Origin of the sequence: Mesorhizobium sp. M1409 (assembly GCF_040317535.1) — a bacterium.
Lineage (GTDB): Bacteria > Pseudomonadota > Alphaproteobacteria > Rhizobiales > Rhizobiaceae > Mesorhizobium.
The window spans coordinates 1-55579 of sequence record NZ_JAMYKV010000036.1 but is presented as its reverse complement, the minus strand read 5'-3'; the positions used below and the strand labels follow the sequence as shown (position 1 = coordinate 55579).

The window sequence follows — 55579 nt, the reverse complement described above, 5'->3', positions numbered from 1 at the left end:
CCACAGGCCGTTCATGCGTATCGGATAGTGAAGCCAGTAGCTGAACGATACCGCGCCTCCCGCGCCCTGGCCCACGGCATAGACGGCATAGCCCACGATCCCGCCGAGGACCGCGCCGATCAAGGCGCTTATGATGTAGCCTGTTTTCGGTCTCATGTTTTCCTCAGCCGCACCCCGGCACCGCCGCCATTTTCGGGGATGAACTCGACGCCGGCCGATTCCAGGGCGGCGCGGATGTCAGCAGACCCGCGCATATGGCGCCAGTCTGTCGAGAAGCGGCTCAACGACCTCCTTGACCGCGCGATGAGCCTCATAACGGCGCTGGATCTCATGGAGGCCGATTGGCGGGCTTTTGCTTGCAACCGGAGGAACGAGTCGGCCAGCGTCGGCGTTATTTGCCATCGAAACGATGGAGGTAACCGTGAGGAAGCTGATATTCGCATCCGTGCTCGCGTTTGCCACAACTGCCGCCGTCACTTCACCGACACAGGCGCAATTTCTTTTCTCGCCCTTCGGAGGCTACTACGGCGGTTTTGGTGGCTTCGGGCTCCCCTTGTATCGCCCTTACTACTACGACGATCCTTACTATGCCGTGCCATATCGCCCGTACTACCGATACCATCACCGGCACTATTATCGGTATTACCACCGGCACTACCACCACAGACATCACCACCATAGGCACCACTACCGCTACTGAAATACGCGACCGTTGCGCATTTGGCCCGCTGCCTCACGGTGGCGGGCTTTTTTCGCTGACAGGAACCTTACGCGGCGGCCAGCCGTTGAGCATGACAATCAAGGGAGGTTGAAAATGGCCGCCGACCAAAACGAAGCCGCGACACCGAGAACGACGCAGCGCGAAGCTCAGGAAGCCTTGGAGAAGCAGGTCGCTCAGCTGAAGCGGGAAATCAACAAGATCAATCGGACGCTGGCAGCGCGCGCCGAAGAGGCCATCGAGGAAGCCACAGGCTGGTATGACAGCGCTGCCGATCGCGCTGGCCGTACAGCCCAGGCGCTCCGGACTGGGGCTCAATCTGTTTCCGGTGCCCTCCAAGACAATCCGGGTACGGTGTCGACCGCCTTCATTCTCGGCGCCGCATTAGGTCTGCTGATGGGCCTCATCCTCAACACTACTGGGCCTAGTCAGGATCGCTGGTTCTATAAGTGATCAACAGGCTGCGCTGGATATGCCAAACAAAGTCCAAGATCCGGCAAACCAAACGGCGATAAGAATTCCAATCGCAGGGCGCGACGAGCCCGTTGCCTCACGGTGGCGGGCCTACGACCATTTGAACGGGAAGAGAGGGATTTCAATCGTTTCTTCACGCGAAACCGTGTCGCGGGCGCCGATGCGGTAATTGAAAGCTAGGTAGGCCATATGAGGCTCGCGATCCCCAACGATCACCGGTATTCTCCCATCAAACGCGGCATGGAATTGAAACGACTCAATCTGTCGGGAGGAACCCGGATGAATGACAAACTCGGAATTTCCGTAAACTGTCACTTTGTCCCCCTCGTTGATCCGCGTCACCGATGGCAGTCGGTCATCGCTCCAGCCGACTTGAATTCCCTTCAAATCGCCGATCGTGATGGACGGGAAAAAGGCCGTAACTGAGGAAACATTATCAAGCCACAGCCGGATCTTGTAGTGCCTGTTCGACCCCGATGTCATGAATTTGTGCACATCTATCCTAAGTTTGAGCTCAGGAACGACTACTCGGCGAAAGGCGTCCTCGATATCGAAGTGTTCCATGGCATAGCTGGCACTGCCCGATCGTCGAAAATATCGCCCGCTCATCTGGCACATATGTGGCCGGCGCTCAGACCTAGGTATCTCGATTGCTAGGTATCCTCGCGATTTGTCTGCATGCGCGGGGAATCCATCCACCCGAATACGATCGTTCTTGGGTTGAAGTAGATCGCCGACGGCGGAGTTCACGGCACTGAGGGCGGCTTTCCAGTTAGGAAGTGGCTCAAGGGCGCTCGCGCAATCGACTCCGTCGCTGTTCTTGCGACAGTCGAGACCAATCACCAAAACGCCACCAGCTGAGTTGCTGAACGCCGACAGTGCTTTGGCCAAGCTGATTCGGCCTTCCTTGGTGAGTTGGCCTAGCGATGTAAAGGCCGCGCCTGGCTTGCCAATGGCTGGCGCTTTGAAATCTAGCCTCAGCCCTTCTTGCGTTTCGAGGAGGATAGCCTCTTGGAGGAATGCCTCCTTGCCTGAAATGATATCGTCGAATTCCATCCCGTTCTCCATGGGGCCGCGATTTGCCTGGCCAGCCATTCAGTCTTCGCGACAAGGAATCGGGTTAAGCAATAAGTCCGCCGTACATATGCCGTACATAACCGAAAATTCTTCGGTTTGATCGCTTCGCTAACTATTTGAAAAGATTGGCTCCCCGGGCCGGATTCGAACCAGCGACCAACCGGTTAACAGCCGGTTGCTCTACCACTGAGCTACCGGGGAACGGGCTCTTATGCGAGTTGCGCAGCGTATAGCTGCCCTTTTCGGCTTTGCAAAGAAGCAATTCGATTTTTTTCGAGGCTTTTTCGCACAGGCGTTTCTCGCAATCGTCGAGGGATGCCCTCATATTAGCCGTCTTGGCAGGGGTATGGAACCGAAAGCGCGGCCGCGGCTTTGGTTCAAGGGTGCTCCAGGACGATCAGACCGGGTCAATTTTTCGAGACGATGACAGCACAAGACAACCAGATGCCGGCACGCAAAATCTCAGTTTTCGGGCGTGAGTTCAAAATGCCGCGCTCGCGCGCGCTCAGAATCACCATCGGTCTCCTGCTGACCATTGGCGGCATCCTCGGGTTCCTGCCGATCCTCGGCTTCTGGATGGTTCCGCTCGGATTGCTGGTGCTTTCTTATGAATTCGCCATGGTGCGCCGCCACCGGCGCCGCTTTGTCGTCTGGTGGGAACGGCGACGCCGGCCGGATTGACGGCCGATAGCGCAGGCACGCCTCAGCGGGCGGCGTGCTCTTCCAGTGCCTCGCGGATCTGCTTGAGAATAGCCGCGGCTGAGGCAAGCCTTGCCCTGTCGTGCGGCGACAGGTTGCCCGTGCCTTCGATGGACAGGCGGTCGATGGTTAGCGCAAAAGCTCTCCGCACCACGGCAGGGATAGGCTGGGCGGCGCGTTCTTGTCGTTTTCCACCATTGCCTGGCGCATTCGCCTCTTGCCGTGATCAACACACGGACCGTCGAAGGGTTTCTTCCCGCCGTGGGTCATGCTTAAGAATCCGCTAGTGTGGCGGCGAGGCTTGGGCCTGACGATTTGACAGGGGCTGCCCGGATTGGCGCGGAGGAAACCGTTCGGAATGCACGGTGGCCGCTTGACGGCATTTTCGCCGCAACCTATTGGAACCGGGTGGAACGCCGGGAGCAACGAGGCCTCGTGGCGGAGTGGTTACGCAGAGGACTGCAAATCCTTGCACCCCGGTTCGATTCCGGGCGAGGCCTCCAATGCCCGGGCCCCCGCGCAGCAGCGCAGGGGCCTGAAGTTCCTGACATAATGAACCGCGGTTCTGGCGCGGCAAGCGGATTGGTTGGGACATGAGCGCTGATTTCTCCGAGCTTCGCGTCAAGATGGTCGATGGCCAGGTTCGCACCACCGATGTGACCAGCGCGCCGCTGCTCGACGCCATGCTTGCCGTGCCAAGAGAGGTCTTTGTCGGCGCCGCTCAGCGCGATCTCGCCTATATCGACGAGGACATCCGCATTGCGGCCGGCGCCGACGGCGCGCGCTACCTGATGGAAGCCTCGCCGCTGGCCAAGCTCATCCAGCTGGCCGAGATCAATCCGACCGACTCGGCGCTCGATGTCGGCTGCGGCACGGGCTACGCTTCGGCCATCCTGTCGCGGCTGGCCAGGTCCGTGGTGGCGCTCGAAAGCGATTCGGCGCTGGTGGAAACCGCCAGATCGACGCTTTCATCGCTTGGCTGCGGCAATGTGACCGTTGTGGAGGGGGAGTTGCCGCAGGGGTATCCAGCCCAGGCGCCCTATGACGTCATCTTCGTCGGCGGCAGCGTCGCGGAAGTCCCAGTGCCGCTGCTCGACCAGCTTGCCGAAGGCGGCCGGCTTGTCGCCGTCGAAGGGCAGGGCAATTCCGGCGTGGCGCGACTTTTTTTTAAAGCCGGGGGGGTTGTAACCGGAAGACGCGCGTTTAATGCGGCAATTAAGCCACTACCGGGGTTTGAACGTATTCATGCCTTCGAGTTCTGAATGATTTGGCCTTGCAGCAGAGGCTTTGTCATGGTCGCTTGCATTTGAACAATCGTTGCTGATCCGCAAACTGGGGGCACTTTGGGGCTGAGCAGCAGGGAACATCGAACACGCGGCGGCGGCTGATCAGGATGAGAAGCCGGTGCGGCGCAGTTCCCATGGAAAAACGAATGAGGGTTTAACCGTGCCGTCTGTACGCAAGTCACTTTTCACCGCCGTCCTCGTTTCGGCGACCATGCTGTCTCCACTGGCCGCTTCGGCCGAAACCATCTCCGGCGCGCTTGCAAAGGCCTATCAGTACAATTCTTCGCTGAATTCGGCCCGCGCCGGCGTCCGTGTTACCGATGAGAGCGTCGCCATCGCCAAGTCGGGCTGGCGTCCGACCATCAACGGCTCGGCGGAAATCGACTACTCCAGCAGCCATCTCAACGGTACGGATCGGAGTGTACGGCTAACCACAGGCAATTTTGGCGTCCAGATCAATCAGACGCTGTTCGACGGCTTTCAGACCAGGAACAATGTCGCTGCCGCCGAATCACGGGTTCGCGCTTCGGTCGAAAGCCTGCGCAACACCGAAGAGAACACCCTGTTCAGCGCGGCGCAGGCGTATATGAACGTGATTCGCGACCGGCAGGTCGCAGTGCTGACCGAACAGAACCTGCAATTCCTGACCGAAACGGCGCGCGCGGCGCGGTCGCGCTTCGAGGTTGGCGAAGGAACGCGTACCGACGTCGCCCAGGCCGACGCTTCGCGGGCCGCCGCCGTGGCTTCGCTGAGCGCCGCCCGGGCGCAGGCACTGGCGAGTGCCGCTAGCTATCGCCAGATCGTCGGCGACGAGCCGGGCAAGCTCAAAGGCGCTTCGCCGGTGGCAAAGCTGTTGCCGTCGAGCCTAGCCGCCGCCGTCGGGGTAGCCTCGAACGAACACCCGGCCATCCTTGCCACCCAGCATCTGGTTGACGCAGCCGCGTTTTCGGTTAAGTCGGCCGAAGGCGCGCTGCTGCCGCAGCTTTCGGCTTCCGCCGGCGTTTCGAGCGCCTATCGCAACACTGTGCCGGGTGCCTTCGCGACGCAGGACGGAACGACCAATTCGGCGAGTGTCGGGGCAACGCTGACCATCCCGATCTATTCTGGTGGCCGCACCTCGGCCATCGTGCGCCAGGACAAGGAATCGCTCAGCCAGGCTCGCATCGAGGTCGACGTCAGCCGCGACCAGGTGCGACAGGCCGTCACCGCCGCCTGGACCGAGTACACCGCCGCGCAGCAGCAGCTGACGGCCAATAGGCAAGTCATCGAGGCCGCGAAGCTGGCGTTGAATGGCGTCATCGAAGAACGCAATGTCGGCCAGCGCACCACGCTCGATGTCCTCAACGCACAGGCGACGGTCATCACCGCAGAGATCAACCAGGCGAGTTATGAGCATGACGTGGTGGTGGCGAGCTACGCCATCCTGCAGGCGACCGGCCGCCTGTCCGTCGACCGCCTTGGCCTGCAGGTGACGAAATACAAGCCTGAAGAGCACTACAATGCAGTCAAGGACAAATGGATCGGCCTGCGCACGCCGGACGGGCGCTGAGGGGCGTTCGGTCCGGACTTTGCCGTCTCGCCGTTTGAGCTGGATTTCTTGCTTCGCTGCTCTTGGCTTTCAAGATCGCGCTAATCTGTTGAAATCCCACAAGTCCCCAGATTGGGGATTCTCGTGCGGCGATCCGTCGGGTACGCTGTCGCCATGATTCGATCCGGCTTTGCCGGAGCGGAAATCCACAGGGTCACAAAAGGCGGCGGATGTGACGATGGCAACGGCAAGCAGCGCACAGCGCGAACCTTCCATGGAAGAGATACTGGCTTCCATCAGGCGAATAATCGAGGACAGCGACGGCGGCCGCAAGCAGCCGGGCGACGCCGATGAGTTGCGCCAGGATCTGGAGCCGGCGTCGAGCGCCGATGCTGCCCCCGACGTCGAGGCATTCCGTGCCGACCTCCATGCCGCTCCCGAGATCAGGAAGCCGGTGACGCTGGCGGAAGTCCAGGCGCAGCTGCCGGCGGCCGAGCCGGTGAGTGCGCGTATGGAAACGCCGGTGCGCGCCGATCCAGCCCCGACCAAACCATCGATGACACTTGCCGAGGTCAGCGCCCGGGTTGCCGCCGAGCCGGCCGCGGTCGACGCGCCGGCACCGCGTCCCGTCACTGCCCCCGACGCTCCCGTTGCCGATTGGCGGCGCGAGATCGCCGCGGTTGGTGAGCAGGCCAAAATGGTGTCGGACAAGGCCGAGGCACGCAAGCCGGTTACCCAGCCGCCGGTTGACGATTCAAGGCACGAACCGAGCGCGAAAGCAGCCTCCGAGCCGCCTCGTCCGGACGCGGTACGGCCGGTGCCAGTTAGCGACGCGCCGCGTCCGGCGATCGTTTCCGAGCATACGGGCCGGCAGGTTGCCGCCGCCTTTGGCGAGCTTTCCGATGCGTTCGCCAGCCGCGGCAAGAAGACATTCGACGAGATGGCCGAAGAGATGCTGCGCCCGATGCTGCAGGATTGGCTCGACAACAATCTGCCGACGCTGGTCGAAAGGCTGGTGCGCGAGGAGATCGAGCGCGTGGCGCGCGGCGCGCAATAGTATCCGTATCGATTGCCAAAAAGAGACGGCGCCTCCGTGGCGCGGTCTCTTTTTGGGCGAAGGTCAGTTTGTATTCGTGGCGAGGCAGACAGGTTTTCGCCGGAATCCCTGACGACAATGGGCCGTGTACGACATCTTCTACGTTCGCCGCTCGGACTACGGCAATGACTGTCCGGCATGCGGAAAGCCTTATTGGGCGCCAAGGGCGAAGTTCTGCGCCAAATGGGGGCATGGCTTCCGTTGAAATGAACAAGGCCACGCCTATCTGCGTGTGATGGCCCGCGACAGCCCTTGCGGTTGACTTGGCCAAAACCTTCCGATTTACACCGGACCAGCAAACTCCCGACAGCGCGGACCATTTTCCCATGCTTGAAAAGACCTACGACGCCAAAACCGTCGAGCCGAAGATCGCCAAAGTCTGGGAAGAGGCCGATGCGTTTCGCGCCGGTGCCGGGGCCGAGGAGGGGGCCGAGGCCTTCACCATCGTCATCCCGCCGCCGAACGTGACCGGCTCGCTGCATATGGGGCACGCGCTCAACAACACTCTGCAGGACATATTGGTGCGCTTCGAGCGGATGCGCGGCAAGAACGTGCTGTGGCAGCCGGGCATGGACCATGCCGGCATCGCCACGCAGATGGTGGTCGAGCGGCAGTTGATGGAAAAGCAGATCCATCGCCGCGACCTGACGCGCGAACAGTTCATCGAGAAAGTGTGGGAGTGGAAGGGCGAATCCGGCGGCGCGATCTTCAACCAGCTGAAGCGGCTCGGCGCTTCCGCCGACTGGTCACGCGAACGCTTCACCATGGACGAAGGCCTGTCCAAGGCGGTGCTCGAAGTGTTCGTCACGCTTTACAAGGAAGGGCTGATCTACAAGGACAAGCGCCTTGTGAACTGGGACCCCAAGCTGCTGACCGCGATCTCCGATCTCGAGGTCGAGCAGCAGGAGGTCAACGGCAATCTCTGGCACTTCCGCTATCCGATCGAGGGCCAGGTCTTCGACCCGGAAAACCTGAAAACCTTCATCACCGTGGCAACGACGCGCCCCGAGACGATGCTGGGCGACACGGCCGTTGCCGTGCATCCCGACGACGAGCGTTTCCGGCACCTGGTCGGCGGGAACATCGTTCTGCCGATCGTCGGCCGCAAAATTCCCGTGGTGGCGGATGAGTATTCCGATCCTGAGAAGGGCTCCGGCGCGGTCAAGATCACGCCGGCGCACGACTTCAACGACTTCGAGGTCGGCAAGCGCCACAAGCTGCCGGCGATCAACATCCTGACCACGGCGGCGGCGGTAAGCCTCAAGGACAATGAGGATTTTCTTGCCGGTCTCGAGGTGACGCCGGAGCGCCAGACGGTCTGGGACGAGCTCGACGGCCTCGACCGCTTCGTCGCGCGCAAGAAGATCGTCGAGCTGATGGAAGAAGGCGGCTTCCTCGAAAAGGTCGAGCCGCATCGCCACGCCGTGCCGCATGGCGACCGCGGCGGCGTGCCGATCGAGCCGTTCCTGACCGAGCAGTGGTATGCCAACGCGGCGGAGCTGGCCAAACCGGCGATCGCCTCGGTGCGCGAGGGCCGCACCAACTTCGTGCCGAAGAACTGGGAGAAGACCTATTTCGACTGGATGGAGAACATCCAGCCCTGGTGCATCTCGCGCCAGCTCTGGTGGGGTCACCAGATCCCGGCCTGGTACGGGCCGGACGGGCGTGTCTTCGTCGAGAAGACCGAGGAAGAGGCGCTGGGCGCGGCGATCGAGTATTATCTGGCGCTGGAAGGGCCGTGGAAGGCCTGGGTCGAGGACAAGCTCGAGAATTTCCAGCCGGGCGAGATCCTGACCCGCGACGAGGACGTGCTCGACACCTGGTTCTCGTCGGCGCTGTGGCCGTTCTCGACGCTCGGCTGGCCGGACGAGACGCCCGAGCTGAAGACCTATTACCAGACCGACGTGCTGGTGACCGGCTTCGACATCATCTTCTTCTGGGTCGCCCGCATGATGATGATGGGCCTGCACTTCATGGACGAGGAGCCGTTCCACACGGTCTATGTCCATGCGCTGGTGCGCGACAAGAACGGGCAGAAGATGTCGAAGTCGAAAGGCAACGTCATCGACCCGCTCGATCTCATCGACGAATACGGCGCCGATGCGCTGCGTTTCACCCTGACGGTGATGGCAGCGCAAGGCCGCGACGTGAAGCTCGACCCGGCGCGCATCGCCGGCTATCGAAATTTCGGCACCAAGCTTTGGAACGCGACGCGTTTTGCCGAGATGAACGAGGTCGCGCGCAACGACGATTTCTGGCTGAACGACGCCAAGCTGGCGGTCAACCGCTGGATCCTGACCGAACTGACGCGGGCGGCGCGAGACATTACGGACGGCATCACCTCATACCGCTTCAACGAAGCGGCCGGTGCTGCCTACCGCTTCGTCTGGAACCTGTTCTGCGACTGGTATCTGGAACTGCTGAAGCCGGTGTTCATGGGCACCGACGAGGCGGCCAAGGCCGAAAGCCGCGCCTGCGTCGCCTTCGTGCTGGATGAAATCTACAAGCTGCTGCATCCGATGATGCCGTTCATGACCGAGGAACTGTGGGCGCAGACCGCGGGCGAAGGCAAGGAACGGCCTTCGCTGCTGTGCCATGCCGCATGGCCATCGCCGGACTTCGAGGACGCGGATGCCGCCGCCGACATCAACTGGCTGGTCGATCTCGTCTCCGGCATCCGCTCCGTGCGCTCGGAGATGAACGTGCCGCCGGCAGCCATTGCACCGCTGGTCGTGGTCGGCGCCAACGATGCGACGCGCGAGCGGCTGGTTCGCGAGGACTCGGCGATCAAGCGGCTGGCGCGGGTTGGCGACATCTCGCTCGCCGATGTCGCGCCAAAGGGTTCGGCGCAGATCGTGCTCAACGAGGCGACGATCTGCCTGCCGCTCGGCAGCCTGATCGATCTCGCCGCCGAGGCGGCACGACTGCGGAAGGAACTGGCCAAGGTTACCGAGGAAATCGCGCGCCTGCACAAGAAGCTCTCGAACGAAAGATTCGTCGCGAGCGCACCAGCCGAGATCGTCGACGCCGAGCGTGAAAAGCTCGCCGAATACCGCGACGCCCAGGAGAAGCTTTCAGTCGCGTTGACCAGGGTTCGCGACGCCGGTTGAGGGTAGAGTCGCGAGGTTTAGTGCCCTCTAAAATGACAGTTTTTTGCCTCGAAAACAGGCATTCCGTTGCGTTAATGTTGACGTAAACGGAAGTTTTGGCCCCATTGTTGCCATAATGTAACAGCGGGGCCAGATACCCTGCAAAATGCCCTCTTCTTGGGCCGTTTTGGAGACGTTTCGCCGATTTTGTTTGTTCGTTTGCACTCAAATGCCGGGTTTTCGGTCTTGCGGGAGCGTCGGAACTTTGCCGAAAACGCACTCTGATCAACTGTACGTGTACGCTTCTTGAATTCGTTGTTGCACCGTTAACCTGAATTGGTTCTAGCTTGATGCACTCGAATTCGGGGAGGACATTCATGACTATTCTGCGACTGAAAGCACTGCTGGGGGCGGGGTGCTTTTCGCTGGCTTTGATCGGGACAGCGATGAATTCGGCGCACGCTGGCGGCCTGGAGCGCGGCGGTTACGACATCGATCTTTTGTTTGACCCCGCGCCGTTCGCTACGGAAGCGGAAGCGACCTACGTGATGCCGGATCGCAAGCTCAAGAATGCACGCGGTCCTGGGGAGACCGACCTCGGTTTCGGGACCACGGCCGATGGGGCCGAGAACTATTGGGTCCCGCGCATCGGCGCGAAGGCCCAAATCGTCCAGGGCGTGGACTGTATGGTTGATTACTCGCAGCCTTGGGGCGTTCATGTTGCGCACGGCATCTGGAACGGTGCGTTTTCCAACATGGAAACCGACATCAAAAGCGATAACTACGCTGCGACTTGTTCTTACAAAATGGATGCGGGCAAGGGTCAGCTCCGCTTTATCGGCGGTGTTTTCTACCAGAAGGTCTACGGCTTCAAGGAAAGCTTGGTGTCACCGCTGGTGCCCGACTTCGGCGGCACCGGTCGCGTCGATCTGACGAGCAACGGCTGGGGCTGGCGCGCCGGCCTTGCCTACGAAATCCCCGACATCGCGTTGCGCGCGAGCCTCGTCTACAATTCGAAAGTTAAGCTCGACAACATCTCGGGCACGCTCGATCTGACCAATGTCGGCAGCGTTGTTCTTCCGATCTACGGCTCAACGCAGTACATGCCGGATGTGGTGGAATTGAAAATGCAGTCGGGCATCGCGCCCGGCTGGCTCGCCTTCGGTTCGATCAAGTGGGTTAACTGGAGCGTGCTGCAGAGTGTGCCGATCTGTCCTGTGGGTGTCCCAACCGCGCTATGCTTTACGAACTCGCCGGGCGAAGTAACGTCGCTCGACCTGATGTATCGTGATGGCTGGACGGTCACGGGCGGCATCGGCCATAAGTTCAACGACGAGTGGAGTGCGGCCGGCCAGCTCTCCTGGGATCGCGGCACGTCGCACGGCTACGGCTCGCAGACGGACACCTGGACGCTGGGCGGCGGCGTCGCTTACACCCCTAAGCCGAATATCGAGGTTCGCTTGGCCGGCGCGGTCGGCGTGCTGACAAGCGGTCATTCCGGTATATTGATTGGCGAGAATGGCAAAGTTGTTGGAGGGGACGCCAGCTACGACTTCGGCAACGATCTGGTCACGGCGATTTCAGGCGGTCTCAAGATCAAGTTCTAAGCCTCTGTAAAGGCGAATAAAAAGGCCGGGCATTGCTCGGCCTTTTCCGTTGAGCGGGTTTGGCCGACGCCTGGGCACCCAAGCCACATTGCATATTAGCCGCACCGCTTTCGCCTCATACGATTGTGACGTTTCGGCAACACTTTCTGAACAACCCCTGCGCTCGAAGTCAGCCAGAGGAAATTGCCCATTTCCCGCCATAAACCCGGCGCACCTCGATCTTGTCTCGGGACACGCGCCAAAAGGCTCGGCGATGGGGCAGGCCGCACCGCCCCGCTGCAAGGAAGATGTGGGGCAAGGAAGAGTATGGACGCCAAAGTCATTTCCAAGGCTAAGCTCCCCAGCCGCTATGTGACCGTCGGTCCGGCGCGGGCGCCGCACCGTTCCTATCTCTATGCGATGGGCTTGTCGGCGGCCGAGATCGCGCAGCCGCTGGTCGGCGTCGCATCCTGCTGGAACGAGGCGGCGCCCTGCAACATATCGCTGATGCGCCAGGCGCAGGTGGTCAAGAAGGGCGTCGCGGCCGCCAGCGGCACGCCGCGCGAATTCTGCACCATCACCGTCACCGACGGCATCGCCATGGGCCACCAGGGCATGAAGTCGTCGCTGGTGTCGCGCGAGGTCATCGCCGATTCAGTCGAACTCACCATGCGCGGCCATTGCTATGACGCGCTGGTCGGGTTGGCCGGCTGCGACAAGTCGCTGCCCGGCATGATGATGGCCATGGTGCGTCTCAACGTGCCGTCGATCTTCATCTATGGCGGTTCGATCCTGCCCGGCAGCTATCGCGGTCGCCAGATCACCGTGCAGGATGTGTTCGAGGCCGTCGGCCAGCACTCCGTCGGCACGATCGATGATGCCGAACTTCTCGAAATCGAGCAGGCGGCCTGTCCGTCGGCCGGCTCCTGCGGCGCCCAGTTCACCGCCAACACAATGGCCACCGTCGCCGAGGCCATCGGTCTGGCGCTGCCCTATTCCTGTGGCGCGCCGGCGCCCTACGAGATGCGCGACCGTTTCAATTTCGCCTCGGGCGAAAAGATCATGGAGCTGATCGCAAAAAACATCCGGCCGCGCGACATCGTCACGCTGAAGGCGCTGGAGAACGCGGCGACCGTGGTCTCGGCCACCGGCGGCTCGACCAACGCGGCGCTCCATCTGCCGGCGATCGCGCATGAGGCCGGCATCAAGTTCGACCTGTTCGACGTGGCGAAGATCTTCGAGAAGACGCCTTACATCGCCGACCTCAAGCCGGGCGGCAAATATGTCGCCAAGGACATGTTCGAGGCAGGCGGCATCCCGCTGCTGATGAAGACACTGCTCGATCACGGTTATCTGCATGGCGACTGCCTTACGGTGACTGGCCGCACTTTGGCCGAAAATATGGAGCACGTTGTCTGGAATGAGCATCAGGATGTGGTCCGCCCGGCCAACAAACCTATTACCCAAACCGGCGGTGTCGTGGGCTTGAAGGGAAACCTTGCCCCCGAAGGCGCGATCGTGAAGGTCGCCGGCATGGCGGAGTTGAAGTTCTCCGGCCCGGCGCGCTGCTTCGATTCGGAAGAGGAATGTTTCGAGGCGGTGACGCATCGCAACTACAGGGAAGGCGAGGTTCTCGTCATTCGTTACGAAGGGCCGCGCGGCGGCCCCGGCATGCGCGAGATGCTGTCGACGACGGCAGCGCTCTACGGCCAGGGCATGGGCGGCAAGGTGGCGCTGATCACCGACGGGCGCTTCTCGGGCGCGACGCGCGGTTTCTGCATCGGCCATGTCGGGCCGGAGGCAGCGGTGGGTGGTCCGATCGGGCTGCTCCGGGATGGCGATTTGATCTCGATCGACGCGGTGAACGGCACGATCGAGGTGGCGTTGTCCGATAGCGAACTGGCGGCGAGGGCAAAGACCTGGAAGGCGCGCACGACCGACTATCAGTCGGGCGCGATATGGAAATATGCACAGACGGTGGGGCCGGCGCGCGATGGCGCGGTGACCCATCCGGGCGGTGCGAAAGAAACACACTGCTATGCGGACATCTGAGTTGTTGAGGTCGTCTGTCTTTTCGGCACTGGTCGCGGCCGCCACTTTTGGCGCGACCTTTGGCGCCGTGGGCCAGGCCATGGCCTTCGACGACAAGGTGTTCGACGACAAGACCGGCGTGAAGCCGCAGTCCAGCCCTTGGGCCGTGTTCCAGTTCGGCTTCTCCGCCTACAAGAACGGCCACAAGGAACAGGCCGCCGAGGCCTACAAATACGCCGCCGAAAACGGCCAGATCGGCGCCACCTGGAAGCTTGCCCGCATGTATGCCGAAGGTGACGGCGTGGCGCGCGACGACTATGAGGCGTTCAAGTTCTTCTCGGAGATCGTCGACCAGGATGTCGAGCCCGGCTCGCCCGAGGAAAGCTATGTCTCCGACGCGCTGGTGGCGCTTGGCGATTATCTGCGCAAGGGCATTCCCGGCAGCCCGGTGACCGAGAACGAGGTGGCGGCCCAGGAATATTACATGCGCGCCGCCGCCAATTACCGCAACCCGAACGCGCAGTTCGAGATGGGGCAGATGTTCCTGAAGGGCGAGGGCGGGGTGAAGGCCAGCGTCAAGCAGGCCGGGCGCTGGTTCCAGCTTGCCGCCGAGAAGGGCCATGCCGGTGCCCAGGCGACGCTGGGCCACCTGTTGTTCCAGAGCGGCAAGATCGTCCGCGGCCTGGCGATGATGACGGCGGCGCTCGAACGCGCTTCGCCGGCCGACCAGCCCTGGATACGCGGCATGCAGGAAGAGGCATTTGCCACCGCGGGCGAAGCCGACCGCCGCACCGCGATCTCGCTGGCCGATGACATCATCACCAAGGGCGGCAACGCGGACCAGTAGTCTCGCGCCAGCCTCACCAACAAAATCTTGATCAGTTCTCTGTCGGTTCCGTCGGCACCATGCTGGGCGCCGGCGTCGAGATCGGCGTGGGGTGCAGGTGCGGCGCCATCGTGTTTGCGGGGCAGCTGTCGCCGACCTTTGTCCACGAGGTGTTGTTGAGTACCATGTCGCAGCGGGCAAGATGGCTCTGGTCGCCAACCGTCAGGCAGGCGACCTGGCCGAGCTGATAGGATTTTCCATTGGCCAGGCATTCCTGATCGGCAAGTGCCGAGGCAGGAGCAGCCATGGCAAATGCCAGGCCGATCGGACAAAGATGAAATCGTATGGTCATGGAACCCCAGCCGCCATGCTGCCCCGCAATGAACTGCTCGAAATGTGGCGATATGAGGGTTTAGCCGTTGTCAGCTGGCCGCAGCGCAAGGTCGATCGCCACCGGTACGTGATCCGACGGCTTTTCCCAGGCGCGGACATGCTTTTCGATCGAGGCCGATGAGAACCGGTTGGCGGCTTCCGGCGACAGCAGCAGATGGTCGATGCGGATGCCGTTGTTCTTCTGCCAGGCGCCTGCCTGATAGTCCCAGAACGTATAGGTGTCGGGCGCGTCGGTGACCGCGCGCACCGCCTCGGTGAAGCCAAGGTTGAGCAGCCGGCGGAAGGCCTGCCGCGTCTGCGGCTGGAACAGCGCATCGCCCAGCCAGTTCTCCGGAAACCGCGCGTCGATCGGCTCGGGGATGACGTTGTAGTCGCCGGCCAGCACCAGCGCCTCTTCGAGCTTCAGGCGCTCTTCAGCCCAGCGCTCCAGCCGCGCCATCCAGGACAGTTTGTAAGGGAACTTCTTCTCGTCATCGATCGGGTTGCCGTTCGGCAGATAGAGCGAGGCGACGCGCAAGGCGCCCTTGTCGGTCGAGAAAACGCCTTCGATGAAACGCGCCTGTTCGTCGGCATCGTCGCCAGGCAGGCCTCTGACAACTTCGTCGAAGCGCAATTTCGACAGGATGGCGACACCATTGAAACCCTTCTGGCCATGGGTTTCGACATTGTAGCCGAGCGCCTCGATCTCGGCGCGCGGGAACTGCTCATCGACCGTCTTGATCTCCTGCAGGCAGGCGATATCGGGCGCGCTTTCGGTCAGCCAATGGGTCAGGTTGCCGATGCGGGCGCGCACGCCGTTGATGTTCCAGGTGACGATTTTCATGACGGTCCCGATGCTGCTCAGTTGGGCTCTTGCGGCGGATGGCGTTCGACGAGCCCGATCGTATTGCCAGCCGGGTCCTTTAGGAAGGCCATCCATTCGGTTTCCCCCGCCGGGCCGAACTGGCCCTCGCTGTCACGATGGACAAGCGTCGGCGTCGCGGTGAAGGGGACGCCGGCCGCCGCCGCCGAGGCGTGGAAATCGTCGAGGCCCGATATGTCGAGATAAACGGTTCCGGCCGGGATGCCGTCGGTGAACAACAGCCTGATATCGCCAGCCATGATGAATGCGATGCCCGGCGGATCGAAGCGCGCATGCAGGCTCATGCCCAGCACGTCGCGCCAAAAGGCCAGAGTTGCATCGAGGTCGCGGCCGGCCGACAGCGCGATCTGACGGACCGCGCCGATGGCGGGCATTCTATATGGAAAAGCTCGTGCCGCAGCCGCAGGAGGCGACGGCATTCGGGTTCCTGATCTGGAACGACTGGCCCATCAAATCGTCGACGAAATCAATCACCGAGCCGCCCATATAGACCAGCGACAGGTCGTCGATCAGCACGGTGGCGCCATCCTTCTCGATGGCGACGTCATCGTCGTTGCGCGTATCGACCAGATCGAACTTGTAAGAAAAGCCCGAGCAACCGCCGCCTTCGACCGAAACGCGCAACGCCGTCTTGCCGGCCTCGCCCGAGACAATCTTCGCGATCCGCCTGGCGGCGGCCTCGGTCATGTCGACTTTCATGGCAGTCTTGGCATCCGCGCCCATGGGCGTCACCTTGCTTTCGGTTTCACATGATAGGTATGAAGCGAGAGGGGCCAAGTCAACCAGGCCAAATCATCTGGACCAAGTCAACCGCGGCGGCATCAGCCATGACCAATGAGTTGGGCGACATCGGATTCGGCTATCGGCCACGCGCCGCCTATGCCTGCGATCCGGCAAAGTCGCGCGGGCGGCTGTTCGACGAGGTGGAAAGCCCAACCCGTACGCCGTTCCAGCGTGATCGCGACCGCATCATCCATTCGACGGCCTTCCGCCGGCTCAAGCACAAGACGCAGGTCTTCATCGCGCACGAAGGCGACCATTACCGCACCCGGCTGACCCATTCGATCGAAGTGGCGCAGATCGCGCGCGCCCTGGCACGGGCGCTGCGCGGCGACGAGGATCTCGCCGAGGCGGTCGCACTGGTGCATGATTTCGGCCACACGCCGTTCGGCCATACTGGCGAGGACGCGCTGAACGAGAAGATGGCCGCCTGGGGCGGCTTCGACCACAACGCGCAATCGCTGCGCATCGTGACCAGGCTGGAGGCGCGCTACGCCGAATTCGACGGGCTCAACCTGACCTGGGAAACGCTGGAAGGTCTGGTCAAGCACAATGGACCGCTGACGGACGCCAACGGTCAAGATCTGAAAGGGCCGGTGCCGCAGGCGATCCGTGATTATTCGCAGCTGCACGATCTCGAACTGGACCGGTTTGCCGGCATCGAGGCGCAATGCGCGGCGATCGCCGACGACATCGCCTACAACAACCATGACATCGACGACGGGTTGAGAGCAGGGCTGCTGACGCTGGACATGCTGGAGATGGTTTCGCTGCCCGGAACCATTCTGAAAGGCGTGCGCGGACGCTATCCCTCCCTCGACGACGTGCGCACCGGCCATGAACTGATGCGGCGGCAGATCACCGCCATGGTCGAGGATGTCATCGTCTCCACCACTGCCAATCTGGAACGCATCAGGCCGCAGAACTCCGATGCGGTGAGAGCAGCAGGCGAGACGATGGTGACTTTCTCGGCCGAAATGGCCGCCTTCGAGAAAGAACTGAAGGCCTTTCTTTACAAGCATCTCTATCGGCACGCGGAAGTCATGCGGGTGCGCGCGGACGCCGAGCAAATCGTCAAGGATCTGTTCGACGCCTATTTCGCTGATCCGCGCGCCATGCCGGACGGCTGGCGCGAGGGGCTGGATCGGGCCGACGATCGCATCAAGGCGCGCAGCGTCACCGACTTCCTGGCGGGTATGACCGATACCTATGCGCTCAAGGAACACCGGCGTTTGTTTGACCATACGCCTGAATTGAGCTAGGGCGGGCTCGATTTTGCCGGCCAACGAGCCGGATTCCCTGTAAAGCCACCAGAGCCAGTCCCATGAACATCTTCGCCGATTTCACCGCGCGAATCATAAAAGCTGTCGAAGCGCTTGATTTGAAAGACAGTAACGGCGTTTCGCCGGATCTATCGCGCATTGCCGTCGAGCCGCCGCGCGACGCCAGCCATGGCGACCTGGCGACCAATGCGGCGATGGTGCTGGCCAAGCCGACTGGCCAGAATCCGCGCGCGCTGGCCGAAAGACTGGCGCAGGCGCTGCGTGAGGACAAGGATGTCGCCGCCACCGAAGTGGCCGGTCCTGGTTTCGTCAATCTCCGGCTGAAGGACGGCTTCTGGCAGACGCATCTGACCGCACTGCTTGGCGAGGGCCGCAACTATGGGCGCTCGACGGTTGGTGGTGGCCGGAAAACCAATGTCGAATACGTCTCGGCCAATCCGACGGGGCCGATGCATGTCGGCCATTGCAGGGGTGCCGTGGTCGGCGACGCGCTGGCCAACCTGATGGCCTTCGCCGGCTACGACGTGACCAAGGAATATGTCATCAACGATGCCGGCTCGCAGATCGACGTGCTCGGCCGCTCGGTCATGCTGCGCTACCGGGAGGCGCTTGGCGATGACATCGGCGAGATTCCGGCCGGGCTTTACCCCGGCGATTATCTCGTCCCTGTCGGTCAGGCGCTGGCCAAGGAGTTCGGCCGCTCGCTCTTGCAGATGCCGGACGACGAGGCGCTCGCCATCGTCAAGGACCGTACCATCGATGCGATGATGGCCATGATCCGCGAGGATCTGGCGATGCTCAACGTGCATCACGACGTGTTCTTCTCCGAGCGCACACTGCATGCCGACAATGCCAGGAAGATCCGCTCGGCGATCAGCGATCTGACGCTGAAAGGCCATATCTACAAGGGTAAGCTGCCGCCGCCCAAGGGCGAGAAGCCCGAAGATTGGGAGGACCGCGAGCAGACGCTGTTCCGTTCGACCGCGGTCGGCGACGACATGGACCGGGCGCTGGTCAAGTCCGATGGCTCATTCACCTATTTCGCCGCCGACGTCGCCTATCTCAAGGACAAGGTCGATCGGGGCTTCGTCGACCTGATCTATGTGCTCGGCGCCGACCATGGCGGTTATGTCAAGCGGCTGGAAGCGCTGGCGCGGGCCATCGCAGGGGACGAGGTGAAGCTCACCGTGCTGCTTTGCCAATTGGTGAAACTGTTTCGCGACGGCGAGCCGGTGCGCATGTCGAAGCGGTCCGGCGATTTCGTGACGTTGCGCGAAGTGGTGGAGGAGGTCGGCCGCGACGCGATCCGCTTCATGATGCTCTACCGCAAGAACGATGCGCCGTTGGATTTCGATTTCGCCAAGGTGACCGAGCAGTCCAAGGACAACCCGGTGTTCTATGTGCAGTATGCCTCGGCGCGCTGCCATTCGGTGTTCCGGCAGGCGAGCGAGCAATTGGGTGAAGCCAATTTCGACCGCAACAGCCTGGCGTCCGCCGTGGCTTTGCTGACCGACGAGGGCGAGATTGGCCTGATCCGCAAGCTTGCAGAATATCCCCGCCTGATCGAGTCCGCGGCACTTGCGCTCGAGCCGCACCGGCTGGCATTTTACCTCTATGATCTGGCTTCCAGCTTCCATGGACACTGGAACCGTGGCACGGATAATCCGGACTTACGTTTTGTTAAGGTTAACGACCGACAATTGACGCATGCCAGACTAGGGCTGGTGCAGGCTGTTTCGGACGTCTTGACGTCCGGCCTGACGTTGATCGGAGCCGCCGCGCCCACCGAAATGCGTTAGGTTTGACTAAATAACCTGTCACCTTTTGCCCACATTGCGCTGGTAAGGGCCAACCCTACGCGACGTCCATGGCGTCCGAATGAGTGCGAGTTCGGGAACAATAATGGCAGACACAACCCAGCTGAGAGTATCCGACAACAACGACATCACTGACGATGATCCGTTCGCGGAACTGACCAGGATCATGGGGTTCGACCCGCGCCAGCCGGTCAAACCGCAGTCGCCCGCCCAGCCGAAAGCCCCAGCCGCCGATCACGTGGCGGAGGAGGGCGATTTCGATATCGATCTCGAGAAGGAAATGATGGGCGAGTTCGGCGCTGACGACAGCGACGCCGCTCCGGTTGCCGAGGCTCGTGAGCCGACTTTCGAGCATGAGCCTGCATTCGAAACGGCTGATGCAGGCGCGATGGACGAAGGCGAGCTTTTGGTGTCGCTCGACGACGATTTCCATCTGGACATGACTGATGTCGACGACCACGCCGTCGGCGATACGGCCGCCGCCGAAACCGCGCCGTCTTTCGACGCTGATTTCGACAATGCCGTCGCCAGTTCGCTTGAGGATGTCTCGCCCTTCGAGGACGACCAGCCGATGGCGGACGAGCTTGCCGCGTCGCTCGACCAGGACGTCCGGATCGATGAGGAGGCCGAAGAGGCCCCGCACGCTGTTGCCGTTGCCGACGCGCCTGCTGTCGAGACGGCCGCCTCGGATCATGAATTCGACGATGCGGTCGCGATCTCGCTCGAAGACGAGCTGATGCTCGACGACCATTCGGTGGCGGAACAGGCCTACACGGCCGCCGATCCCGCCGAGTATCCCATGCCGGAGCAGGCCGCGCGTGATGGCCAAGCTTCCGACGAGAATTTCGCCGGCCACTTCGACGACTCCATGGCCGATGTCGACATGGATTTTGACGTTCGCGCTGATGAGCCGGTCGTATCCGAGGAGCCGGAAGCGCATGATATGCTCGCCGATAGCGCGGATGCGAAGGGCGAGACTCCCAGTCCTGAAGCTGCGTCGGATGAAGCGGCGTCGGATGATGCTTTCGACCTGAACTTCGACGACAAGTTTGCCGAAACAGTCGAAGAGCCGGTCGCCGAAATCGCCGCCGCTGCGGTCCAGCCGGCGGCACCAGAAGCCAATGTCGCACCCGCGGTGCAAGCCCCGATCGCGGACGAACGAAGCCTGGAAGACGAGTTGAATGCGCTGCTGGGTGCCATGACCGCGCGCACGACGCCCCTGGCCAAAGTGGAGCCAGTCATGGCTCAGCCGGCTGACGCCGCTCAGTCGCACGTCGTCGAGGCCGCGGAGACCACCGAGGAACCGGCCGATCTTGTCGGCGACCTCGACTGGGATCTTGAAGAACCCGCGCCTGATCAGCCCCAGCACCTTGGCACCGCCCAGGCAGCCGATGCGGATGTCGACGATCTTCTGCCTGATAAACTTGAGGATCCGGGCTCGGACGTCGCCGGACATGGCGATGTCGATTTCGACAATGATGCGTTCGACGCGGCTTTGGCCAAAAGCCTGGATCCGCGTGGTGATGCGTCCGCTTCCCGGGACAATTCGGCGGATTCTCTCGATTGGCTGGCGGAGCGTTCCACGCCGCCCGAGCCAGCCCGTTCGTGGAGCCGCGTGACGCCGGTTCCGCAGCAGCCGTCATTTAGCGCTCAGCCTGCGTTTAGCGCTCAGCCGGTCGCTTCGATGGCGTCCGTGGCCGCAGCGTCGGCAGTCGCCGCGGTGACGTCCTACCGTTCGGCCGAGCCGGCCGAGACCGTCGCCCCTGTATCCGCGCCGCCATCGCGCCAGTCCGCTCAATACGAAGACATGCCCGATGTCGAGACGGTCGATGTGCCCGAGCGTGTCGTGGCGCTGGCGGACGATCTCGATATTCCAGAACTGCACTTCGAGGAAGATCAGCCGGCGACGTCTGGCTATGACGATCTCGACGCCGAGTTCTCCAGCCTTCTCTCCGAGATGAACGCGGTGGAGGTCGCTGCCGCTCCCACAAGCAACGCGGCCGGCGCGTCTTACGATGATGACTCCTACGCCGCGGGCTTCAAACCGGGCTATGACAGCGTCAAGCCGGGCTATGACAGGGTCAAGCCGGGCTATGACGGGGTCAAGCCGGGCTATGACGGGGTCAAGCCGGGCTATGAGCCGGAAGCCCGGACCTATGCGGCGCGGCCGATGGAAGTGTCTGCCCGCCCGGCGGCGCCAACGGGTTATGCCGATGCCGCCGACGGCTTCGATCTCGACAGTCTGCCCGGCAACCAGCCGGTTTCACAGGCGGACGATTTCACCGTCGATGAACTCGACTACGATCCTGAACACGATGAGGCGATGGCTGTTCCGGGCCTCGGCGAGCGTGAGGCCGCGAGGCCTTCGCGCGGGCGTGGCCTGTTCATCGCCGCGATTGTCGGTGCGGTGGCGGTCGCAGGCGGCCTCGGTGCCTTTGCGCTGACTTTCGGCGGCAAGGGCGGCAGCGAGGCGCCGGTGATCGTCAAGGCCGACAACGCGCCGATCAAGGTCAAGCCGGAGAATCCGGGTGGGGCCGTGGTGCCGAACCAGGACAACAAGGTCTACGACGCGGTCAGGGGCGCGAAGCCCGCCGAGCCGGTCCAGGAAAAGCTGGTCACCAACACCGAAGAACCGGTGGACGTGCAGGCGAAGGACCCGGCCCGCGCCATCGATCTTTCGCCGGACCAGAACGCAGCCGCCGCGGCCGCTGACGGCAACGCCGCGCCGACCGCCGGCGCCGCTTCGGCCGACAACACAGCACCCGCGCCCAAGTCCGAGGATCGCATCGCACAGGTGCTGCAGGAAGCCGACAAGGGCACCAATGCCGATGTCGTCGCCGTTGCGCCGCGCAAGGTGAGGACCATGGTGGTCAAGTCGGACGGTTCGCTGGTGCCGCGTGAGGATCCGGCGCCCGCCGCCCCGCAGATGGCCGCCGCGGAGCCGGTCGATCCGGCGCCGCAGCATGTTGCCCCGTCGGGGCAGGCTGACGCGGACCAGACCGGCACCGTGGCGCCCGCCGCCGCCCCGGCGGACGACGAGCCGGCTCTCAAACCGGTGGCTGCAGCCAAGCCCAAGGCCGAGGCCAAGGCGCAGTCGGCCAACACGCCGGCCAAGGTTCCGCTCGCGCCGCAGCGCCCGTCCGACCAGCCGGTCGATGTCGTCGGCGAGGTCAAGCCCGATCAGGTTGCGTCCATCGATCCGGCATCGACCGCGACCGGCGGTGGTTCGTGGTCGATGCAGATCGCTTCACAGCCGACGGTCGAAAGCGCCCAGTCCAGTTATCAGGATCTGCAGCGCCGCTATGGCAGCGTGCTCGCCGGCCGTACCGCCAACATCGTCAAGGCCGAGATCGCCGGCAAGGGCACGTTCTACCGTGTGCGCGTGCCAGCGCAGTCGCGCAACGATGCGATCAATTTGTGCACCAGCTACAAGGCCGCCGGCGGCAACTGCTTCGTCTCGCGCTAGAGCCGGGCCAACCAATCAAAAGCCGGCGCGGTGACCGCGCCGCTTTTTCATGGGGAAAGCAGATCTGGCGTTTGACCGCTTGTGATCCGGATGATTCCCTTTGATCGCGCGAAGCTTTAGACTTCTGACATGACCGAATCAAAATCCATGATCCTCGGCTGTGCCGGGAAATCGCTCACCCGCGAAGAAATCAATTTCTATCGCAATGAATGCCCATGGGCCTTCATCCTGTTTGCGCGCAACATCGGCGAGACCGAACAGATCCGCGATCTGGTCGCCGAGATGCGCGACTGTATCGGACGTCCGGACGCGCTGGTGTTCATCGACCAGGAGGGTGGGCGTGTGCAACGCCTGCGGCCGCCCCTGGCGCCGAACTATCCGGCCGGCGGCGCGCTCGGCGCGCTGTGGCGCGACGACCATGATGCCGGCGCCCGCGCGGCCTGGCTGATGGCGCGGCTGCATGCCTTCGATCTGCTGCGTTACGGCATCACCGCCGATTGCCTGCCGGTGCTCGACGTCCCGATCGAAGGCGCCAGCGACGTTATTGGCGCGCGTGCCTATGGCAAGGACCCGCGACCGGTGATTGAACTCGGCCGCGCCGCCGCGGAAGGGCTGATGTCGGGCGGGGTACTGCCCGTCATGAAGCACATTCCGGGCCACGGGCGCGCCTTTGCCGACACGCATTTCGAGTTGCCTGTCGTCAACGCCTCGCTGAGCGATCTGCAGCGGCATGATTTTGCCCCGTTTCGGGAGCTCAACCATCTGCCGATGGCGATGACGGCACATGTCGTCTACAGCGCGATAGACCCCAACAACCCGGCGACCACTTCCGGCAAGGTCATCGACGAGATCATCCGGCGCGAGATCGGCTTCGACGGGCTGCTGATGAGCGACGACACGTCGATGAAGGCACTTTCTGGGGATTTCCCGACAAAGGCGGCCTCGATCCTTGCGGCGGGCTGCGATCTGGTCCTTCACTGCAACGGCGTTTTCGAGGAGATGGCCGGCATTGCATCGCGGACCACGGGGCTCGAGGGCACGTCGCTGGAGCGCGCAAAGCGGGCGCTGACCTACATTAAGAACCGCGACGCGGTGGAAGAAACCGAGATACGCGCTGAATTCGCCACCTATTTCGATGCGGTGGCTTAACAAAGGGAAGTGAGAGGAAGTGGCGGAAACATTGGAAAGCAAGGCCGCGAAGGCCGCACCGATGGACCGTCTGTGGGCCGAGAATGACGATTCACGCGTCACCGGCGACCCGTCGCTGGTGGTCGACGTGGCCGGCTTCGAAGGCCCGCTCGATCTTCTGCTGCATCTGGCTCGCACCCAGAAGGTCGATCTGGCGCGCATTTCGATCCTGGCGCTGGTCGAGCAATATCTGACCTTTGTCGAGACGGCGAGGGCGCTCAGGCTCGAGCTTGCCGCCGACTATCTGGTGATGGCGGCGTGGCTGGCCTTCCTCAAATCGAAGCTTCTGATCCCCAAGCAGCCGGGCGACGAAGGCGAAAGCGGCGAGGAACTGGCGGCGGTGCTGCAGTTCCGGCTGAAGCGGCTGGAGGCCATGCGCGACGCTTCGGCGCGCCTGGTCAACCGCAATCGGCTCGGCCGTGACGTGTTCGCGCGCGGCATGCCGGAAATGGTCATCGTCGAAAAGCGCAACGCCTATTCAGCCTCGCTCTACGATCTGCTCACTGCCTATGCCCAGCAACGGCAGAAGCAGGCGATCAGCAATGTGACGATCGCCAGGCGCGGTGTCTGGTCGCTCAAGGACGCGCGCGATATCCTGACCCGTCTGGTTGGGGCTCTCCACGACTGGGCAACGCTGGAAAGCTTTCTGATCGTGTACATGACCAGCCCCGAGGAGCGGCGCACGGCGATCGCCAGCTCTTTCGCGGCCACGCTGGAACTGGTGCGCGAAGGCACGATGGACATGCGGCAGGACGAAGTCTTCGCGCCGATCTATCTGCGCGGCCGCGCACAGGCAATCAAGGCAGTCGAGGTGGCATCATGAGCGAACGCGCCAACGCTTCGGTTATCCCTTTCAAGGTCGGCGATGAACCCGAAGAGGAGTCGCTTTCCCGGGATCCGGCCGAGCAACAAATGCAGAATCCGGCCGAACGGCTGCATCTGGCGGAAGCGGTACGCATGGCCGAGGCTATCGTGTTCGCCAGTGCCGAGCCCGTCAGCGAAAAGCAACTTGCGGCGCGGCTGCCGGACGGCATCAGCATCGCCCTGGCAATGACCGAGCTGCAGCAGATCTACGCGCGGCGCGGCGTCAATCTGGTGCGTGTCGGCGATGCCTGGGCATTCCGCACGGCCGGCGATCTGGCTTTCCTGATGAGCCGGGATACTGTCCAGCAAAGGAAGCTTTCCCGTGCGGCGCTCGAAGTGCTGGCGATCATCGCCTATCACCAGCCGGTGACGCGCGCCGAGATCGAGGACATCCGAGGCGTCGAAACCTCGAAAGGCACGCTCGACACGCTGCTGGAAACGGAATGGGTGCGCATGCGCGGCCGGCGCAAAACGCCGGGGCGCCCTGTCACCTACGGCACCACCGACACCTTCCTCGACCATTTCGCGCTGGAGGAGATCCGCGATCTTCCCGGCATGGAGGAACTCAAGGGGGCCGGACTGCTTTCGGGCCGCATGCCGTCGAATTTCGCCATTCCGGTTCCTCCGTCCGATCCTGATGCGTTGACCGACGACGAGGATGCGCTGACCGACATCGATCTTGAAGAACTCGGCCTGCTGACGCCGCGCGTCACGGAAGATTGACTGGCATTGGCCGCCGATCTGTCGAGGATGCGCGGATTCGTAGCGGGCCATCGCGTTGAAAATGCGTGACATCCGCCACCCTTTCATAAACTCTGTCGCAGTTGTGTTTGAATCCCAACGCGAAAACGCATAGATCATCGCCAGGGAAAACATTCGAGAGAGATTTGTTATGGGTTCATTTTCGATTTGGCATTGGATGATCGTGCTGGTGATCGTGCTGCTGGTGTTCGGCCGCGGCAAGATTCCCGAGCTGATGGGCGACATGGCCAAGGGCATCAAGAGCTTCAAGAAGGGCATGGCCGACGACGACGTTGCCGAAGACAAGCGCACCGTCGAACATCGCGCCGACGAGACCGTTGCGGCCGCGAAGGAAAAAGCCAGCAAGAGCTGAGCCACGGGTTCTAGTCGGAACAAAGTGCCATGTTTGAAGTCGGCTGGACCGAAATGCTGGTCATCGCGATCGTCATGATCGTGGTCGTCGGACCCAAGGATTTACCCAATATGCTGCGCACCTTCGGCCGCACGACGGCGAAGCTGCGCGCCATGGCGTCCGATTTCCAGAAACAGTTCAACGAAGCGCTGAAGGAAGCCGAGCTCGACGACGTCAAGAAGTCGGTCGACGAGCTCAGGGGCCTCAGCCCGATGGCCGAGATCAGGAAGCAGCTCAATCCGTTCGAACAGGCCGCGGCCGACGTTCGCTCCGGCGTCGACGCGGCGATGAAGCCGAAGCCGGCGGCGGACCCGGCAATGCCTGCCGCTTCGACCCCGCTGGCCGCCGAGCCGTTGAAGAACGGTGCAACGACCATGCCTGGCGTCAATGGGCCGGAAGCAGTACCGGCAGCGCCGATTTTCCCGGCAATGACCGATGAATCGGTGGTGACGTCGTCAGTACCGACGGAACCAATTGTGGCGCCGAAGGCGTCAGCGGCGAAGAAAGCCAAGGCTACGCCGGCGAAGGCGATCCCGGTGGTAAAAGCGCAGGCGAAGGCTTCGGCAAATGGTGCAAAGGTTTCTGCGCCGGCGAAAGCGGAGATCGCCAAGGCAACGCCTCTGCCCAAGGTGCCGGCGAAGCCCGCGACCGCGGCACAGGCTGAAACGCCCAAAGCCGCGAAGCCCGTTGCGGCCAAGGCGATCGCGACCAAGACCGTGGCGAAAGCCGATCCGAAGCCTGCTCCGGCGAAGAAGCCGGCGGCCAAGAAGACGGCGGGAGCCGCCAAGTGAGCGTTTCGGACAAGGAAAAGGACGAGATCGAGAAATCGTCGGCGCCGCTGATGGAGCATCTGATCGAGTTGCGCCGGAGGCTGATCTGGTCGATCGGCGGCTTCTTCGTCGCCTTTCTCGTTTGTTTCTTCTTCGCCAAGAAGCTGTTCAACCTTCTGGTGATCCCGTTCAAATGGGCGACGAAGTGGGCCGGGCTCGATCCGCACAAGGTCGAGCTGATCTACACCGCTCCGCAGGAATTCTTCTTCACCCAGGTGAAGCTCGCCATGTTCGGCGGCATGGTGATCGCCTTTCCGCTGATCGCCACGCAGATCTACAAGTTCATCGCGCCAGGCCTCTACAAGAACGAGCGCAACGCCTTCCTGCCGTTCCTGATCGCGTCGCCCATCCTGTTCCTGATGGGCGCGTCGCTGGTCTATTTCTTCTTCACGCCGATGGTGATGTGGTTCTTCCTCGCCATGCAACAGGCCGGCACCGACGATCAGGTGCAGATCTCGCTGCTGCCGAAAGTGTCGGAATATCTCAGCCTGATCATGACGCTGATCTTCTCCTTCGGCCTGGTGTTCCAGCTGCCGGTGGTGACCAGCCTGATGACGCGCGTCGGCATGCTGTCATCCAAGGGGCTGGCCGAGAAGCGCAAATGGGCGATCGTCATCGCCTTTGTCGTCGCTGCCGTGCTGACGCCACCCGATCCGATGAGCCAGATCGGCCTCGCCCTTCCGACCATCCTTCTCTACGAGGTCTCCATCTGGGCTGCTCGATTGATCGAGCGCGATCAGGAAAAGCAGCGCGTGGCGCGCGAGAAGAGGGACGCGGCGGAAACCGTGGCGGACAAAGCACCGGACGAGCCTCCGGCGCCTGCCGCCTCGTAACACCGGGCTGCGTGGAAAACGGCAGCCGCGGCCTAGCCTCATCTTGCATCGATCAAGGATGCGGTTTACGCCCTCTGGCTGAAACGCATCGCTATCAAGCGATGCGTTTCAGTTTTGTTTTGAGCGTGTCGTTGTCCCAAAACCGCTGCGCACTTTGGGCGACATGCTCCCTGAGGACGGATGAACCATGCTTGACATCAAATGGATTCGCGACAACCCGAAGGCCCTTGTCGAGGCGCTGGTCAAGCGCTCGTGGTCGGCGGGTGAGGCGCAGTCCACGGTCGACGGGCTGATTGCCTCGGACGAGGCGCGGCGCGAACACGTCACCGAGCTGCAGACCAGGCAGGAGCGCCGCAACGCCGCCTCGAAGGAGATCGGCAACGCCATGCGTTCGGGCGACGCGGCACTTGCCGAGAAGCTGAAAGCCGAGGTCGGCGAGATCAAAATCTTCATCCAGAACGGCGAGGCGCGCGAGCGCGAGCTCGACAAGGCGCTGACCGATGCGCTGGCGGTGCTGCCCAATGTGCCGTTCGATGACGTGCCTGTGGGCAAGGACGAGCACGACAATGTGGTGAAGCACATCGTCGGCAAGGTGCCGACGCGTCCGAATTGGGTGAAGGAGCATTTCGAGATCGGCGAAGCGCTTGGCATGATGGATTTCGAGCGGGCGGCGAAGCTGTCAGGCTCGCGTTTCACCGTGCTGAAGAGGGGTCTGGCGCGGATGGAACGCGCGCTCGGCCAGTTCATGCTCGACCTGCACACGACCGAGCATGGCTATGAGGAAATCCAGCCACCGCTGATGGTGCGCGACCATGCGATGTTTGGCACCGGACAGCTGCCAAAATTTAAAGAGGATTTGTTTCGTGCTTCGATCAATGATCTGCCTCGATTTTGGAAAGAGTATGAGGACGCTCGCAACGAGCAGTTTGAGGATTTCAGAAACAGCAAAGCCAGCCTCGACAGAATAAAAACTGAAGGGATGGCAAGGCAACGCAAATGGATGAACGACTTTGAAAGTGGGAGGTTTGCTGAGAATTTCTACCTCATCCCCACCGCCGAAGTCCCGCTCACCAATCTTGTGCGCGAGGAGATCACCGCGCATGAAAAACTGCCGCTGCGCTACACCGCGCTGACGCCGTGCTTCCGTTCGGAAGCGGGCTCGGCCGGGCGCGACACGCGCGGCATGCTGCGCCAGCACCAGTTCTACAAGGTCGAGCTGGTGTCGATCACCGATCAGGAATCATCGCTCGCCGAGCACGAGCGGATGACGCAATGCGCCGAGGAAGTGCTGAAGCGGCTCGGCCTGCCGTTCCGCACCATGACGCTGTGCACCGGCGACATGGGCTTTGGCGCGCGCAAGACCTACGACATCGAGGTCTGGCTGCCAGGCCAGAACGCCTATCGCGAAATCTCGTCCTGCTCGGTGTGCGGCGATTTCCAGGCGCGCCGCATGGACGCCCGCTACAAGGACAAGGACGGCAAGGGCAACCGCTTCGTCCACACGCTCAACGGTTCGGGCACCGCGGTTGGGCGCGCGCTCATAGCCGTCATCGAAAACTACCAGAACGAGGATGGCAGCGTAACCATTCCTGAAGTGCTGCGACGTTACATGGGCGGTCTGGAAAAGATCGAATCGAAATAATGCGCATCCTCCTGACCAATGACGACGGCATTCATGCCGAGGGCCTGGCGTCGCTAGAACGCGTCGCGCGCACGCTGTCCGACGATGTCTGGGTGGTGGCGCCGGAGCAGGACCAGTCGGGCTACGCGCATTCGCTGTCGATCTCGGAACCGCTGCGGCTGCGCAAGATCGGCGAGAAGCACTTTGCCGTGCGCGGCACGCCGACCGATTGCGTCATCATGGGCGTCAAGAAGATCCTGCCCGGCGCACCCGACCTGATCCTGTCCGGCATCAATTCCGGCGCCAACATCGCCGACGACGTCACCTATTCCGGCACCGTCGCCGGCGCCATGGAAGGCGCGCTGCTCGGCATCCGCTCGATCGCACTCAGCCAGGGCTACAGCTATGTCGGCGAGGATCGCGTCGTCCCTTATGAGACGACCGAAGCGCTGGCGCCGGCATTGCTGAAGAAGCTGGTCGCAACGCCGCTGCCGGACGGCGTTTTGCTCAACGTCAATTTTCCGAACTGCCTACCCGAAGAGGTCGCCGGGACGGTGGTCACATCGCAAGGCAAGTTGGTGCACAGCCTGTGGGTCGACGAGCGCCGCGACGGGCGCGGCCTGCCTTATTACTGGCTGCGTTTCGGCCGCGAGCCGGTCGAAGGCAAGCAAGGCACCGACCTTTACGCTCTCCGCAACAGGCTGGTGTCGGTGACGCCATTGCAGCTCGACCTCACCGCGCATGAAATCCGCGACCAACTGAGCAAGGCGCTTGCATGAACCAGGGGATCGATGACCGCGAAGGCTTTGCCGCCTTTCTGCTGCGCCTGCGCGGCCGGGGGACGGTGCCGAAGGCATTGATCGCGGCCTTCGAGGCGACGCCGCGGCGCGGCTTCCTGGCGGCCCAATTCCATCAGATCGCCTGGTCGGACCGCATGCTGCCGATCGAATGCGGCGAGGCGATCGAAGGCGCCGACATGCAGGCGGCGGTGATCGCCGCACTCGCCATCGAGCAGGGCAATCGCGTGCTCGAGATCGGGACCGGCTCCGGCTATACCTCGGCGGTGATGTCGCGGCTGGCGGCGCGGGTCGTCACCACCGATCGCTACAAGACGCTCGTCGAGCAGGCCAGGCAGCGCTTCGAGGCGCTCGGTATCGGCAATGTCATCGTGCGCCACGCCGATGGTTCCGGTGGGCTGCCGAATGAAGGGCCGTTCGATCGCATCGTCGCATGGGCGGCCTTCGACAGCCTGCCGCGCTTCCTGCTCGACCAATTGTCGAGCGGCGGCATCGTCATCGCCCCGATCGGACCCGAAGAGGGCGAGCAGGTGCTGGCCAAGCTGACCAAGGTCGGCAGCCGGTTCGAGCGTGAGGACATCGGCCTTGTCCGCTTGCAGCCTATCCTGCGCAGCGTGGCGGCCGTCATCTAGGGGCGCTGATATTCAGGTGGTGCCGGTCTGCAAACGGCAGCGTCCTGCGCAAAACTACGCTCCGCTCCGGTTCTCGGAACCCAGCGTTTTCGACTCGGCCTGACCTGAATCTCAACACCGCTCCGCGCCTTGTAATATTTTAAGAAAAATTGCGTCGAATTCCATGGGGTTAACCGTCGAGTAACATTAACGCGCTTTAATCATGCCTAGTTTGTACCGGGTATGTGCGGGTTAGTGCGATGCAACTCAGTGTTTTGAAGACAAACGGACGCAACCTGCTGCGAGGTTGCGCTGTCCTCATGGTCGCCGGTGCTGCGGCGGGGTGCAGTTCCCAGGTTTCGCGATTCAATGGCGTCGACGACGTCTTTACATCCTCGACCAACAATCAGCGCACCATCATCAACAAGCAGGATGCCGTACAGCAGCCCTATCCGGGTGATGTCGCGGCCGCTCCCATCGATGGCAGCCACACACAGTCGGTCAGCCGCTCCAGCCTCGATCCGGTTTCGACGCGGCCATTGCCGCCGCCCGTTGCCCAGGCGCAGCCGGCTCCCGCACTGGCGCCCGCCGCGAAGCCGATGCGCACCGCTTTGGCTCCGGCACCGCATGTCGACAGGACCACGACCGGCACCGTCGCTCCGGCCGCATCGCCCTTCAAGGTTGCCCAGCCCGATGAACCCCGCGTGGCGCCCTCTGGTAAGCCGCATGCAACCGAGATTGTCGTTCGGGACGGCGAAACGATCGGCGGCCTGGCGCAACGTTACAAGGTGCCGTCCGACGTGATCATGAAGGTCAACGGGCTGAGCGCGACCAAGGGGCTGAAGACCGGCCAGAAGCTGATCATCCCGGCCTATGCCTATTCGAGCAAGGGCGAGCCGAAAGTCGCCGATGCCAAGCCGGCGAAAGACGGCAAGCACGACCAGCCGGCCACGGCACCCGAAAAGGTCGCGGTGCTGCCGCAGCAACCGAAGCTGAAGGAGGGCAAGTCCGCCGCTCAGGTCGACACCTCAGCCGCCGCAAACCAGCCCAAGGAGCCCAAGCCGCAGATTGCCGCGGCCAAGGCGACCAACGCGGCTGGGACCTACACGGTCCAGTCGGGCGATACGCTTTCGTCGATTGCCAGGAAGACCGGCGTCGGCGTCGTTGCGATCAAGCAGGCGAACGGCATGCAGGATGGATTGCTCAAGATCGGCCAGACCTTGAAGGTGCCGGCCGGTGGGACCGCGACCGTCGCCAGCGCCAAGCCGGCCAAGATCGATCCGGTGACCACGGCCACCACCCAGCCCGCCACAAAGGCCACGCCGTCGGACACGCTGGCGTCCTACACGCCGCCGAAGAAAGATTCGAAAGTCATCCAGCAGGCCGAGGACGACGACGCCGTCGCGCCTGACGCCACCGGCATCGGCAAGATGCGCTGGCCGGTGCGCGGCCGCGTGATTTCCGGGTTCGGGTCGGGCAAGGACGGCGTCGACATCGCCGTGCCGACAGGAACGCCGGTCAAGGCGGCCGAGAATGGCGTCGTCATCTATGCCGGCGACGGCCTCAAGGAATTCGGCAACACGGTGCTGGTGCGCCACGAGAATGGCCTGGTCACCGTCTACGGCCACGCCAGCTCGATCGAGGTGCAGCGCGGCCAGAAGGTCAAGCGCGGCCAGGAAATCGCGCTGTCGGGCATGAGCGGAACGACGGACTCGCCGAAGCTGCACTTCGAAGTGCGCAAGAATTCGGCCCCGGTCGATCCGTCCGGCTATCTCGAATAGTCGGGGACTATCTCGAATAGAAGAAAAAAAGCAATTTGCGGGACGTCTGACCTCCAGTCCGCCCGCCGGCTCAGCCCGCTCCGCAAGGGGCGGGCTTTTTCAGTTGGTTGCGGGCAGATCAATCCTTGAGCGGCTTGCCGAGCCGTCCGGCCAGGTCCTGGGTGAACTGCCAGGCGACTCGGCCCGAGCGGCTGCCGCGTGTCGTTGCCCACTCAAGCGCTTCGGCGCGCAACTGCTCGGGATTCATGTCCAAGCCATGATGGCGGACATAGCCGTCGATCATGTCGAGATACTCGTCCTGCGAACATTTGTGGAAGCCGAGCCACAGGCCGAAACGGTCGGACAGCGAGACCTTTTCCTCGACCGCCTCGGACGGGTTGATGGCGGTCGAGCGCTCATTGTCGATCATGTCACGCGGCAACAGGTGCCGGCGGTTCGAGGTGGCGTAGAAGATCACATTGGCCGGGCGGCCCTCGACGCCGCCTTCGAGCGCTGCCTTCAGCGACTTGTAAGAGGTGTCATCGTGGTCGAAGGAGAGGTCGTCGCAAAACAGGATGAAGCGGAAGGGGGCCGCCTTCAGCAAGCCCATCAGCTTCGGCAGCGTGTCGATGTCCTCACGGTGGATTTCGATCAGCTTCAACGGCAGGTCGGACTTGGCCTTGGCGTTGATCTCCGCATGCACGGCCTTGACCAGCGACGATTTGCCCATGCCACGCGCGCCCCACAACAACACGTTGTTGGCTGGATAGCCGGCGGCGAAGCGTTCGGTGTTGTCGACGAGGATGTCGCGGACGCGGTCGACGCCACGGATCAGGCCGATGTCGACGCGGTTGACCTTGCGCACCGGCTCCAGATAGCCCGGATCGGCCTGCCAGACGAAGCAATCGGCCTCGCCGAGGTCGGTTTGGGGCACCGGCGGTGCGGCGAGGCGGCTCACCGCCTCGATCAGCCGGTCGAGTTTCTGGTTCAAGGCTTCAATGCTGCTGTCGGTCATGTCGGTCTTTTGTTTTCTCGTTTTTGACGTGCGGGAGCGTGAGCCTGCCCGATTGCGTCGGGTTCGAAACCGGTTGCAACCTTTTGTTCGAGCGGGATCTTTTCGCAAAACCGGCTCGCGCTTTTCGCGATCATGCTCTAACACGGCTCAACAGGCCGGAAAAGCAGCCGATTTGGCTGGCCGCGCAGTTGCATTGACAACTTTACCGACTATATTCCGGCCAAATTTCAAGGGGCCGCCAAATTACGGTTTGGCGGCTGTTTTCCAATTCAGGAGTACCTCGATGTTCGTGACACCGGCATACGCCCAAGGTATCGGCGCCTCTCCCGACATGTTCATCAGCATTTTGCCGTTTGTCCTGATTTTCGTGATCATGTATTTTCTGATCATCCGGCCGCAGCGCACGCAGCTGAAGAAGCGCGGCGAGATGCTGGCGGCGGTCCGTCGGGGCGATACGGTCGTCACCGGCGGTGGTTTCGTCGGCAAGGTGACCAAGGTGATCGACGATAACGAGCTCGAGATCGACCTCGGCGGCGGCACCAAGGTGACCGCGCTGCGTTCGACTATCGCCGATGTGCGCGTCAAGGGCGAGCCGGTGGCCAACCAGAACGCCAAGAAATAATCCAATTTTAGGCGGAACGATCCGCCAGCATGCCCTGACGGACGACGCCATATGCTGTATTTTTCGCGCTTCAAGATGATCCTGATCTGGGTGGCCGTGGCCATCACAGTGATCCTCGCCGCGCCCAATCTCATTCCCGCAAGCACCTTGGCCAAGCTTCCCGACTGGGTGCCGAAGCGGCAGATGACGCTCGGCCTCGACCTGCAGGGCGGCTCGCACATCCTGCTGGAGATGAATCAGAACGATCTGATCAAGGACCGGCTGGAGACGACGCGCGACGAAATCCGCACGCTGCTGCGCGACGCCAAGATCGGCTATACCGGCCTTGCCGGCACGGGGCGGACCTTGCAGGTCCGCATCACCGATCCCGCTCAGCTCGATGCCGCCAAGACAGCACTGAAGACGCTGACCGATCCGGTCGCTGCCGGCCTGTTCACCGGCGGCTCCATCCAGGAAATGACGCTGGACGATTCCGAGCCCGGCCTGCTCAAGTTCAACGTCACCGACGCCGGGGTCAAATACCGCACATCGACGGCGCTGACGCAGTCGATCGAGGTGGTCGAGCGCCGCGTCAACGAACTCGGCACGACCGAACCCATCGTGCAGCGGCAGGGCGACGACCGTATCCTTGTCCAGGTGCCGGGTCTCCAGGACCCGCAGCGGCTGAAGGAGATACTCGGCCAGACCGCCAAGCTGACCTTCCAGATGGTCGACCAGTCGATGCCGGTGCAGGACGCGCTCAATGGCCGTCCGCCTGCCGGCTCCTCGGTCCTCTATTCGCAGGACGATCCGCCGGTCCCGTATCTGATCGAGAACCGCGTCATCGTTTCGGGTGAAAACCTCGTCGATGCGCAGGCGACATACAATTCGCAGAACAATGAGCCGGTGGTCTCCTTCCGCTTCGATTCGAAGGGTGCCGCGCGTTTCGGTCAGGCGACCTCACAGAATGTCGGCAAGTTGTTCGCCATCATCCTCGACAACCAGGTGATTTCGGCGCCGCAAATCCGCGAGCCGATCTTGGGCGGCACCGGCCAGATTTCCGGCAATTTCACCGCCCAGAGCGCCAACGACCTCGCCGTGCTGCTGCGCGCCGGCGCATTGCCCGCGACGCTGACGGTGATCGAAGAGCGTACGGTTGGCCCGGGTCTCGGTCAGGATTCGATTCATGCCGGCAAGGTCGCCGGCATCATCGGTTCGATCCTGGTCGTCGTGTTCATGTTCGTTGCCTATGGATTGCTCGGCTTCCTCGCCAACATCGCGCTGGCGGTGCACGTGGCGATGATCGTCGGGCTGCTGTCGCTGCTCGGCGCGACGCTGACCTTGCCAGGTATCGCCGGTATCGTGCTGACCATCGGCATGGCGGTCGATTCCAACGTGCTGATCTACGAGCGTATCCGCGAGGAGCGGCGTGCCGGCCGCTCGGTGATCCAGGCGATCGACACCGGTTTTACCAAGGCGCTGGCGACTATTGTCGATTCCAACATCACCTCGCTGATAGCGACCGTGGTGCTGTTCTATCTCGGTACCGGACCGGTGAAGGGCTTTGCCATCACGTATGCGATCGGCATCCTGACGACCGTCTTCACCGCGTTCACCTTCACCCGTCTGCTGGTCTCGATCTGGCTGCGCCGTGCTCGCCCGAAGGAATTGCCGCGCGCGCCGGTGACCTTCGTCCCGCCCGGCACGAAAATTCCGTTCATGGGCATCCGTCGCTGGACGTTCACACTGTCAAGCGCGCTGTCGATCCTGTCGGTTGTGATGTTCATGACCGTCGGCATCAACTACGGCATCGACTTCAAGGGCGGTTCGCTGATCGAGGTTCAGGCCAAGAGCGGCAATGCCGACCTCGCAGACCTCCGCGCGCGGCTGACCGAACTCAACATCGGTGAGGTGCAAGTCCAGCAGTTCGGTACGCCGAATGACGTGTTGATCCGTGTCGGGACGCAGGATGGCGGCGAGAATGCCGAGCAGACCGTCATCGACAAGGTGCGCGGCGAACTGCAGGACAATTATGACTTTCGCCGCGTCGAAGTGGTGGGGCCGACCGTCTCGGGCGAGCTTGCCAAGCAAGGCACGATCGCCATGCTGATCGCGCTGCTCGGTATTCTGATCTATGTCTGGTTCCGCTTCGAATGGCAGTTCGCGGTCGGCGCCATCGTGGCGACGGTGCACGATGTGGTCATGACACTTGGCTTCTTCGTCATCTCCGGGCTCGAATTCAACCAGTCATCGCTGGCGGCGATCCTGACCATCATCGGCTATTCGCTGAACGATACGATCGTGGTCTATGACCGTGTTCGAGAGGATCTGCGAAAATACAAGCGGATGCCGCTGCCGCAACTCTTGAACAACGCCATCAACGAGACGCTGTCGAGAACGACGCTGACCTCGGTGACGACGATCCTGGCGTTGCTGGCACTGGTGCTCTTCGGCGGCGAGGTGATCCGCTCGTTCACCATGGCGATGCTGTTCGGCGTCGTCTTCGGCACCTATTCGTCGATCTTCATCGCAGCACCGCTGCTGATCCTGTTCAAGCTGCGGCCGCAAGCTACGGCCGACGAGGAGAAGCCGGCCGGCGGCGGCAAGGCGGTCGCGACCTGACGCGCCGCCCCGAAGGGGTGACAAAACGGTGACCAGCAAAGGCATCGTCATCCGCGAGGCGCATTTTCCCGGTCGAGCGCCGATCGAAGCCTACGGCAATGGCGGGTTCCGCTTTGCCGACATGTCGCATCGCGGCTCGCTGCTCTGCCTGCCATCCGGCATCCATGGCTGGGAACCGGCGGATCCTCTGGAGCTGACGGTAGCGGATTTCGACAAGCTGCTGGCGCAAGCCGACAGGATCGAGATCCTGCTGGTCGGCATGGGCAGGGGTCTCAGGCCATTGCCCGCCGCACTGCGGGCCGCGCTGAAGGCGGCCGGCATTGCGTCCGACCCGATGTCGACCGGTGCAGCGGTACGGACCTACAATGTCCTTCTGGCGGAAGAGCGCGCCGTGGCCGCCGCGCTCATCGCCGTCGACTGAGATGTCCCAGAATGCCAAAATTGTCATGGACGCGGTGCGCGCCGCCGATCACGACCGCTATCTGACCGCCCTTTACGCGCCGGCGGACAAGCGCGACGCGCTGTTTTCGCTCTATGCCTTCAATGCCGAGATCGCAGGCATCCGCGATCGCATCCATGAAGCGTTGCCGGGCGAGGTGCGCCTGCAATGGTGGCGCGATGTCATTGCCGCCGGCGGGGAAGCGGGCGCCGGCCACCCCATAGCCGAAGCCTTGAATGCCACCATAGCGACATTCAATCTGCCGAAGCCGGCCTTCGAGAACATGCTCGATGCGCGCATCTTCGACCTCTACGACGACCCGATGCCGTCGCGCACCGATCTGGAGGGCTATTGCGGCGAGACGGCCGCGGCGCTCATCCAGCTTGCGGCGATGCTGCTCGACCCCGGCGAGGCGCCACGCTTTGCCGAACTGGCGGGCAGGGCGGGCTGCGCGCAGGCGATGACCGGCCTGTTGCTGTTATTGCCGCTGCACCGCAAACGCGGGCAGTGTTTTATCCCGGCCGATATCCTTGCCGCGGCGGGATCGTCGCCGGCAGAGTTCGTCACTGCCGACGGTGGTCCTGGCGCCAAACGCGCGGTGGCGGCGATGATGGCGCTGGCGCGGGAGCATCTCACCGCCTTTGAGCAAGGCGCTGCGGCGTTGCCGGTCTCGCTGCGCCCGGCATTTCTGCCGCTGGCCCTGTCGCGCGCCTACCTCACGAAAATGGAGCGCGGCTCGCCGCTCGACGGCGTGGCGCGGCTGTCGGCCTTGCGCCGGCATTGGCTGTTGTTGCGTCGCGCGAGCAAGGGCTGGCCAGCACTTTGACGTAAACGTCAATCATGCCGGAGGTGAGCGCGAACGCCTAAGGTCCACTCAGGGAGGAAGCTGGCTACTCAGCGGCTTCGGCTGTTTGCGCCGCCAATCCCAGCCATTGCCGGCAATCGGCGCGTGCGCGCGATGTGATGGCGTGGCGCTTGGCGACGGTTTTGTCCTTGCCGCGCATGCGTTTGCCCTCGGTCTTCGGCGCCTCCACGGGCGGGAACAGGCCGAAATTGACATTCATCGGCTGGAAGGAGCGTTTTCCAGGTTCGTCATCCGAAACGATGTGGCCACCGGTGATGTGGTTGAGCAGCGCGCCGAACGCCGTGGTGAGCGGCGGCAGCGATGGTGCATGGCCGAGCCTCTCGGCGGCAGCGAAGCGCCCGGCGAGCAGGCCGATCGCGGCGCTTTCGACATAGCCTTCGCAGCCGGTGATCTGGCCGGCGAAGCGCAGGCCGGGGCGCGACTTCAGCTGCAGCGAAGCGTCGAGCAAGGTCGGCGAGTTGATGTAGGTGTTGCGATGCAGGCCGCCGAGGCGGGCGAAATCGGCGGTTTCGAGACCCGGAATGGTGCGGAACACGCGCACCTGCTCGGCATGCTTCAGCTTGGTCTGGAAACCGACCATATTGTAGAGCGTGCCCAGTGCATTGTCCTGCCGTAGCTGGACGACGGCATAGGCCTTCACCGTCGGATTGTGCGCATTGGTCAGCCCCATCGGCTTCATCGGCCCGTAGCGCAGCGTCTCGACGCCGCGCTCGGCCATGATCTCGATCGGCAGGCAGCCGTCGAAATAGGGCGTGCCTTCCCATTGCTTGAATTCAGTCTTCTGGCCATCGACCAGCGCTTGCACGAAGGCAAGGTACTGGTCCTTGTCCATCGGACAATTGATGTAGTCCTTGCCGGTGCCGCCGGGTCCGACCTTGTCGTAGCGCGACTGGAACCAGCAAATATCCATGTCGATCGTGTCGAAATGGACGATCGGCGCGATGGCGTCGAAGAAAGCCAGCGCATCGGCGCCGGTCGCTTCCGCAATCGACTGGGCAAGCGATGGCGCGGTCAGCGGACCGGTGGCGACGATTGCCTGGTCCCAATCCGCCGGTGGCAGGCCCGGCACTTCCTCGCGCTGGATGGTGATCAGCGGGTGCGCTTCGAGTTTTTTCGTTACCGCGTCTGCGAATCCGTCGCGGTCTACGGCAAGCGCACCACCGGCAGGTACCTGGTTGGCATCGCCGGCGCTCATGATCAGCGAGCCGGCCAGCCGCATTTCGGCGTGCAACAGGCCGACGGCGTTGTTTTCGGCGTCGTCGGAGCGGAAGGAATTGGAGCAGACCAGCTCGGCCAGGCTATCGGTCTTGTGTGCATCGGTGCCGCGAACGGGCCGCATTTCATGCAGGATGACGGGAACGCCAGCCTGTGCTGCCTGCCAGGCGGCTTCGGAACCGGCGAGGCCGCCGCCGATGATGTGGATGGGATTTTTGCTCATGAGCGCCGGAATAATCGCTTGATGCGGCGATTGCAATTGCCGTGCGTGGTGCGGGGCAAACAACAGCTCAGGGAAGCAACCTCTGAATACAACAACACCCGCCGGGGAGGAGGTCCGGCGGGTGTCGTTTTTGGGGTCGACCCTCGGGAGGAGGTGAAGGCCGACCGTATTCGTCATTGCCGGGGAGGAGGTCGGCTTTGACGAAATCTCTTTCGCTGTTTTTACGAGGGGCGAAACCTCTGGGGCAAAATTCGTTTTTGCCCCGGGGAAACAGCGCCCGCCGCGGGAGGAGGTGCGGCGGGCGCCGTTTTGATGGCCAACCTTCGGGAGGAGGTGAAGGTCGGGCCTATTCGTCATTGCCGGGGAGGAGGTCGGCTTTGACGAAATCTCTTTCGCAGTTTGAAAAGGAGCGAAACCTTTTGGGCAAAATTCGTTTTGCTGCGGGGAAACAACGCCCGCCGCGGGAGGAGGTGCGGCGGGCGCCGTTTTGGTGGTCAACCCTCGGGAGGAGGTGAAGGTTGACCGGATTCGTCAGGGTCGGGGAGGAGGTCGACCCTGGCGAAATTCTGGTTAGATCGCCCGGCGGGCGATGACTTTGATTTCGTCGCGGACGATACCGAGGTCATGCAGCTGGCGGTTCGAAAGGCGACCCAGCTCGGTAACCGTCTCGCGATAAACGCGCCAGTTACGATAGTTGCGGATCAGGTTCATTGTCGTTCTCTTTTTCAAAACTGGTTCGGACCATTCGCGGTCCGAAGAGTTAGACCGCCTTGCGAGCGACGTAAGGAATGTCGCTGCGGCTGATGCCGAGGTCGGTCAGTTCACGGTTGCTCAGGCGGCTCAGCTCGGACACGGTGTCCCTGTAGCGGCGCCAGTTGCGGTAGTTGCGGATCAGGTTCATGGTAGTTCTCGTTTCGTCTTTCTTGCGGATCATTCCGTTTGTGTACGAACCATAGATAGGCGGGCCTATATCGATTTAAAAGCGCTATGGCTGCATGGCAGCAATGCAAATTGTGCAATGCAGCATTAACGCGCGTTCACGGACCTGACACAAAGAAACCCGAATCGGAAAATGCCGTTGCGTTAACGGTTTGGCCGGGTCGGCTGAAAAAAAGACCAAACCGGGGGAGAAGTGGCATGGCGAGTTATTCGTCGCGGGTCAGGGCGGATATCGCGCGGTGGCGGCAAGCCGGGCTGATCGACGCCACCATTGCCGAATCCCTGGCGCGCGATGTCGAGGCCAACGAGCGCAAGTCGTTCAGCTTCGGCTCGATCCTGGCGATGATGGCTGCCTTGTTGTTCGGCGCCGCCATCCTGATTTTCGTCGCCGCCAACTGGGACGCGATCCCGCGGCTGGCGCGCGTGGCGGCACTGTTCGTGGTCATCCTTGGCGGCTACGTCGGTGGCGCGCTGTTGAAGACCCGCGACCATGCGGCGATTGGCGAGGCGCTGTGGATCGTGGCGGCGGCGGCTTTCGGCGGCTCGATCGCACTGATCAGCCAGATGTATCATCTGTCCGGCGACGAGGCATCGGCCCTGATCACCTGGGGCGCCGGCACGGCGTTGGCGGCGGTGGCGCTGCGTTCGAACCCGCTGACGGTGGCTTCTGTCGGCATCGCCGATGCCTGGCTGTTTCTGAAGGGCTTCGATTACTACAGCCGCAGCGAATTTCCGCATGCCTTCGTCCCCATGGCGATCGTGCTGTTTGCCGTCTCGTTCTGGACCCGCAGCCAGCCGGCGCGGCACCTGATCATCCTGTCGGTGCTGTTCTATCTGGTGCTGCTGGTCTCCAACCACGATACGCTGCAGGTGGCGATCCCGCTGGTCGTCGTCGCGGCGCTGCTGTTTGCGGCTTCTGTCTTCGCGCCGGGCCCGGTCGACAGGATCGTGCAGCTTGGCGGCCGTTTGCCCTTGCACGCGTTGCTCGGCTTCCTCACCGGCCTGGCGATGATCCAGTTCGAACTGGCCGACGAGAGCAGCTACAACAGCGGTTTCGCCATCGCTTCGGTAGTCGCGCTTGCCGGCATCGTCGCGGCAATCGTGCTGGCAGGACGGGAGAGCCGTGGGTTGCGCTGGCTTGCCTATGCCGGCTTCGCCTTCGAACTCGCCATCATCTATGTGGTGACCTTGCAATCGATGCTCGATACGGCCGGCTTCTTCCTGGCCGCCGCGGTGCTGCTCGGCATCCTTGCGCTGGTCATCATTCGCGTGGAAAAGCGCATGAAGGGCCCAATCACCACGGGAGCCACGGCATGATCGCCGGGAAAAGACTTGTTATCTCGGCGCTGGTGCTGGCGCTTGTCCAGATAGGCTTCCTGAGCTGGATCATCGCCGGCCGAGCGGCGATCCTGCGCAACGGCAAGGAAGTGCTGCTGAAGATCGAGCCCGTCGATCCGCGCGACCTCCTGCGCGGCGACTACATTATCCTCGGCTACGAGATTTCGCGGATACCGGTGAAAATGATCGCTGACATTCCGGCCGACAAATTATCCAGCGACGATACGTCGATTGTCGTCCGGTTGAAGAAGGGCGCCGACGGCTATTGGCAGCCGACGACAGCCTGGTTCGGCAAGGCGCCAACGCCGGCCGCCGCCGACGAGGCTGACATATCCGGCCATGTCGCCGAGGGCTGGGATCTTCGGGGCGAAGCGATGACCATCGCGCCGGACTACGGCATTGAGCGCTTCTATCTGCCGGAAGGCGAGGGGATGGCGATCCAGAACGACATGCGGGTGCGTCCGTTCGGCATCCGCCTCGCGCTCGCCGGCGACGGCACCGCGCAGATCAAGGCGCTGGTGGACGGCGACAAGACGCTGTTCGAGGAACCGCTTTATTAATGTCCTTGTTTGCCGTGGTGTGAAGCATGCCAGTTACCTTGTCGACGCGTGAGGAGATCAACCTCGACACTGTTTTCCGCGTCGCCTGGAAGAAGGACACGGTGGAGATCGGCGAGAAGGCCCTGCGGCGCATCGCCGAATGCCGTGCCTCGTTCCTCAAGCTGATTGAAACCGATCCGCCACCAGTCATCTATGGCGTCACCACCGCCATGGGGGAGCTGGCGAGCCGCAGGCTCGAACTCGATGAGCGGGACCGCCATGCGCGCATCAAGGCGTTCGCCGCCGCGACCTCGTTCGGTGACCCGCTGCCGGAGCGAGTGGTCCGGGCGATCGTGCTTGCCCGCCTGACGAACTTCGTCGAGGGCAACGCCGCCACCACGCCGCGCATCGCGCTTGCCGTGGCCGCAATGCTCGATGGCCGCCCGATGCCGATGGTGCCGGTTTCCGGCCAGGGCGGCGCCGGCGAAATCCTGGCGCTCTATCCGCTGTTTGCCGAGCTTTCGACGCGCTTCGACCTGGAGGTCAAGGAACGCGGCTCGCTGATCAACGGCTCGCCCTGCGCCGCTGCTCTGGTGGCCGACGCAGCGCTCGCGGCACGCCGCCGTATCGGGATGGCCCAAAAAGTATTCGCGCTGTCGATCGAAGCGTTTCGCGCCCCGCTCGAGCACTACGATACGGCCCTCGACACGCTTTGGGGTGATGAACATGAAGCGGCGGCCCTCCAGGGGTTGCGGGAGTTTCTGGTCGGCGCCGGCGATGGGCGGCGCAACTATCAGGCGCCGGTCAGCTACCGCATCGTGCCGCGCGTGCTCGGCCAGGCGCATCGAGCGCTGTCGGCGGCGGAGCGAGCGGCCACGGTGTCGCTGGCTTCCATATCGGACAATCCGGTCTACATCCCTCCCGACGACGCACATCCGCTCGGCCGCTGCATCAGCACCGGCGGCTATCACAATGCCATGGCGACGCCGGCACTGGACGATCTGGCGGCGATATGGGCCGATATCTGCCTGCTCTGCGACCGCCACGCCTCAAAACTCCTCAACGGCAAGGTGTCGCTGCTGCCCGATCTCCTGATGACCGGACGGCACTCGGCCGACAGCGACGGCCACGGCAATGTCGGCTACGTGCCGATGGCGATCACCGGCTATCTCGAGCAGGCCAAGCTGGCGGCACAGCGCACCTTCATCCCTGGAACGGAATCGGCCGGTGCTGGACAGGACGATGTCGCCACGACGGCGTTCTTCGCCTGGACCAAGGAAGCGACCGCCGGCCGCTGCGTCGATGCCGCCATGGCGATGCTGGCGATGATGGCCTCGCAGGCGCTGCACGTCACCGAACGCGCGCCGCCGCCGGCACTGCGGTCATTCGTCGATGAAATCAGAAATATCGTGCCGCCTGTCGGCGACGATCGCGTGCTGGGGCCGGAGCTGGCAAAGCTGGCCGAGTGGTTCACGGGGAGAGCGTTCGCGGCGTAGATGCAGATGCCGCGCGGGTAAAATCGCTACGCGGCGAAGCAAAACCGTACCATGCCTCGCGGCAGTCAGCCGTTGAACTTGTCAGGGAACTGTTTGGCGATACCGTCCGTCAGCATGTCAGCGAACTTCAACATATGAACGTGGCCTTCGTCATAGGACTTGATATCCGCCGCCCAATCCTTTTTCAGCCGGCCAACGACCTCGCCGGTCGTCAGCTCCAGATGCTTGTGCAGCATTTCCTTCAGGTCTTGTTCGGACCAGTTCGAATTGGCCTTGCTGAGAAATATGGCAATGTCGTCAGCATTGCCCGTCCATTTCTTCTGAGCCGCCGCGAGCTTGTTTTTGCTGCCTGATTTGGCCGCTTTGACCACGTCCGTTGCAATCTTGATGTGGTCCTTCAACAGCATCGCCAGTTTTTGACCTGCCGCATCACCGTAGTAAGGTTTTACTGCGTCGCCGATGTCATCCTGGTTCCGCAGAAGGCGCTTGGCAACCTCATCTGAATCCGGAAGGCCAGTGCGCTGATAATGTAATTGCGCGTATAAGTGATATGATCCTCCCAAAGCTTTCGCATTGCCGATCGAACGTCTCCCGCCGATTGCGGTTCATCAGCGCGAGCGGAGGTGAGGGGTAATGGTCCAGCCGAAATAAACACTGCTGTGACCGCGAAAAAGAGTACTAGGCGCCTATTCATGCCCCTATCTCCCGAAGGATGTACCGCTGTCATTAACATTAGCCGTAGCTAAAAAGTTCCGAGTCGAAACGAAAATGCCGAGTTTTGCGATTGGTACGAAACCGTACATCGCATTGAATCCAGCGTCTGACGGATTAGAATCCCCAATGTCACAGGGCGAGGGTAGTGGGCATCGGTGATTGAGTGCGGTTGTGCTCCCGCCCGTGGATGGGAGGCTCGCATCATGGATCAGGATCTTGAACTTTGCCGCGTGTCGGCGCTCGACAGCGACATCCTGCGAAGCGCTTTCCATAAAGCAATCATCGAAGAGAATATCCCTGAAGATCGATGGCAGGAATTTGCTTTGCTGATGATCCGTGAATTCACCGGCGTTGCGACGGTCGATCCCGACTTGCTGGAGTGGATTGTAAGGAAATAGGCGGCAAAGCCTTGCCGCCCCACGCTGTATGCGCGGGATGGGCCAAGGCTGCACGTTTCACGCGAAGAGTGGCCTGCCACCGGAATCTCGAAGAGCGAAGGGTGGTGCGGATGAAGGGACTCGAACCCCCACGCCTTTCGGCACTGGAACCTAAATCCAGGGCGTCTACCAGTTCCGCCACATCCGCATGAACCGGCAATCCCATGTAGCCATCATTCTGTCAATGTCAGAGACGAGATGTTGGGTTAGGACCAAAATGTTGGTTATTCGCCGAAATGCGAAGACTGTTGAAAATTAGCCTCGCCTGTGACAAAAGGCGTGTCAAATGTGACGGGACGCGACGATCCGCTTCTACAGAATGTGATAAGAAGTAGGAAAAACAAGAACTTATTCACATTTTGGAACGCAGTTTGGGAGAGTTTGAGCCGTATTTTCGGTCAAATCGCCAGGTTCCGTACCAAAAGCCATTCCCGGCAAGAATATACCGGCAGGCTGTAAACGGCAGAGGCCGTGCAGTCTCATTGGTGAAAACAAAGGTTTTACGATGCAGGTCACCGAAACGCTCAACTCCGGTCTCAAGCGCGAGATCAAGATCACCGTGCCGGCCGGTGACATGGAAGCCAAGCTGATGGCGCGGCTTTCGGATGCCAGGAACAAGGTCCGCATCAACGGTTTCCGTCCCGGCAAGGTGCCGGTGCAGCACCTGCGCAAGGTCTACGGCAAGTCGTTCATGGCGGAAGTGGTCAATGAGATCCTCAACGATTCGACCCGTTCGATCATCACCGGGCGCGGCGAAAAGGCTGCCATGCAGCCCGAAGTCATCATGACCGAGGACGAGAAGGAAGCCGAGAAGATCCTGGCCGGCGGCGCCGATTTCGAGTTCCGCCTCAACTACGAGATCATTCCGGCGATCGAGATCAAGGACTTTTCCGACATCAAGGTGACACGCCAGGTATTCGACGTGCCGGATACCGAGATCGACGAGCAGGTCCAGCGCGTTGCTGAATCGGCGCGCAGCTACGAGCCGAAGACCGGCAAGGCCGCCATTGGCGACCGCGTCTCCATCGATTATGTCGGCAAGATCGACGGCGAGGCCTTCAGCGGCGGCGCCGGCACCGATCAGCCGCTGGTGCTGGGCTCGAAGGAGTTCATCCCCGGCTTCGAGGATCAGCTTGTCGGCGCCAAGGCTGGTGACGAAAAGCAGGTCACCGTGACCTTCCCGGAAAACTACCAGGCGGCGCATCTTGCCGGCAAGGAAGCGACCTTCGACGTCACCGTCAAGGAAGTGTCCCAGCCCGGCGCGCTCGAAATCAACGACGAGACCGCCAAGAACCTCGGCCTGGAGTCGCTGGAGCGCCTGCGCGACGTCGTGCGCGGCCAGATCGAGAACCAGTTCGGCGCCATGACGCGCCAGAAGGTCAAGCGCCAGCTGCTCGACCAACTCGACGCGTCCTACTCGTTCGAGGCTCCGTCGAAGCTCGTCGAGGCCGAGTTCAACAACATCTGGGCGCAGGTCAATCGCGACCTGGAAGCGGCCGGACGCACTTTCGCCGATGAAGAGACGACGGAAGAAGAGGCACGTGCCGAGTATCTGCGTCTCGCCGAGCGCCGCGTGCGCCTCGGCCTGGTGCTGGCTGAAATCGGCGAGAAGGCCGGCGTCACCGTATCGGACGAAGAGCTGCAGCGCGGCCTGTTCGAGCAGGTGCGCCGCTATCCGGGCAACCAGCAGCAGGAAGTCTTCGAATTCTACCGCAACAACCCGGAAGCGTTGAACACGCTGCGGGCGCCGATGTTCGAGGAGAAGGTGGTCGATCATCTGCTCGGCCAGATTTCGGTTACCGACGTCAAGGTCAGCAAGGAAGAGCTGATGGCCGACGACGAGGAGGACGAAACCGCCGTCAAGGCGAAGCCGGCGAAGAAAGCCGCCGCCAAGAAGGCCGACGAGAAGAAGGCCGACGACGCCGAAGAGCCCAAGAAGAAGGCCGCGCCGAAGAAGAAGGCCGCCAAGGACGCCGAATAACACCAGCATTTCACTGGAACAGGAGAAGGCCGCCCTCGAGGCGGCCTTTTTCGTTGCCAAACTGCAACAGCCGGTGCGCTTTGCGCACGACGGCCTGTGGCGACCAAGCTTTGATCATTATCTGCGCTTCTATTGCAGCCGCTTGGGTTGTTGGAGGACGTGTTGAGGCTATTCGTCGAAGTGGGGCACGCTGCCGCGGTTGCGTTGATCCTGGTCTCGGTCTGCGGCATTGCCCGTGCCGAAGCCGTGCTTGACAATTGGCGGTTCGAAACGGGCGAGGACGGCCTCGTCACAGCCTCGCTCTATGCCACCAACAAGCTGATCACCGGTGGCGGTGCCTTGAGCTACAGCCCGATCCTGACGATTGCCTGCCGGGCAAACGGCGAGCCGCATTGGACCGAATGGCTGCAACTGAATGACGGTGTCTCGGCCAGCCGCAAGATCACCATGTCGGTCACGCTCGACCAGGGTAGCAAGTTCGATGAGAGCTGGTCGGTCGGGCCGCGCGGCAGGATGCTGGTGCGCGATGGCGCCGATGGCATCAGGCGCCTTGTTGCCGCGAACCGGCTCCAGCTTTCGTGGCGCTTCGGGCTGCTGTCGGGACGCGGCGAGGCCGATTTCAACCTCGCCGGGTTCGGTGAAGCGGTTAACCAGGTGGCCGGCAGCTGCAACACCGATCCGCCGTGACCGGAGCGCGGGCCAAAGCGGCACGACTTGCTCAGGCGCTCACCTTTTGGAACTCACCACTCAGATCAGCAGCAGGCCCTTCATGCTGGAATAGCCTTTTCGCCCGATGATGATGTGGTCATGCACGGCGACGCCCAGCCGCTTGCCGGCGTCGATGATTTCCTTTGTCATCTCGATATCGGCGCGTGATGGTGTTGGATCGCCTGACGGATGATTATGCACCAGGATAATGGCGGTCGCCGAGAGCTCGAGCGCGCGCTTGATCACTTCTCGCGGGTAGACAGGCGTGTGGTCGACGGTGCCTGTCTGCTGCACCTCATCGGCGATCAGCGCGTTCTTCTTGTCGAGGAACAGGATGCGGAACTGCTCGCGCGCCTCGAATGCCATTGCTGAGCGGCAATAGTCGAGAAGCTGCTGCCAGGACGAGAGGATCTCGCGGCCGTGGACCTCGCCGCGTGCCATACGCTGCGCCGTTGCGGTAACGATTTTCAGGTCGAGTGCCACCGCAGGGCCGATGCCCTTGACCTCCTGCAGCAGGCCCACCGGGGCGCCAAGCACTTCGGCCAGCGTGCCGAAGCGTGCCAGCAGCGCCTTGGCCGCCGGTTTGGTGTCGGCACGAGGGATCAGTCGAAAGAGCAGAAGTTCCAGAAGTTCGTAGTCGGGCAGGGCATCCGCACCCGCCAAGGCAAAGCGCTCGCGCAAGCGGTCGCGATGGCCGAGGTAATGCGGCTTTTCGTCGAGCGTCGCCTTGGCTTTCGCCGCAGGCCGCATCGGCGCTTCGGAGAAGAAACTCCGCTCGTCGTCGTCGCTTGTGTTCCCCATACCCCGCCCACATTGCTCCAGCGCAGACATTAGAGCTGTTCTGGCCTGGATTGAAACAGTTCTGTTCTCCGATCGCGAGACGATCCACGGCAGATCGTGCAAGCTCCGCTGTCAGTCTGTGGCTTCCCTATACGGCAAGATGAAACCACGATTGCGCAACAAAACTTAACATCACTTAACGCATGCGGCCACTTTCACCTGACATGGTGACGCCATCGGAGGCTCATTGCCTCGCTATACTGGAGCACGCATGTTCGCCAAAATTGACTCTGGACTATTTGCCGGCCGGGCATCTCTTGCGGCCATGGCAATCCTGTTTTCAACGCATTCGGAGGGCGCGCTGGCGGCAGACGCCATTGCGGTGAATTCCGATGATTTTACCCTGCCGCCCGAGCCTTCCCGTTTCGCGCGCTTCGAACAGAAACTGTCCGACTGGCATGTCGTGCTCGGCGGCGGCGCCATCATCGTCCCCAAATACGAGGGCAGCAATGAGTTCAAGATCATGCCGGTGCCTTTCGTCACGGCGACATTCCTCGACACGGTGACGATCGACCCCACAGGTGCCAACATCGCCGTTTATGAACAAGGACCGTTCGCGTTCAGCGGGCGGCTTGGCTATGAGATGGGCCGCAAGGAAGACGACTCCGACCATCTGCGCGGCTTGGGGGATGTCGACATGGGCGCGACGGTCGGCGTGAAGGCAGCGGCGAAGTTCGGTCCGGCCGAAATATTCGCGCAGCTGGACAAGACCATCGGCGGCAGCGATGGCCTGGAGGGCAGGGTGGGGATCGAGGTGACCCGGCCTCTGTCTCAATCGTTGATGATCGGCGCCAGCGCGTCCGTCGTCTTTGCCGACGAAAATTACATGCAGGCCTATTTTGGCGTCACGGCCGAACAATCGGCTCGCTCCGGGCTGGCGCGCTATGATGCCGGCGCCGGTTTGAAGCGTGCCGATTTTTCGATTTCCGCCACATATATGCTCGACGAGAACTGGATGGTGCGCGGCGAAGCGGGGGTCGGCGTTCTCTTGGGTGACGCTGCCGACAGCCCCGTTGTCGTCGAAAAGATCCAGCCTTCAGGGATGCTTCTCGTCGGATATCGGTTCTGACGCCTACCAGGCATCAATGCAGGCTAGACAAATTCCGACATGGCGCAGCAACGGCACCAAAGCGATTTGAGCGCCGAATCCAGATCGGCGAAGCAAGGTTCGCGTATCCTCATAGTCGAAGACGATATCGAGATCGCGCGCATGCTGGGCGAGACGCTCACCGACAACGGCATGATCGTGGAAATTGCCGAGAGCGGCGTCCAGATGAACGCCGCGCTTCGCAACCAGAAATTCGATCTCATCGTGCTGGATGTCATGCTGCCGGGTGAAAACGGTCTCAATATCTGCCGCCGCCTTCGTGCCGGAACCAACATTCCGATCCTGATGCTGACCGCGCTCGGTGAGGAAATCGACCGCATCTTCGGGCTGGAAATCGGCGCGGACGACTATGTGACGAAACCGTTCAGCGCGCGCGAACTGACGGCCAGGATACGGGCGCTGCTGCGCCGTACAGCCTATGCTCCAGACGAGCGGGACTGGTCGAAGGTGCTTCGTTTCAACGGCTGGCGCCTCGATCCCATACGCCGGCAATTGCATGACCCCAACAATGCGCGGGTTACGACCACGACGCATGAATTCGACCTGTTGCTTGCGTTTTGTCGCAATGCGGGCCGGGTTCTCTCGCGCGAGGAACTTCTGGGCGTAACCCATGCCGGGCTCGCAGGGCCGATCGAGCGTAGCGTCGATGTCCATATCAGCCGGATCCGCAGGAAGATCGAAAAGGACGCGCGCGATCCGGTGCTTTTGAGGACCGTTCGGTTGGGTGGCTACATCTTTACCGCGACGGTGGAGGAAGCATGAAGGGTTTCATCCGCCTTTTCTTGCCACAGTCCGTGCGTGGGCAGTTTGTGGCGATCATTTTCATGGCGGTGATCGTGATCATGTTCGTCGGTTCGGTCGTCGAGAGTTTCATAGAGAATGTCGACCTTCCCGCCGTGGAAGATAACGCAAGGCGTGCGGCCGTTGTTGCTGCCTTGTTGCAAGAAACGCCGGCGGAGGCGCGTGGCGCAATTCTGGCGACAGCAAAGCGGGCCGGCTTTGATTTCGAGATATTGCCCAAGGACCAGATACGCGGCATTCCCCAGTCCTATCTGCAATGGCGAAGTATCGAATGGCTTTTGCGTATCGACAGGGGGACGGTTGACGGACGCTGGATAAGGATCGGCGGCCGATACGCGTTTGTCATCGACCTGGACCAGCGGGACGTCCTGGCCCATTTCGGCATGCCCGATTCCTGGCTGACATCGGGCCTCGTCCGTGCCTCGTTCTATAGGTTCATGGCTTTCGTCGCCTTGCCGGTGCTGATCTGGCTGTTTGCGGTTTGGGCCGTGACGGATCCGTTGAAGCGCATCTCGGCGGCAGTCGGTTCAGCCGAGATTGAGAATAGCGACCAGCTCTTCGTCGAACACGGCTCCATTGAAATGGTAGGGCTGGCGCGCGCCCTGAACAGGATGAGGACGCGCATCCGCACGATGATCGAAAACCGCACGCGCATGTTGCGCAGCGTCAGTCATGATCTGCGCACGCCTTTGACGCGGCTGCGGCTTCGCGCCGAGCGCATGGATGATGGCCCAATCCGAACCGCAATCCTGTCCGATGTCCAGCACATCGAAATCCTGATCGACGAGACCCTAACCTATCTGCGCAACGATGTTTCGACGGAGAAGCTGCAGCGCGCCGACATTGCCAGCGTTCTGCAAACCGTCTGCGCCGAATTCTCCGATGTCGGATTTCCTGTCTCATACTCTGGGCCGGACCGGCTCCTGGGCTGGTGCAAGCCCAATGCATTGGCGCGTGCGATCGCCAATCTTTGCGACAACGGGGTCAAATTCGCTGGCAATGTCACGGTCGCCTTGACAGCGACCGGCACGGCGGCGCGCATCACGGTAGGGGACGACGGGCCGGGTATTCCAATGACGGCACGTGCTCGTGTTTTCGAACCATTCTTCAAGGAAGATGCGTCGCGCGGCATTGCATCGAAGCATGGCTTCGGTCTGGGCCTCTCGATCGTTGCCGACATCGTCCAGGGTCACGGCGGCAGGATCGAATTGCAGGATAACCAGCCCAGCGGACTGGTCGTCACCATCGACCTGCCGAATGCCGCGGATGTGCAGTCGGCATAGACGGCCTCCGCCGGGCAAGATGCGCTCTAAGCCGGCAGGCCCGGACGGTCGAGCTTTTTTGGCGACAGCGTGAAAATCTCGCAACCGGTGTCGGTGACGCCGATCGTGTGCTCGTATTGCGCCGACAGCGAGCGGTCGCGCGTCACCGCGGTCCAGCCGTCCGACAGAACCTTCACGTGCGGCCGGCCGAGATTGATCATCGGCTCGACGGTGAAGATCATGCCGGGCCGCATCTCGACGCCCTCATTGGCACTGCCATAGTGCAGGATGTTCGGCGCATCATGGAAAAGCTGGCCGACGCCGTGGCCGCAGAAGTCGCGCACCACAGAGCAGCGCTCGCCCTCGGCATAGGTCTGGATGGCAGCACCGATGGCGCCGGTGCGGGCGCCGGGCCTGATCGCCGCAATACCACGCATCAGGCATTCATGCGTGACTTCGAGCAGGCGCTCGGCGGCGCGCTTGATCGTGCCGACTGGATACATGCGCGAGGAATCGCCGTGCCAGCCGTCGAGGATGTAGGTGACGTCGATGTTGACGATGTCGCCATCCTTGAGCGGCTTGTTGTCGGGGATGCCATGGCAGACGACATGATTGATCGAGGTGCAGGACGATTTCGTGTAGCCGCGATAGTTGAGTGTCGCCGGCAGCGCGCCATGGTCCATGCCGAATTCAAAGACGAAGCGGTCGATGGCTTCGGTGGTGACGCCGGGCTCGACCATCGGCACCAGCTCGTCGAGGCAGCGCGCGGTGAGATCGCATGCCTTGCGCATGCCAGCAAAGCCTTCCTCGCCATAGAGGCGGATCTGGCCGGTGTTTCTGAGTGGTGCCGTGGCTGCGTCGAGATAGGTGACCATTTTGTCCGTGTAGGCGATAGGGCCCGGCAGGAGAGCCGATGTGAAGATCTCCCCAGATTTGGCACTTGAGGGCAGAAGGTTCAAGGAAGAACTGCCCAACGCGGCCGCGCTTCGGGAAATTCCTCGTGCATGGGGCGATGTCTAGCCGGTTTTTGCCCGGTTTTCCTTTCTGGTCATCCCAAGTGACGACACATTTCTCGGCCAAAAGCGGTCAAAGCAGCTTTTGACGACGAACGGCGTTGCCGCCCCGGTGACGCCGGTTCGGGAGAAGTGGAATGGACAGACTGCAATTCGAGGTGCCGGTGCGCATCGCACCCGCGCCCGGCCTGCCAGTCGAGGAGATCTACGGGGTCGAACAGGCGCTCGATTTTCTCCAGGACTGGCCGGCGCGCCGTCAAGGCCCGATCTATCAGAAAGCGTTCAACGCCTGCTTTGGCGCCACGGTGGACGTGGTCAAGACCGAGGATGCGTGCCGGGCGTTCATGGCGTTTTGCCGGGCGAGCGGACTGATGGCCAGGGACATGATGACGCCGCGCAGGCGCGGCGGTGGGTCGAGGGCGCTCCAGGCCTGAGGGCTGCCACCGTTTCGCCTTGTCCGATTGCAACGCCAACGATCGCGTTTGAAGGCACGGGGCGATGCGTACCACTGCGCCTGTCTCGTCCCCGACGAACCCGCACCAGGATGCACCAGCGTCAGCCCCGTTAAGCATCCGTTTCCACCTTGCCGGCTACGCCATTGCTTGTTGGCAATGGTTGATTCGTTGCGTCAGTCTCATGGTTCGGAAGATGTCCTCAGAAAAAGTTCGTGCGTTCCCGATCGACCGTCAGGTATTCTTGGTCAGGGAGGTTGCCGCCAAGTTAGGCAATCTGCATGGCGAGACCGCAACCTCCTTCTGGAGGGCCAAGGCGTCGGAGTTGCTGGACCTCGTTGCCGGATCCGGCAGGGACAGAACAGCAGCCGGCGACGAGGTGCGCAGGTTCTTCCTGGCCGTACAGAGAGAGATGTTGGCCGATATGGGTGCGGAGACGATGCCAATTCTTTCCGCTTGAAACAAATTTCGTGGCTATGGGGCAGCGCCGCATGGCTGCATGGGTTCGAGCGGCATGGTATCCGGCTGAACGCATCGCAGGCGGGACGCGCTAAGACGGTCGCTGTCGCCGCCGTGACTTGCTGGCGCCGGCCCCGCACGGCCGCCAAGATACGCGACTATGAAAAAAGCCCGCACCGGCGAACCGGCGCGGGCCACAAGGAGTGTCACGTCAAAGCGTGACTACCCCAAAGCTATCTATTCCGTAGAGCCAGTGATCTCGTCCGATGAGTCATCCGTCGTGTCTGCCGGATCTTCAGTTGCGTTCTTGGCCAAAAGCTTGTCCAGGGCTGCCTGCAGGGACAGCGTGGCCTGCGGTGATGCCGGCGTGGTCGCCACGACGCTGAGCGCCTTTGTCAAACCGCTGGTGGAAGGATCTTTTGCCGCCGTGGATGTCGCAGCTCCATGCCCCTGCGATCCAGCTCCAGCTGAATTCCCGCCGTTGCCGTTCGCACCGCCGTTGCCGTTGCCGCCGCCATTGCCATTGCCGCCAGGACCAGCAAACGCCGAAGAGGCGAGAAGTGTGAGCGCCGCGACCGCTGCGAGCAGATTCGTTCGATTTTTCATGGTCCATCCTTCGAGTCGGCCGTCCCGCTCGATAAATCATGCGACGGCGTCGATGAACCCGCCAGACGGACCTTGGTCCCGGTTTGCCGCGCATAAGTCCTATCGCCAACGCGAGCCGGCCGATTGCCCCATAGCGGGTCATTTGCCGCCGTCTCTGCAATTGCGCTGTTAGCAAACAGTAAACTATCGCCACGCGGGATACGGGCTTTTTTGGTCGTCTTGCTGCCTTCAATGCCCGTCGATCAGCCAACGAACCCCTTCTTTTGGGGGACAATAGATCGCTGACAAAAAATGAACTGAACTTTTTAGCCATTCGTTCACATATGCGTGCTTTCTAATCTACGTCATGGCCTTCAATTGCTTCACCCGGATTCGACTTATCGCAAACGGTATATGCCGGGGCACCGGCGCAAATGTTGCCACGATCTTCGCCCTGACCTTGCCGATCGTTGTCGGCTCCGCCGGCTTCGGTGTCGAGACCTCGTATTGGTACTACAACAGCCTGAGATTGCAGGCGATGGCCGATGCCGCCGCCTATGCTGGCGCGCTCGAACAGATCTCGGGTCCCAACAAGCCGAGCATCGTCGCGGCCGCGACCCAGTCGGCTGCCACGAATGGCCTTGGCTCGGGCACGATCGTCGTCAACACGCCGCCGGCGTCGGGACCGAATACGGCGAAGAAAGCGGTCGAGGTGATCGTCGGCCAGAACCTCGACCGGATGTTCACCTTGATCTTCACGCAGAGCCAGGTTCCCGAACAGGCGAGAGCGGTGGCCCTCATCACCGATGCCTCGAAGTCCTGCTTAACCGCACTCGATCCGACCGCCCCGCAGGCTGTACAGTTTTCCGGCAATACCAGCGTGAATTTCACACACTGCGTCATCATGACCAATTCGAACGCCCCCGACGCCATCAATCTTCAGGGCTCGGCGCACCTCCAGGTCGATTGCCTGATATCAGCGGGCGGCGTCTCTCTCAGCAATCCCGTCACCACCGTCTGCGCGGCCCCGATCACCCAGGCACTGCCTGCCGCCGATCCATTTGCCGACCTGCCAACGCCTGCGGCCAGCAATCCGTGCAAGAATGTTAACGGCAACAAAACGACGCAGACAATCCAGCCCGGGACCTACTGCGGTGGCATGAACCTCAATGGTAATGTCACGCTTTCGCCCGGCGTCTATATCGTCCAGGGCAACTTCAAGATAAACGCCAACGCGGCCATTACCGGCAGCGGAGTGA

Annotated in this window: 53 protein-coding genes, 3 tRNA genes and 2 pseudogenes (1 of these 58 cut by a window edge); 40 read left to right on the top strand and 18 right to left on the bottom strand. The window is 62.2% G+C overall.

All coding sequences use genetic code 11. The features are described from left to right. Window positions 1-156: the 5' portion of a hypothetical protein gene (locus NKG99_RS24275; protein ID WP_352871290.1), read on the bottom strand. The gene continues 60 nt to the left of window position 1, outside the view; 156 of the gene's 216 nt are visible here — the first part of the coding sequence; its start codon is at window positions 154-156; its stop codon lies off the left edge, out of view. Further along, a complete protein-coding gene (locus tag NKG99_RS24270; protein ID WP_352871289.1) occupies window positions 153-332 on the bottom strand; it encodes a hypothetical protein in 180 nt (59 codons plus the stop codon). Before NKG99_RS24270 ends, NKG99_RS24275 begins: the two co-directional genes overlap by 4 nt. 482 nt (window positions 333-814) lie before the next feature. Between NKG99_RS24270 and NKG99_RS24265 the strand changes: the two genes are divergently transcribed. Further along, window positions 815-1171, top strand: coding sequence for a hypothetical protein (locus tag NKG99_RS24265; protein ID WP_352871288.1), 357 nt, complete (start codon window positions 815-817; stop codon window positions 1169-1171). A 111-nt stretch (window positions 1172-1282) separates the two neighbouring features. Here NKG99_RS24265 and NKG99_RS24260 read toward each other — a convergent pair whose 3' ends face one another. Together NKG99_RS24260 and NKG99_RS24255 are read right to left on the bottom strand one after the other, a co-directional pair. Beyond that, window positions 1283-2248, bottom strand: coding sequence for an AlbA family DNA-binding domain-containing protein (locus NKG99_RS24260; RefSeq protein WP_352871287.1), 966 nt, complete (start codon window positions 2246-2248; stop codon window positions 1283-1285). A gap of 147 nt (window positions 2249-2395) precedes the next feature. Further along, window positions 2396-2470 (bottom strand) — tRNA-Asn (locus NKG99_RS24255). A 222-nt stretch (window positions 2471-2692) separates the two neighbouring features. Between NKG99_RS24255 and NKG99_RS24250 the strand changes: the two genes are divergently transcribed. Next, window positions 2693-2950, top strand: coding sequence for a hypothetical protein (locus NKG99_RS24250; RefSeq protein ID WP_352871286.1), 258 nt, complete (start codon window positions 2693-2695; stop codon window positions 2948-2950). A 22-nt stretch (window positions 2951-2972) separates the two neighbouring features. Here NKG99_RS24250 and NKG99_RS24245 read toward each other — a convergent pair whose 3' ends face one another. Then, window positions 2973-3122, bottom strand: a complete 150-nt coding sequence (locus NKG99_RS24245; RefSeq protein WP_352871285.1) for a hypothetical protein — start codon at window positions 3120-3122, stop codon at window positions 2973-2975. A gap of 275 nt (window positions 3123-3397) precedes the next feature. Between NKG99_RS24245 and NKG99_RS24240 the strand changes: the two genes are divergently transcribed. The 8 genes from NKG99_RS24240 (at window position 3398) to NKG99_RS24205 (ending at window position 14431) form a co-directional block, all read left to right on the top strand. Then, a tRNA-Cys gene (locus NKG99_RS24240) sits at window positions 3398-3471 on the top strand. A 90-nt stretch (window positions 3472-3561) separates the two neighbouring features. Beyond that, window positions 3562-4230, top strand: coding sequence for a protein-L-isoaspartate O-methyltransferase family protein (locus NKG99_RS24235; protein WP_352871284.1), 669 nt, complete (start codon window positions 3562-3564; stop codon window positions 4228-4230). 184 nt (window positions 4231-4414) lie between these two features. Beyond that, a complete protein-coding gene (locus NKG99_RS24230; RefSeq protein ID WP_352871283.1) occupies window positions 4415-5803 on the top strand; it encodes a TolC family outer membrane protein in 1389 nt (462 codons plus the stop codon). Window positions 5804-6020: 217 nt separating this feature from the next. Then, window positions 6021-6839, top strand: a complete 819-nt coding sequence (locus tag NKG99_RS24225) for a DUF2497 domain-containing protein (RefSeq protein ID WP_352871282.1) — start codon at window positions 6021-6023, stop codon at window positions 6837-6839. A 365-nt stretch (window positions 6840-7204) separates the two neighbouring features. Next, on the top strand, window positions 7205-9988 hold the full coding sequence (locus NKG99_RS24220) for a valine--tRNA ligase (protein ID WP_352871281.1): 2784 nt from the start codon (window positions 7205-7207) through the stop codon (window positions 9986-9988). Window positions 9989-10344: 356 nt separating this feature from the next. Then, window positions 10345-11574, top strand: a complete 1230-nt coding sequence (locus NKG99_RS24215) for an outer membrane protein transport protein (RefSeq protein WP_352871280.1) — start codon at window positions 10345-10347, stop codon at window positions 11572-11574. Between the two features lie 306 nt (window positions 11575-11880). Further along, window positions 11881-13605, top strand: a complete 1725-nt coding sequence (gene ilvD / locus NKG99_RS24210) for a dihydroxy-acid dehydratase (RefSeq protein WP_352871279.1) — start codon at window positions 11881-11883, stop codon at window positions 13603-13605. Then, complete coding sequence (locus NKG99_RS24205) at window positions 13592-14431, top strand: tetratricopeptide repeat protein (protein ID WP_352871277.1); 840 nt, start codon at window positions 13592-13594, stop codon at window positions 14429-14431. The genes ilvD and NKG99_RS24205 overlap by 14 nt, the downstream gene beginning before the upstream one ends. Window positions 14432-14462: 31 nt before the next feature. Here the strand turns inward: NKG99_RS24205 and NKG99_RS24200 are convergent, their stop codons facing one another. Genes NKG99_RS24200 through erpA form a run of 4 tightly spaced genes read right to left on the bottom strand, consistent with a single transcriptional unit; the run spans window position 14463 to window position 16388 of the window. Next, window positions 14463-14762, bottom strand: a complete 300-nt coding sequence (locus tag NKG99_RS24200; protein ID WP_352871276.1) for a hypothetical protein — start codon at window positions 14760-14762, stop codon at window positions 14463-14465. Between the two features lie 60 nt (window positions 14763-14822). Next, the gene (xth, locus tag NKG99_RS24195; protein WP_352871275.1) at window positions 14823-15626 is read right to left on the bottom strand and encodes an exodeoxyribonuclease III; all 804 of its coding nucleotides are present in this window, start codon (window positions 15624-15626) and stop codon (window positions 14823-14825) included. 17 nt (window positions 15627-15643) lie between these two features. Then, complete coding sequence (locus NKG99_RS24190) at window positions 15644-16039, bottom strand: VOC family protein (protein ID WP_352871274.1); 396 nt, start codon at window positions 16037-16039, stop codon at window positions 15644-15646. 1 nt (window position 16040) lies between these two features. Further along, window positions 16041-16388, bottom strand: coding sequence for an iron-sulfur cluster insertion protein ErpA (gene erpA, locus NKG99_RS24185; RefSeq protein WP_027024881.1), 348 nt, complete (start codon window positions 16386-16388; stop codon window positions 16041-16043). Between the two features lie 104 nt (window positions 16389-16492). Here erpA and NKG99_RS24180 point away from each other — a divergent pair, with 104 nt between their 5' ends. The 14 genes and pseudogenes from NKG99_RS24180 (at window position 16493) to NKG99_RS24115 (ending at window position 32689) form a co-directional block, all read left to right on the top strand. Beyond that, window positions 16493-17707 (top strand): deoxyguanosinetriphosphate triphosphohydrolase, encoded by a 1215-nt coding sequence (locus NKG99_RS24180; protein WP_352871273.1) that lies wholly within the window; start codon window positions 16493-16495, stop codon window positions 17705-17707. A 62-nt stretch (window positions 17708-17769) separates the two neighbouring features. After that, the gene (argS, locus tag NKG99_RS24175; protein WP_352871271.1) at window positions 17770-19527 is read left to right on the top strand and encodes an arginine--tRNA ligase; all 1758 of its coding nucleotides are present in this window, start codon (window positions 17770-17772) and stop codon (window positions 19525-19527) included. A 103-nt stretch (window positions 19528-19630) separates the two neighbouring features. Further along, a complete protein-coding gene (locus tag NKG99_RS24170; protein ID WP_352871270.1) occupies window positions 19631-23011 on the top strand; it encodes an SPOR domain-containing protein in 3381 nt (1126 codons plus the stop codon). Window positions 23012-23140: 129 nt separating this feature from the next. Continuing rightward, complete coding sequence (gene nagZ / locus NKG99_RS24165) at window positions 23141-24160, top strand: beta-N-acetylhexosaminidase (RefSeq protein WP_352871269.1); 1020 nt, start codon at window positions 23141-23143, stop codon at window positions 24158-24160. A 61-nt stretch (window positions 24161-24221) separates the two neighbouring features. Next, on the top strand, window positions 24222-25022 hold the full coding sequence (locus tag NKG99_RS24160; protein ID WP_352871320.1) for a segregation and condensation protein A: 801 nt from the start codon (window positions 24222-24224) through the stop codon (window positions 25020-25022). Next, window positions 25019-25786: an SMC-Scp complex subunit ScpB gene (gene scpB, locus NKG99_RS24155; protein WP_352871266.1), complete on the top strand. Its 768-nt coding sequence runs from the start codon at window positions 25019-25021 to the stop codon at window positions 25784-25786. Before NKG99_RS24160 ends, scpB begins: the two co-directional genes overlap by 4 nt. A gap of 169 nt (window positions 25787-25955) precedes the next feature. Further along, window positions 25956-26177 carry a twin-arginine translocase TatA/TatE family subunit gene (locus NKG99_RS24150; protein WP_013531295.1) on the top strand — a complete coding sequence of 74 codons (222 nt, stop codon included), beginning with the start codon at window positions 25956-25958 and terminating at the stop codon, window positions 26175-26177. A 29-nt stretch (window positions 26178-26206) separates the two neighbouring features. Next, a complete protein-coding gene (gene tatB / locus NKG99_RS24145; RefSeq protein ID WP_352871265.1) occupies window positions 26207-27007 on the top strand; it encodes a Sec-independent protein translocase protein TatB in 801 nt (266 codons plus the stop codon). Beyond that, the gene (gene tatC / locus NKG99_RS24140) at window positions 27004-27879 is read left to right on the top strand and encodes a twin-arginine translocase subunit TatC (RefSeq protein ID WP_352871263.1); all 876 of its coding nucleotides are present in this window, start codon (window positions 27004-27006) and stop codon (window positions 27877-27879) included. The genes tatB and tatC overlap by 4 nt, the downstream gene beginning before the upstream one ends. Before the next feature lie 187 nt (window positions 27880-28066). Beyond that, a pseudogene (locus NKG99_RS24135) lies at window positions 28067-28747 on the top strand (serine--tRNA ligase); the annotation flags it as partial. Between the two features lie 102 nt (window positions 28748-28849). Then, window positions 28850-29521, top strand: a pseudogene (serS, locus tag NKG99_RS24130) (serine--tRNA ligase); the annotation flags it as partial. After that, window positions 29521-30279 (top strand): 5'/3'-nucleotidase SurE, encoded by a 759-nt coding sequence (gene surE, locus NKG99_RS24125; RefSeq protein ID WP_352655206.1) that lies wholly within the window; start codon window positions 29521-29523, stop codon window positions 30277-30279. The pseudogene serS and the gene surE, both read left to right, overlap by 1 nt. Beyond that, on the top strand, window positions 30276-30929 hold the full coding sequence (locus tag NKG99_RS24120) for a protein-L-isoaspartate(D-aspartate) O-methyltransferase (protein ID WP_352871261.1): 654 nt from the start codon (window positions 30276-30278) through the stop codon (window positions 30927-30929). Before surE ends, NKG99_RS24120 begins: the two co-directional genes overlap by 4 nt. 239 nt (window positions 30930-31168) lie before the next feature. Continuing rightward, complete coding sequence (locus NKG99_RS24115; protein WP_352871259.1) at window positions 31169-32689, top strand: peptidoglycan DD-metalloendopeptidase family protein; 1521 nt, start codon at window positions 31169-31171, stop codon at window positions 32687-32689. Between the two features lie 118 nt (window positions 32690-32807). Here the strand turns inward: NKG99_RS24115 and NKG99_RS24110 are convergent, their stop codons facing one another. Continuing rightward, window positions 32808-33683, bottom strand: coding sequence for an ATP-binding protein (locus tag NKG99_RS24110; RefSeq protein WP_352871257.1), 876 nt, complete (start codon window positions 33681-33683; stop codon window positions 32808-32810). Window positions 33684-33966: 283 nt separating this feature from the next. On the opposite strand from NKG99_RS24110, the gene yajC reads away from it, so the two are divergent. The 4 genes from yajC to NKG99_RS24090 are packed head-to-tail and all read left to right on the top strand — an operon-like array spanning window position 33967 to window position 38171. Continuing rightward, a complete protein-coding gene (gene yajC, locus NKG99_RS24105; RefSeq protein WP_027024896.1) occupies window positions 33967-34305 on the top strand; it encodes a preprotein translocase subunit YajC in 339 nt (112 codons plus the stop codon). A 51-nt stretch (window positions 34306-34356) separates the two neighbouring features. Continuing rightward, a complete protein-coding gene (gene secDF, locus NKG99_RS24100) occupies window positions 34357-36906 on the top strand; it encodes a protein translocase subunit SecDF (protein WP_352871255.1) in 2550 nt (849 codons plus the stop codon). 28 nt (window positions 36907-36934) lie between these two features. Beyond that, window positions 36935-37327 carry an Mth938-like domain-containing protein gene (locus tag NKG99_RS24095; protein WP_352871253.1) on the top strand — a complete coding sequence of 131 codons (393 nt, stop codon included), beginning with the start codon at window positions 36935-36937 and terminating at the stop codon, window positions 37325-37327. A gap of 1 nt (window position 37328) precedes the next feature. Further along, window positions 37329-38171, top strand: coding sequence for a phytoene/squalene synthase family protein (locus NKG99_RS24090; protein ID WP_352871251.1), 843 nt, complete (start codon window positions 37329-37331; stop codon window positions 38169-38171). Window positions 38172-38235: 64 nt separating this feature from the next. Here the strand turns inward: NKG99_RS24090 and trmFO are convergent, their stop codons facing one another. From trmFO to NKG99_RS24075, 3 genes are all read right to left on the bottom strand, one after another. Continuing rightward, on the bottom strand, window positions 38236-39648 hold the full coding sequence (trmFO, locus tag NKG99_RS24085) for a methylenetetrahydrofolate--tRNA-(uracil(54)-C(5))-methyltransferase (FADH(2)-oxidizing) TrmFO (RefSeq protein WP_352871249.1): 1413 nt from the start codon (window positions 39646-39648) through the stop codon (window positions 38236-38238). 570 nt (window positions 39649-40218) lie between these two features. Beyond that, on the bottom strand, window positions 40219-40359 hold the full coding sequence (locus NKG99_RS24080; protein WP_023757605.1) for a DUF1127 domain-containing protein: 141 nt from the start codon (window positions 40357-40359) through the stop codon (window positions 40219-40221). Window positions 40360-40408: 49 nt separating this feature from the next. After that, entirely contained in the window at window positions 40409-40549 is a 141-nt protein-coding gene (locus tag NKG99_RS24075) for a DUF1127 domain-containing protein (protein ID WP_013531315.1), read from the bottom strand. 236 nt (window positions 40550-40785) lie between these two features. Between NKG99_RS24075 and NKG99_RS24070 the strand changes: the two genes are divergently transcribed. The 3 genes from NKG99_RS24070 to NKG99_RS24060 are packed head-to-tail and all read left to right on the top strand — an operon-like array spanning window position 40786 to window position 43960. Next, window positions 40786-41904, top strand: a complete 1119-nt coding sequence (locus NKG99_RS24070) for a DUF2157 domain-containing protein (RefSeq protein ID WP_352871246.1) — start codon at window positions 40786-40788, stop codon at window positions 41902-41904. Beyond that, on the top strand, window positions 41901-42485 hold the full coding sequence (locus tag NKG99_RS24065) for a GDYXXLXY domain-containing protein (protein WP_352871244.1): 585 nt from the start codon (window positions 41901-41903) through the stop codon (window positions 42483-42485). Before NKG99_RS24070 ends, NKG99_RS24065 begins: the two co-directional genes overlap by 4 nt. 26 nt (window positions 42486-42511) lie before the next feature. Next, the gene (locus NKG99_RS24060) at window positions 42512-43960 is read left to right on the top strand and encodes an aromatic amino acid lyase (protein WP_352871243.1); all 1449 of its coding nucleotides are present in this window, start codon (window positions 42512-42514) and stop codon (window positions 43958-43960) included. Window positions 43961-44025: 65 nt separating this feature from the next. Here the strand turns inward: NKG99_RS24060 and NKG99_RS24055 are convergent, their stop codons facing one another. Next, on the bottom strand, window positions 44026-44523 hold the full coding sequence (locus tag NKG99_RS24055) for an acetylglutamate kinase (RefSeq protein WP_352871242.1): 498 nt from the start codon (window positions 44521-44523) through the stop codon (window positions 44026-44028). 354 nt (window positions 44524-44877) lie between these two features. Between NKG99_RS24055 and NKG99_RS24050 the strand changes: the two genes are divergently transcribed. Next, window positions 44878-45072 (top strand): hypothetical protein, encoded by a 195-nt coding sequence (locus NKG99_RS24050; protein WP_352871241.1) that lies wholly within the window; start codon window positions 44878-44880, stop codon window positions 45070-45072. 102 nt (window positions 45073-45174) lie between these two features. Here NKG99_RS24050 and NKG99_RS24045 read toward each other — a convergent pair. Continuing rightward, window positions 45175-45259 (bottom strand) — tRNA-Leu (locus NKG99_RS24045). Between the two features lie 357 nt (window positions 45260-45616). On the opposite strand from NKG99_RS24045, the gene tig reads away from it, so the two are divergent. Beyond that, entirely contained in the window at window positions 45617-47092 is a 1476-nt protein-coding gene (gene tig, locus NKG99_RS24040) for a trigger factor (protein ID WP_352871239.1), read from the top strand. A gap of 162 nt (window positions 47093-47254) precedes the next feature. Further along, window positions 47255-47779 (top strand): hypothetical protein, encoded by a 525-nt coding sequence (locus tag NKG99_RS24035; RefSeq protein ID WP_352871238.1) that lies wholly within the window; start codon window positions 47255-47257, stop codon window positions 47777-47779. A 60-nt stretch (window positions 47780-47839) separates the two neighbouring features. Here NKG99_RS24035 and radC read toward each other — a convergent pair whose 3' ends face one another. Next, window positions 47840-48601: a RadC family protein gene (radC, locus tag NKG99_RS24030; protein WP_352871237.1), complete on the bottom strand. Its 762-nt coding sequence runs from the start codon at window positions 48599-48601 to the stop codon at window positions 47840-47842. Window positions 48602-48851: 250 nt separating this feature from the next. Here radC and NKG99_RS24025 point away from each other — a divergent pair, with 250 nt between their 5' ends. Genes NKG99_RS24025 through NKG99_RS24015 form a run of 3 tightly spaced genes read left to right on the top strand, consistent with a single transcriptional unit; the run spans window position 48852 to window position 51832 of the window. Then, complete coding sequence (locus NKG99_RS24025) at window positions 48852-49709, top strand: MipA/OmpV family protein (protein ID WP_352871236.1); 858 nt, start codon at window positions 48852-48854, stop codon at window positions 49707-49709. Between the two features lie 39 nt (window positions 49710-49748). Next, window positions 49749-50510, top strand: a complete 762-nt coding sequence (locus NKG99_RS24020; RefSeq protein ID WP_352871235.1) for a response regulator — start codon at window positions 49749-49751, stop codon at window positions 50508-50510. After that, the gene (locus tag NKG99_RS24015) at window positions 50507-51832 is read left to right on the top strand and encodes a HAMP domain-containing sensor histidine kinase (protein ID WP_352871233.1); all 1326 of its coding nucleotides are present in this window, start codon (window positions 50507-50509) and stop codon (window positions 51830-51832) included. Before NKG99_RS24020 ends, NKG99_RS24015 begins: the two co-directional genes overlap by 4 nt. A gap of 26 nt (window positions 51833-51858) precedes the next feature. Here NKG99_RS24015 and map read toward each other — a convergent pair whose 3' ends face one another. Then, a complete protein-coding gene (gene map / locus NKG99_RS24010) occupies window positions 51859-52686 on the bottom strand; it encodes a type I methionyl aminopeptidase (RefSeq protein WP_352871232.1) in 828 nt (275 codons plus the stop codon). 275 nt (window positions 52687-52961) lie between these two features. Between map and NKG99_RS24005 the strand changes: the two genes are divergently transcribed. Then, the gene (locus NKG99_RS24005; RefSeq protein ID WP_352871230.1) at window positions 52962-53258 is read left to right on the top strand and encodes a DUF982 domain-containing protein; all 297 of its coding nucleotides are present in this window, start codon (window positions 52962-52964) and stop codon (window positions 53256-53258) included. A gap of 64 nt (window positions 53259-53322) precedes the next feature. Then, entirely contained in the window at window positions 53323-53736 is a 414-nt protein-coding gene (locus NKG99_RS24000) for a DUF6074 family protein (RefSeq protein WP_352871229.1), read from the top strand. 236 nt (window positions 53737-53972) lie between these two features. On the opposite strand, the gene NKG99_RS23995 is transcribed toward NKG99_RS24000, so the two are convergent. Further along, window positions 53973-54341 carry a hypothetical protein gene (locus NKG99_RS23995; protein WP_352871228.1) on the bottom strand — a complete coding sequence of 123 codons (369 nt, stop codon included), beginning with the start codon at window positions 54339-54341 and terminating at the stop codon, window positions 53973-53975. A gap of 346 nt (window positions 54342-54687) precedes the next feature. On the opposite strand from NKG99_RS23995, the gene NKG99_RS23990 reads away from it, so the two are divergent. After that, on the top strand, window positions 54688-55579 hold an 892-nt coding region (locus NKG99_RS23990; RefSeq protein ID WP_352871226.1), incomplete at its 3' end, for a pilus assembly protein TadG-related protein.

What these genes read in the sequence shown, in the direction of transcription:
- NKG99_RS24270 (WP_352871289.1), bottom strand. Translation starts at nt 332, where the DNA reads ATGAGATCCAGCGCCGTTATGAGGCTCATCGCGCGGTCAAGGAGGTCG.
- NKG99_RS24265 (WP_352871288.1), top strand. Translation starts at nt 815, where the DNA reads ATGGCCGCCGACCAAAACGAAGCCGCGACACCGAGAACGACGCAGCGC.
- NKG99_RS24260 (WP_352871287.1), bottom strand. Translation starts at nt 2,248, where the DNA reads ATGGAATTCGACGATATCATTTCAGGCAAGGAGGCATTCCTCCAAGAG.
- NKG99_RS24250 (WP_352871286.1), top strand. Translation starts at nt 2,693, where the DNA reads ATGACAGCACAAGACAACCAGATGCCGGCACGCAAAATCTCAGTTTTC.
- NKG99_RS24235 (WP_352871284.1), top strand. Translation starts at nt 3,562, where the DNA reads ATGAGCGCTGATTTCTCCGAGCTTCGCGTCAAGATGGTCGATGGCCAG.
- NKG99_RS24225 (WP_352871282.1), top strand. Translation starts at nt 6,021, where the DNA reads ATGGCAACGGCAAGCAGCGCACAGCGCGAACCTTCCATGGAAGAGATA.
- NKG99_RS24220 (WP_352871281.1), top strand. Translation starts at nt 7,205, where the DNA reads ATGCTTGAAAAGACCTACGACGCCAAAACCGTCGAGCCGAAGATCGCC.
- NKG99_RS24215 (WP_352871280.1), top strand. Translation starts at nt 10,345, where the DNA reads ATGACTATTCTGCGACTGAAAGCACTGCTGGGGGCGGGGTGCTTTTCG.
- ilvD (WP_352871279.1), top strand. Translation starts at nt 11,881, where the DNA reads ATGGACGCCAAAGTCATTTCCAAGGCTAAGCTCCCCAGCCGCTATGTG.
- NKG99_RS24205 (WP_352871277.1), top strand. Translation starts at nt 13,592, where the DNA reads ATGCGGACATCTGAGTTGTTGAGGTCGTCTGTCTTTTCGGCACTGGTC.
- NKG99_RS24200 (WP_352871276.1), bottom strand. Translation starts at nt 14,762, where the DNA reads ATGACCATACGATTTCATCTTTGTCCGATCGGCCTGGCATTTGCCATG.
- xth (WP_352871275.1), bottom strand. Translation starts at nt 15,626, where the DNA reads ATGAAAATCGTCACCTGGAACATCAACGGCGTGCGCGCCCGCATCGGC.
- NKG99_RS24190 (WP_352871274.1), bottom strand. Translation starts at nt 16,039, where the DNA reads ATGCCCGCCATCGGCGCGGTCCGTCAGATCGCGCTGTCGGCCGGCCGC.
- erpA (WP_027024881.1), bottom strand. Translation starts at nt 16,388, where the DNA reads ATGGGCGCGGATGCCAAGACTGCCATGAAAGTCGACATGACCGAGGCC.
- NKG99_RS24180 (WP_352871273.1), top strand. Translation starts at nt 16,493, where the DNA reads ATGACCAATGAGTTGGGCGACATCGGATTCGGCTATCGGCCACGCGCC.
- argS (WP_352871271.1), top strand. Translation starts at nt 17,770, where the DNA reads ATGAACATCTTCGCCGATTTCACCGCGCGAATCATAAAAGCTGTCGAA.
- NKG99_RS24170 (WP_352871270.1), top strand. Translation starts at nt 19,631, where the DNA reads ATGGCAGACACAACCCAGCTGAGAGTATCCGACAACAACGACATCACT.
- nagZ (WP_352871269.1), top strand. Translation starts at nt 23,141, where the DNA reads ATGACCGAATCAAAATCCATGATCCTCGGCTGTGCCGGGAAATCGCTC.
- NKG99_RS24160 (WP_352871320.1), top strand. Translation starts at nt 24,222, where the DNA reads ATGGACCGTCTGTGGGCCGAGAATGACGATTCACGCGTCACCGGCGAC.
- scpB (WP_352871266.1), top strand. Translation starts at nt 25,019, where the DNA reads ATGAGCGAACGCGCCAACGCTTCGGTTATCCCTTTCAAGGTCGGCGAT.
- NKG99_RS24150 (WP_013531295.1), top strand. Translation starts at nt 25,956, where the DNA reads ATGGGTTCATTTTCGATTTGGCATTGGATGATCGTGCTGGTGATCGTG.
- tatB (WP_352871265.1), top strand. Translation starts at nt 26,207, where the DNA reads ATGTTTGAAGTCGGCTGGACCGAAATGCTGGTCATCGCGATCGTCATG.
- surE (WP_352655206.1), top strand. Translation starts at nt 29,521, where the DNA reads ATGCGCATCCTCCTGACCAATGACGACGGCATTCATGCCGAGGGCCTG.
- NKG99_RS24120 (WP_352871261.1), top strand. Translation starts at nt 30,276, where the DNA reads ATGAACCAGGGGATCGATGACCGCGAAGGCTTTGCCGCCTTTCTGCTG.
- NKG99_RS24115 (WP_352871259.1), top strand. Translation starts at nt 31,169, where the DNA reads ATGCAACTCAGTGTTTTGAAGACAAACGGACGCAACCTGCTGCGAGGT.
- NKG99_RS24110 (WP_352871257.1), bottom strand. Translation starts at nt 33,683, where the DNA reads ATGACCGACAGCAGCATTGAAGCCTTGAACCAGAAACTCGACCGGCTG.
- yajC (WP_027024896.1), top strand. Translation starts at nt 33,967, where the DNA reads ATGTTCGTGACACCGGCATACGCCCAAGGTATCGGCGCCTCTCCCGAC.
- secDF (WP_352871255.1), top strand. Translation starts at nt 34,357, where the DNA reads ATGCTGTATTTTTCGCGCTTCAAGATGATCCTGATCTGGGTGGCCGTG.
- NKG99_RS24090 (WP_352871251.1), top strand. Translation starts at nt 37,329, where the DNA reads ATGTCCCAGAATGCCAAAATTGTCATGGACGCGGTGCGCGCCGCCGAT.
- trmFO (WP_352871249.1), bottom strand. Translation starts at nt 39,648, where the DNA reads ATGAGCAAAAATCCCATCCACATCATCGGCGGCGGCCTCGCCGGTTCC.
- NKG99_RS24080 (WP_023757605.1), bottom strand. Translation starts at nt 40,359, where the DNA reads ATGAACCTGATCCGCAACTATCGTAACTGGCGCGTTTATCGCGAGACG.
- NKG99_RS24075 (WP_013531315.1), bottom strand. Translation starts at nt 40,549, where the DNA reads ATGAACCTGATCCGCAACTACCGCAACTGGCGCCGCTACAGGGACACC.
- NKG99_RS24070 (WP_352871246.1), top strand. Translation starts at nt 40,786, where the DNA reads ATGGCGAGTTATTCGTCGCGGGTCAGGGCGGATATCGCGCGGTGGCGG.
- NKG99_RS24065 (WP_352871244.1), top strand. Translation starts at nt 41,901, where the DNA reads ATGATCGCCGGGAAAAGACTTGTTATCTCGGCGCTGGTGCTGGCGCTT.
- NKG99_RS24060 (WP_352871243.1), top strand. Translation starts at nt 42,512, where the DNA reads ATGCCAGTTACCTTGTCGACGCGTGAGGAGATCAACCTCGACACTGTT.
- NKG99_RS24050 (WP_352871241.1), top strand. Translation starts at nt 44,878, where the DNA reads ATGGATCAGGATCTTGAACTTTGCCGCGTGTCGGCGCTCGACAGCGAC.
- tig (WP_352871239.1), top strand. Translation starts at nt 45,617, where the DNA reads ATGCAGGTCACCGAAACGCTCAACTCCGGTCTCAAGCGCGAGATCAAG.
- radC (WP_352871237.1), bottom strand. Translation starts at nt 48,601, where the DNA reads ATGGGGAACACAAGCGACGACGACGAGCGGAGTTTCTTCTCCGAAGCG.
- NKG99_RS24025 (WP_352871236.1), top strand. Translation starts at nt 48,852, where the DNA reads ATGTTCGCCAAAATTGACTCTGGACTATTTGCCGGCCGGGCATCTCTT.
- NKG99_RS24020 (WP_352871235.1), top strand. Translation starts at nt 49,749, where the DNA reads ATGGCGCAGCAACGGCACCAAAGCGATTTGAGCGCCGAATCCAGATCG.
- NKG99_RS24015 (WP_352871233.1), top strand. Translation starts at nt 50,507, where the DNA reads ATGAAGGGTTTCATCCGCCTTTTCTTGCCACAGTCCGTGCGTGGGCAG.
- map (WP_352871232.1), bottom strand. Translation starts at nt 52,686, where the DNA reads ATGGTCACCTATCTCGACGCAGCCACGGCACCACTCAGAAACACCGGC.
- NKG99_RS24005 (WP_352871230.1), top strand. Translation starts at nt 52,962, where the DNA reads ATGGACAGACTGCAATTCGAGGTGCCGGTGCGCATCGCACCCGCGCCC.
- NKG99_RS24000 (WP_352871229.1), top strand. Translation starts at nt 53,323, where the DNA reads ATGCGTACCACTGCGCCTGTCTCGTCCCCGACGAACCCGCACCAGGAT.
- NKG99_RS23995 (WP_352871228.1), bottom strand. Translation starts at nt 54,341, where the DNA reads ATGAAAAATCGAACGAATCTGCTCGCAGCGGTCGCGGCGCTCACACTT.